Origin of the sequence: Pseudomonas sp. 32_A (genome assembly GCF_017490905.1) — a bacterium.
Taxonomy (GTDB): domain Bacteria; phylum Pseudomonadota; class Gammaproteobacteria; order Pseudomonadales; family Pseudomonadaceae; genus Aquipseudomonas; species Aquipseudomonas inefficax.
Window position 1 is genome coordinate 54411 of sequence record NZ_JAFGYI010000011.1, and the last position, 56221, is coordinate 110631.

Annotated in this window: 56 protein-coding genes and 1 other RNA gene (2 of these 57 only partly in view); 39 read left to right on the top strand and 18 right to left on the bottom strand. The window is 62.4% G+C overall.

Going from position 1 to position 56221, the window contains the following annotated elements; translation table 11 throughout:
- From algK to J5M58_RS09230, 5 genes are all read right to left on the bottom strand, one after another.
- A protein-coding gene (algK, locus tag J5M58_RS09210) for an alginate biosynthesis TPR repeat lipoprotein AlgK (RefSeq protein ID WP_207877945.1) crosses the window boundary here: on the bottom strand, positions 1–908 show its 5' portion. 520 nt of this gene lie to the left of the window's left edge; only the first 908 of its 1428 coding nucleotides appear in the window; it begins with the start codon at positions 906–908; its stop codon lies off the left edge, out of view.
- A 12-nt stretch (positions 909–920) separates the two neighbouring features.
- Positions 921–2087 (bottom strand): alginate biosynthesis protein Alg44, encoded by a 1167-nt coding sequence (locus tag J5M58_RS09215; protein ID WP_112250243.1) that lies wholly within the window; start codon positions 2085–2087, stop codon positions 921–923.
- 36 nt (positions 2088–2123) lie between these two features.
- Positions 2124–3605, bottom strand: coding sequence for a glycosyltransferase family 2 protein (locus J5M58_RS09220; RefSeq protein WP_085614376.1), 1482 nt, complete (start codon positions 3603–3605; stop codon positions 2124–2126).
- Between the two features lie 73 nt (positions 3606–3678).
- Positions 3679–4995, bottom strand: a complete 1317-nt coding sequence (locus J5M58_RS09225) for a nucleotide sugar dehydrogenase (protein ID WP_112250245.1) — start codon at positions 4993–4995, stop codon at positions 3679–3681.
- Between the two features lie 527 nt (positions 4996–5522).
- The gene (locus tag J5M58_RS09230; protein WP_207877947.1) at positions 5523–5837 is read right to left on the bottom strand and encodes a hypothetical protein; all 315 of its coding nucleotides are present in this window, start codon (positions 5835–5837) and stop codon (positions 5523–5525) included.
- 93 nt (positions 5838–5930) lie between these two features.
- On the opposite strand from J5M58_RS09230, the gene J5M58_RS09235 reads away from it, so the two are divergent.
- The 6 genes from J5M58_RS09235 (at position 5931) to J5M58_RS09260 (ending at position 11699) form a co-directional block, all read left to right on the top strand.
- The gene (locus J5M58_RS09235) at positions 5931–6371 is read left to right on the top strand and encodes a hypothetical protein (protein WP_207877948.1); all 441 of its coding nucleotides are present in this window, start codon (positions 5931–5933) and stop codon (positions 6369–6371) included.
- A 176-nt stretch (positions 6372–6547) separates the two neighbouring features.
- Positions 6548–7228, top strand: coding sequence for a hypothetical protein (locus tag J5M58_RS09240; protein ID WP_207877950.1), 681 nt, complete (start codon positions 6548–6550; stop codon positions 7226–7228).
- On the top strand, positions 7209–7871 hold the full coding sequence (locus tag J5M58_RS09245) for an ABC transporter ATP-binding protein (RefSeq protein WP_207877952.1): 663 nt from the start codon (positions 7209–7211) through the stop codon (positions 7869–7871). Before J5M58_RS09240 ends, J5M58_RS09245 begins: the two co-directional genes overlap by 20 nt.
- The gene (locus J5M58_RS09250) at positions 7864–9033 is read left to right on the top strand and encodes an ABC transporter permease (RefSeq protein WP_207877954.1); all 1170 of its coding nucleotides are present in this window, start codon (positions 7864–7866) and stop codon (positions 9031–9033) included. Before J5M58_RS09245 ends, J5M58_RS09250 begins: the two co-directional genes overlap by 8 nt.
- Positions 9034–9043: 10 nt before the next feature.
- Positions 9044–10489: a TolC family protein gene (locus J5M58_RS09255; protein WP_243432267.1), complete on the top strand. Its 1446-nt coding sequence runs from the start codon at positions 9044–9046 to the stop codon at positions 10487–10489.
- 28 nt (positions 10490–10517) lie between these two features.
- On the top strand, positions 10518–11699 hold the full coding sequence (locus tag J5M58_RS09260) for an efflux RND transporter periplasmic adaptor subunit (protein WP_181457304.1): 1182 nt from the start codon (positions 10518–10520) through the stop codon (positions 11697–11699).
- A 110-nt stretch (positions 11700–11809) separates the two neighbouring features.
- Here J5M58_RS09260 and yaaA read toward each other — a convergent pair whose 3' ends face one another.
- On the bottom strand, positions 11810–12589 hold the full coding sequence (yaaA, locus tag J5M58_RS09265) for a peroxide stress protein YaaA (protein WP_112250259.1): 780 nt from the start codon (positions 12587–12589) through the stop codon (positions 11810–11812).
- 137 nt (positions 12590–12726) lie between these two features.
- Here yaaA and J5M58_RS09270 point away from each other — a divergent pair, with 137 nt between their 5' ends.
- The 5 genes from J5M58_RS09270 (at position 12727) to moaE (ending at position 16919) form a co-directional block, all read left to right on the top strand.
- Complete coding sequence (locus J5M58_RS09270) at positions 12727–13854, top strand: polysaccharide deacetylase family protein (protein WP_207877958.1); 1128 nt, start codon at positions 12727–12729, stop codon at positions 13852–13854.
- Positions 13855–14161: 307 nt separating this feature from the next.
- Entirely contained in the window at positions 14162–15556 is a 1395-nt protein-coding gene (locus tag J5M58_RS09275; protein ID WP_013974146.1) for a PhoH family protein, read from the top strand.
- Between the two features lie 198 nt (positions 15557–15754).
- Entirely contained in the window at positions 15755–16225 is a 471-nt protein-coding gene (moaC, locus tag J5M58_RS09280) for a cyclic pyranopterin monophosphate synthase MoaC (protein ID WP_112250263.1), read from the top strand.
- Positions 16225–16470, top strand: a complete 246-nt coding sequence (moaD, locus tag J5M58_RS09285; RefSeq protein ID WP_061552451.1) for a molybdopterin converting factor subunit 1 — start codon at positions 16225–16227, stop codon at positions 16468–16470. The genes moaC and moaD overlap by 1 nt, the downstream gene beginning before the upstream one ends.
- A gap of 2 nt (positions 16471–16472) precedes the next feature.
- Positions 16473–16919: a molybdopterin synthase catalytic subunit MoaE gene (gene moaE, locus J5M58_RS09290; protein WP_025340575.1), complete on the top strand. Its 447-nt coding sequence runs from the start codon at positions 16473–16475 to the stop codon at positions 16917–16919.
- Between the two features lie 130 nt (positions 16920–17049).
- On the opposite strand, the gene rhlB is transcribed toward moaE, so the two are convergent.
- Positions 17050–18507 carry an ATP-dependent RNA helicase RhlB gene (rhlB, locus tag J5M58_RS09295; RefSeq protein ID WP_207877960.1) on the bottom strand — a complete coding sequence of 486 codons (1458 nt, stop codon included), beginning with the start codon at positions 18505–18507 and terminating at the stop codon, positions 17050–17052.
- Positions 18508–18608: 101 nt separating this feature from the next.
- Complete coding sequence (locus J5M58_RS09300; protein WP_207877961.1) at positions 18609–19265, bottom strand: alpha/beta hydrolase; 657 nt, start codon at positions 19263–19265, stop codon at positions 18609–18611.
- Positions 19266–19597: 332 nt separating this feature from the next.
- Between J5M58_RS09300 and J5M58_RS09305 the strand changes: the two genes are divergently transcribed.
- The 4 genes from J5M58_RS09305 (at position 19598) to J5M58_RS09320 (ending at position 23755) form a co-directional block, all read left to right on the top strand.
- Positions 19598–20626 (top strand): amino acid ABC transporter substrate-binding protein, encoded by a 1029-nt coding sequence (locus J5M58_RS09305; protein WP_085614304.1) that lies wholly within the window; start codon positions 19598–19600, stop codon positions 20624–20626.
- Positions 20627–20693: 67 nt separating this feature from the next.
- Entirely contained in the window at positions 20694–21872 is a 1179-nt protein-coding gene (locus J5M58_RS09310) for an amino acid ABC transporter permease (protein ID WP_112250271.1), read from the top strand.
- Between the two features lie 10 nt (positions 21873–21882).
- Positions 21883–22980, top strand: coding sequence for an amino acid ABC transporter permease (locus J5M58_RS09315; protein WP_046616500.1), 1098 nt, complete (start codon positions 21883–21885; stop codon positions 22978–22980).
- A 10-nt stretch (positions 22981–22990) separates the two neighbouring features.
- Positions 22991–23755 carry an amino acid ABC transporter ATP-binding protein gene (locus J5M58_RS09320; protein ID WP_003251792.1) on the top strand — a complete coding sequence of 255 codons (765 nt, stop codon included), beginning with the start codon at positions 22991–22993 and terminating at the stop codon, positions 23753–23755.
- Between the two features lie 120 nt (positions 23756–23875).
- Here J5M58_RS09320 and algW read toward each other — a convergent pair whose 3' ends face one another.
- Entirely contained in the window at positions 23876–25036 is a 1161-nt protein-coding gene (algW, locus tag J5M58_RS09325) for a Do family serine endopeptidase AlgW (protein ID WP_112250273.1), read from the bottom strand.
- Positions 25037–25204: 168 nt separating this feature from the next.
- Between algW and J5M58_RS09330 the strand changes: the two genes are divergently transcribed.
- From J5M58_RS09330 to cysN, 3 genes are all read left to right on the top strand, one after another.
- Positions 25205–25963: a Nif3-like dinuclear metal center hexameric protein gene (locus J5M58_RS09330; protein ID WP_112250275.1), complete on the top strand. Its 759-nt coding sequence runs from the start codon at positions 25205–25207 to the stop codon at positions 25961–25963.
- A 247-nt stretch (positions 25964–26210) separates the two neighbouring features.
- Positions 26211–27128 carry a sulfate adenylyltransferase subunit CysD gene (cysD, locus tag J5M58_RS09335; protein ID WP_003251799.1) on the top strand — a complete coding sequence of 306 codons (918 nt, stop codon included), beginning with the start codon at positions 26211–26213 and terminating at the stop codon, positions 27126–27128.
- Between the two features lie 16 nt (positions 27129–27144).
- On the top strand, positions 27145–29046 hold the full coding sequence (gene cysN, locus J5M58_RS09340) for a sulfate adenylyltransferase subunit CysN (RefSeq protein WP_112250277.1): 1902 nt from the start codon (positions 27145–27147) through the stop codon (positions 29044–29046).
- A gap of 241 nt (positions 29047–29287) precedes the next feature.
- Here the strand turns inward: cysN and J5M58_RS09345 are convergent, their stop codons facing one another.
- Positions 29288–29767, bottom strand: a complete 480-nt coding sequence (locus J5M58_RS09345; RefSeq protein WP_085626497.1) for an Lrp/AsnC family transcriptional regulator — start codon at positions 29765–29767, stop codon at positions 29288–29290.
- Positions 29768–29894: 127 nt separating this feature from the next.
- Here J5M58_RS09345 and J5M58_RS09350 point away from each other — a divergent pair, with 127 nt between their 5' ends.
- Positions 29895–31091 carry a methionine gamma-lyase gene (locus J5M58_RS09350; RefSeq protein WP_112250281.1) on the top strand — a complete coding sequence of 399 codons (1197 nt, stop codon included), beginning with the start codon at positions 29895–29897 and terminating at the stop codon, positions 31089–31091.
- A gap of 162 nt (positions 31092–31253) precedes the next feature.
- Here the strand turns inward: J5M58_RS09350 and J5M58_RS09355 are convergent, their stop codons facing one another.
- A complete protein-coding gene (locus J5M58_RS09355; RefSeq protein WP_085626500.1) occupies positions 31254–31691 on the bottom strand; it encodes a YhcB family protein in 438 nt (145 codons plus the stop codon).
- A gap of 135 nt (positions 31692–31826) precedes the next feature.
- Between J5M58_RS09355 and J5M58_RS09360 the strand changes: the two genes are divergently transcribed.
- The 3 genes from J5M58_RS09360 (at position 31827) to zapE (ending at position 35136) form a co-directional block, all read left to right on the top strand.
- Positions 31827–32462 carry an alpha/beta hydrolase gene (locus tag J5M58_RS09360; protein ID WP_112250283.1) on the top strand — a complete coding sequence of 212 codons (636 nt, stop codon included), beginning with the start codon at positions 31827–31829 and terminating at the stop codon, positions 32460–32462.
- Positions 32463–32487: 25 nt separating this feature from the next.
- Entirely contained in the window at positions 32488–33837 is a 1350-nt protein-coding gene (locus J5M58_RS09365; protein WP_112250285.1) for a tryptophan--tRNA ligase, read from the top strand.
- A gap of 204 nt (positions 33838–34041) precedes the next feature.
- On the top strand, positions 34042–35136 hold the full coding sequence (zapE, locus tag J5M58_RS09370; RefSeq protein WP_112250287.1) for a cell division protein ZapE: 1095 nt from the start codon (positions 34042–34044) through the stop codon (positions 35134–35136).
- 116 nt (positions 35137–35252) lie between these two features.
- Here the strand turns inward: zapE and J5M58_RS09375 are convergent, their stop codons facing one another.
- Both J5M58_RS09375 and J5M58_RS09380 read right to left on the bottom strand, forming a co-directional pair.
- Entirely contained in the window at positions 35253–36173 is a 921-nt protein-coding gene (locus J5M58_RS09375; protein WP_177421376.1) for a GlxA family transcriptional regulator, read from the bottom strand.
- 279 nt (positions 36174–36452) lie between these two features.
- Positions 36453–37493, bottom strand: a complete 1041-nt coding sequence (locus J5M58_RS09380; RefSeq protein ID WP_207877964.1) for an NADP(H)-dependent aldo-keto reductase — start codon at positions 37491–37493, stop codon at positions 36453–36455.
- 256 nt (positions 37494–37749) lie between these two features.
- On the opposite strand from J5M58_RS09380, the gene rplM reads away from it, so the two are divergent.
- From rplM to J5M58_RS09415, 7 genes are all read left to right on the top strand, one after another.
- Positions 37750–38178: a 50S ribosomal protein L13 gene (rplM, locus tag J5M58_RS09385; protein WP_003260798.1), complete on the top strand. Its 429-nt coding sequence runs from the start codon at positions 37750–37752 to the stop codon at positions 38176–38178.
- 14 nt (positions 38179–38192) lie between these two features.
- Positions 38193–38585: a 30S ribosomal protein S9 gene (gene rpsI, locus J5M58_RS09390; protein WP_003260797.1), complete on the top strand. Its 393-nt coding sequence runs from the start codon at positions 38193–38195 to the stop codon at positions 38583–38585.
- Between the two features lie 264 nt (positions 38586–38849).
- A complete protein-coding gene (gene petA, locus J5M58_RS09395) occupies positions 38850–39443 on the top strand; it encodes a ubiquinol-cytochrome c reductase iron-sulfur subunit (protein WP_015271723.1) in 594 nt (197 codons plus the stop codon).
- A complete protein-coding gene (locus J5M58_RS09400; protein ID WP_024717460.1) occupies positions 39443–40654 on the top strand; it encodes a cytochrome bc complex cytochrome b subunit in 1212 nt (403 codons plus the stop codon). Before petA ends, J5M58_RS09400 begins: the two co-directional genes overlap by 1 nt.
- Complete coding sequence (locus J5M58_RS09405; RefSeq protein ID WP_112250289.1) at positions 40654–41433, top strand: cytochrome c1; 780 nt, start codon at positions 40654–40656, stop codon at positions 41431–41433. Before J5M58_RS09400 ends, J5M58_RS09405 begins: the two co-directional genes overlap by 1 nt.
- Positions 41434–41551: 118 nt before the next feature.
- Positions 41552–42175, top strand: coding sequence for a glutathione S-transferase N-terminal domain-containing protein (locus J5M58_RS09410; protein ID WP_112250291.1), 624 nt, complete (start codon positions 41552–41554; stop codon positions 42173–42175).
- A 10-nt stretch (positions 42176–42185) separates the two neighbouring features.
- On the top strand, positions 42186–42617 hold the full coding sequence (locus tag J5M58_RS09415) for a ClpXP protease specificity-enhancing factor (protein ID WP_112250293.1): 432 nt from the start codon (positions 42186–42188) through the stop codon (positions 42615–42617).
- Positions 42618–42668: 51 nt separating this feature from the next.
- On the opposite strand, the gene J5M58_RS09420 is transcribed toward J5M58_RS09415, so the two are convergent.
- The 5 genes from J5M58_RS09420 to J5M58_RS09440 all read right to left on the bottom strand — a co-directional run bounded on the left by J5M58_RS09420 (position 42669) and on the right by J5M58_RS09440 (position 46494).
- Positions 42669–42887, bottom strand: a complete 219-nt coding sequence (locus tag J5M58_RS09420) for a YgdI/YgdR family lipoprotein (protein WP_112250295.1) — start codon at positions 42885–42887, stop codon at positions 42669–42671.
- A 163-nt stretch (positions 42888–43050) separates the two neighbouring features.
- Positions 43051–43629, bottom strand: a complete 579-nt coding sequence (locus tag J5M58_RS09425; protein ID WP_112250297.1) for a BON domain-containing protein — start codon at positions 43627–43629, stop codon at positions 43051–43053.
- Positions 43626–44219: a phosphoheptose isomerase gene (locus J5M58_RS09430; RefSeq protein WP_056801807.1), complete on the bottom strand. Its 594-nt coding sequence runs from the start codon at positions 44217–44219 to the stop codon at positions 43626–43628. The genes J5M58_RS09425 and J5M58_RS09430 overlap by 4 nt, the downstream gene beginning before the upstream one ends.
- 86 nt (positions 44220–44305) lie before the next feature.
- Positions 44306–44677, bottom strand: coding sequence for a YraN family protein (locus J5M58_RS09435; RefSeq protein ID WP_112250299.1), 372 nt, complete (start codon positions 44675–44677; stop codon positions 44306–44308).
- Complete coding sequence (locus J5M58_RS09440) at positions 44677–46494, bottom strand: penicillin-binding protein activator (protein WP_207877966.1); 1818 nt, start codon at positions 46492–46494, stop codon at positions 44677–44679. The genes J5M58_RS09435 and J5M58_RS09440 overlap by 1 nt, the downstream gene beginning before the upstream one ends.
- Before the next feature lie 186 nt (positions 46495–46680).
- On the opposite strand from J5M58_RS09440, the gene rsmI reads away from it, so the two are divergent.
- The 10 genes from rsmI to murD all read left to right on the top strand — a co-directional run.
- Positions 46681–47556 carry a 16S rRNA (cytidine(1402)-2'-O)-methyltransferase gene (gene rsmI / locus J5M58_RS09445; protein WP_112250303.1) on the top strand — a complete coding sequence of 292 codons (876 nt, stop codon included), beginning with the start codon at positions 46681–46683 and terminating at the stop codon, positions 47554–47556.
- A gap of 67 nt (positions 47557–47623) precedes the next feature.
- Positions 47624–47983, top strand: an RNA gene (gene rnpB / locus J5M58_RS09450) — RNase P RNA component class A.
- Positions 47984–48290: 307 nt separating this feature from the next.
- On the top strand, positions 48291–48746 hold the full coding sequence (gene mraZ, locus J5M58_RS09455; RefSeq protein WP_004575120.1) for a division/cell wall cluster transcriptional repressor MraZ: 456 nt from the start codon (positions 48291–48293) through the stop codon (positions 48744–48746).
- A 2-nt stretch (positions 48747–48748) separates the two neighbouring features.
- Positions 48749–49690, top strand: coding sequence for a 16S rRNA (cytosine(1402)-N(4))-methyltransferase RsmH (gene rsmH, locus J5M58_RS09460; protein WP_181457305.1), 942 nt, complete (start codon positions 48749–48751; stop codon positions 49688–49690).
- On the top strand, positions 49687–49980 hold the full coding sequence (gene ftsL / locus J5M58_RS09465; protein WP_056801817.1) for a cell division protein FtsL: 294 nt from the start codon (positions 49687–49689) through the stop codon (positions 49978–49980). Before rsmH ends, ftsL begins: the two co-directional genes overlap by 4 nt.
- Positions 49980–51728, top strand: coding sequence for a penicillin-binding protein 2 (locus J5M58_RS09470; RefSeq protein WP_181457306.1), 1749 nt, complete (start codon positions 49980–49982; stop codon positions 51726–51728). The genes ftsL and J5M58_RS09470 overlap by 1 nt, the downstream gene beginning before the upstream one ends.
- Positions 51728–53215: a UDP-N-acetylmuramoyl-L-alanyl-D-glutamate--2,6-diaminopimelate ligase gene (locus tag J5M58_RS09475; RefSeq protein WP_112250686.1), complete on the top strand. Its 1488-nt coding sequence runs from the start codon at positions 51728–51730 to the stop codon at positions 53213–53215. Before J5M58_RS09470 ends, J5M58_RS09475 begins: the two co-directional genes overlap by 1 nt.
- On the top strand, positions 53208–54575 hold the full coding sequence (gene murF, locus J5M58_RS09480; protein WP_207877968.1) for a UDP-N-acetylmuramoyl-tripeptide--D-alanyl-D-alanine ligase: 1368 nt from the start codon (positions 53208–53210) through the stop codon (positions 54573–54575). Before J5M58_RS09475 ends, murF begins: the two co-directional genes overlap by 8 nt.
- Positions 54575–55657 (top strand): phospho-N-acetylmuramoyl-pentapeptide-transferase, encoded by a 1083-nt coding sequence (gene mraY, locus J5M58_RS09485; protein WP_112250311.1) that lies wholly within the window; start codon positions 54575–54577, stop codon positions 55655–55657. The genes murF and mraY overlap by 1 nt, the downstream gene beginning before the upstream one ends.
- A gap of 6 nt (positions 55658–55663) precedes the next feature.
- Positions 55664–56221 carry the 5' portion of a UDP-N-acetylmuramoyl-L-alanine--D-glutamate ligase gene (murD, locus tag J5M58_RS09490; RefSeq protein WP_112250687.1) on the top strand. Its footprint extends 789 nt past the window's final position, so the window shows 558 of its 1347 coding nt (coding positions 1–558); its start codon is at positions 55664–55666; the stop codon falls past the right edge of the window.

Sequence of the window (56221 nt, forward strand, 5' to 3'; positions counted from 1 at the left end):
GCTTCGCGGCCCTTGTCGATGTAGGCCATCAACTGGTCGGTATCGCCCAGCTCGGGGAAGTCGTACACCAGTTGCGCCAGGCTGACCCAGGACGCAGGGTTGGCCGGGGCCACCTGTTCAAGCAGGTCCTTGGCGGTTTTCTCGTCGGTCTGGCCGAGGCTGCGGTCAGCCAGTACCCGGGCAACGCTGTCGACCCTGGTGGCCGGTACTGCGCCACGGGCGTAGGCCGCCTTGAGCTGGCCAAGCAGGGCAGCCTGCTGGTCGGCCTGGCCACGCTTCTGGTACACGGTGGCCAGTTCGACGTAGCAGATGTCGGTGGTGTTCAGTGCGGCCTTGCAGATTTTCTCCACTTCGCCCAGGTGCTGGTCGTAGGTGCCCTGGGTGCGATACAGCAGCACCTGGGCCAGGCCCGCTTCCGGGTTGCCGGCGGCGCGCCACTGGTCGATCTGCTGCTGCGCGTTGACCTTGGGGAAGCTCTGCGGGTAGCTCAGGTAGAGCATCGCCAGCGGGATCAGGGTGTTGCTTTCGCCCTGCTTGGCGGCTTGCTTGAGCAGGGTCTCGGCTTCTTCGCGCTCGGCCTGGGTGCTGTCAGGCTTGGCCACCAGCAGGCGGCCAAGGCGCGCCTGGGCACGCGGCGAAATGGCGGCCGCGGCGCGGTAGGTGGCCTCGGCTTCCTTGATTTTCGCCGGATCGCGGGTGGCGACCTTGATGTCGGCCAGGCCCACTTGCGCTTCGCTGTAGCCCAGGTCGGCCAGCGCCTTGTAGTTGCGCTCGGCCAGTGCCGTGTCACCGCGCTTCATGGCTTCGTTGGCCAGGCGCTGGTCCGGCAGGCCTGCGCAGCCCGCCAGGGTGATGGCTGCAGCCAGGGCACACAGGCCCAGGCTGGCGCTTTTCTTGTGGGGAATCATGTCGTGATCCTCTTACAGCCCACGGGCCATGGCTTTGTCGATCAGCCAGTTCAGCGATGGGCCACGGTCACTGTTGACCGAAGCCGGGCGGCCGGCGAGTTCGGCGGGCAGGGCGCTGTCGGGCTTGATCTGCACGCGGATGTCGGCGGCCAGGTCTTCGCTGTTGAGGCTGGCGCTGCTGACGATCTGGCCGGTACGCACTTCGTCTTCGCCGGCTACCTGGAAGTTGACCTGGGTACCTGGCTTGACCTCGTCGAACTGGCGGTAGGTGAAGCGCGCCTCGATCATCGGGTTGGTGGTGCGTGGGATCAGCTGGAAGATCGGCTGGCCCTTGGCAGCGTACTGGCCGTTGTCCACCAGCTGGCGGGCAACCACGCAATCACAGGGGCTGGTGAGGGTGCCGGACAGCTGCTTGCCGAACAGTTCCTCGATCTTCGCCGGTTCCAGCTGCGCGTCTTCCAGGTTGCCCTTGAGCATGTCCAGCATGCTGGTGGTGAAGCTGGCCAGTGGCGCGCCCTTGGCGATCTGCCCACCGCTTTCGACCAAGCTGTTCACGGTGCCGTCGCGCGGCATGGTGACGTTGGTGGTGGGTACCGCGACCACGCCGGCTTCGGCATGGCTGACGAAGTACATGCCGTACAGCGACTTGGCGATGAAGCCGAAGGCGGCTACACCGACCACGAACACGCCGAGGGTGACGGTGACCGCCTTGAGGCGGCCGAAGGCGCTCAGGCCGGCACCGCCGTCCTTCTGCTTGCGTGCCTTGGTGAAGTTGTCGCGCTGCAAGGTGCTGAGCACATCGCCAGCGGTGATCAGCTCACCCGACAGGTGCGAAGTGATGATGTGGCGCAAGGTGGCGATGTCACGTGGCTCGAGGTTCTGGAACTGCGCGCCGGTGCGGCCACTGTCCGGGTGGAAGGAGCGCACCTGGAACTCGATGTCCATCGACAGGCCGAGGTTGTCGACCGTGAACTGCAGCCGTCCGCGGAGCACGTCGCCAACCGACAGTGGTTGCTTGGTGTGGAAGCTCAGGCCACCGGCGGAGAGGTCGTCGACCTTCACATCGTGGGCCTGGCGCTGAGGGTCTAGGAACCGCAGCTTGGCGGGGATGCGTACCCGGGCATGCTGGCGCTGGGCTTCGGACTCATGCACGACGTTGACGTTCACGGCGGTATTCATGTGTTTTGTTCCTGTTAGTTCCGATCCGGGTTGGGCTCACACGACCATGAACAGCACAGCAACGAAGATGCTGGCAGCCGAGAAGGTCATGGTCCGCGAGGACCAGGTGTTGAACCATTGTTGAAAGCTGGCGAGGTCACGCTTGAGGGCAGTGGGCTGACGCGTCCAGGACTGCTTGTCGAGGCGGAAGAACACGTAGATCTTCATCAGCGCGCCGACGATCTGGTTGTAATAGAGAATCAGCGGGTAGGCCGGGCCGACGTTGTGGCCGGAGCACAGCAGCATGATGGTTAGGATCAGGCGGGTGATGCCGATCCACAGCAGGTACACCAGCAGGAAGCCCAGGCCGAACTTGAGGCTGGCGATCACCGCCACGGTCAGGCCCAGCAGGCTGGTCCACATCGACACGCGCTGGTCGAACAGCACGATGCTGGTGAACAGCCCCAGGCGGCGCAGGCCCAGGCCGAGCGCACGGGAGTTCTGCCGCAGGTTGTTGCCGTACCAGCGGTACATCAGCTTGCGGCTGGCCTTGAGGAAGCTCTTCTCCGGCGGGTGCTCGACGGTGTTGATGGCGGCGTCCGGCACGTAGAAGGTGTCGTAGCCCAGGCGCATCAGGCTGAACCAGCTGGACTTGTCGTCACCGGTGAGGAACTTGAAGCGGCCCAGGCGCCAGTGCATCAGCGAGTCGCTTTCGACGTCGGCGATGAACTCGGGGTTGGTCACCACGCTGGCGCGGAACATCGACATGCGCCCGGTCATGGTCAGCACGCGCTTGGACAGGGCCATCGAGCACATGTTGATGTGGCGCTGGGCAAAGCGCAGCTTGTGCCACTCGCTCATGATGTAGCCGCCACGCACTTCGCAGAACTCGTTGGTGGTCAGGCCGCCGACGTTGGGGAACAGCTTGAACCACGGCACGGTCTTGCGTACCACGCCATCGCCCAGCACGGTGTCGCCGTCGATCACCGCCACCACGGCGTTCTCGTCCGGCAGCATGCGCGAGATCGCACGGAAACCGTAGGCCAGGCCGTCACGCTTGCCGGTACCGGCGATGCGCACGATGTCCAGCTTCACGTGGGCTGGCGGGTTGTACTTGGCCCACAGGCTTTTCACCAGCAGTTCGTCCGACATCTCCACCAGCGAGCAGACCACGGTGGTGGGGAAGCCACAGTTGATCGCCTCGCGGATCACCGAGCTGTACACCTGGGCGGTGGTGAGTGCTTCGATGCGGAAGCTGGTCACCATCAGGTACACGTGGGACGGGTCGGCGTCCTTGCCCATCTTCTGCACCTTGCGGCGCAGGTACGGGTACACGCCGTAGAGGAAGATCATGCCGCGGATGAAATGGGTGGCGCCCATGGAATAGCGCCAGATGCCGACTGCGCCGACCAGGAAGATGAAGTGCTTCGACTGCGAGTCGAAGATATCGGCTGGCAGGGCCAGGGCGATCAGCATGAGCAGACTCATGTAGAGCAGCCAACCGGCGCACTGCAACAGCACTGTCTGGATCCTTTGCATGTTCAGCATCCGTCGAGAATTCGGGAAAAGGTGGGCAGCGGGGGTGGGGAGGCCCCCGCTGCCCGGCCAGCACTTACCAGCAGATGCCTTCGGTACGGCTGGTGGCGCAGGTCGGTTTGCTCATGAAGCCGACCAGGTCGATCACGTGCTTGCCGGCCGGCGCTTGCTGGGCCAGTTCACGGAACTGCTCGTCACGGTTGCCCAGGACGATGATGTCGGCGTTGTCGATCACCTTCTGGAAGTCGGCGTTGAGCAGCGACGACACGTGCGGGATCTTCGACTCGATGTAGTCCTTGTTGGCGCCGTGGACGCGGGCGTACTGGACGTTCTCGTCGTAGATGTCCAGCTGGTAGCCCTTGCCGATCAGGCGTTCGGCCAGCTCCACCAGCGGGCTTTCACGCAGGTCGTCGGTACCGGCCTTGAAGCTCAGGCCGAGCAGTGCGACCTTGCGCTTGTCGTGGGCTTCGATCAGCTCGAAGGCGTTCTGCACCTGCGATTCGTTGCTGCGCATCAGCGAGTCGAGCAGCGGTGCGCGTACATCGAGGCTGGCGGCACGATAGGTGAGGGCACGTACGTCCTTGGGCAGGCACGAGCCGCCGAAGGCGAAGCCAGGGCGCATGTAGTACTGGGACAGGTTCAGCACCTTGTCCTGGCAGACCACGTCCATCACGTCACGACCATCCACGCCTACGGCCTTGGCGATGTTGCCGATCTCGTTGGCGAAGGTGACTTTGGTGGCGTGCCACACGTTGCAGGTGTACTTGATCATCTCGGCCACTTCGATCGGCTTGCGGATGATCGGTGCGTCGAGCTCTTCGTACAGGGCCTGCAGGATGTCGCCGCTGGCGCTGTCCAGTTCGCCGATGACGGTCATCGGTGGCTGGTCGTAGTCCTTGATCGCGGTGCTTTCACGCAGGAATTCCGGGTTGACCGCGACGCCGAAGTCGACACCGGCTTTCTTGCCCGAGCAGTCTTCGAGGATCGGGATGACCACGTTCTTCACGGTGCCCGGCAGCACGGTGCTGCGCACCACGATGGTGTGGCGGCGCTCGCTGTCACGCAGCACGTAGCCGATCTCGCGGCAAACCGACTCGATGTATTCGAGGCCCAGGTCGCCGTTCTTCTTGCTTGGGGTACCCACGCAGATCATCGATACGTCGCTGGCACGGATGGCTTCGGCGAAATCGGTAGTACCGCGCAGGCGGCCGTTGGCGATGCCCTGTTGCAGCAGTGCTTCCAGGCCAGGTTCGACGATGGGCGACTTGCCCTGATTGATCAGGTCGATCTTGGTGCTGGATACGTCCACACCGATCACTTCATGGCCTCGCGCCGTCAGGCAGCCTGCACAGACTGCACCCACATAACCCAAACCAAAGATGCTGATACGCATCGCTATCACCTCATGTGTTTATCACGCCGGCGCCTCTGGAGAGAGCCGGGCTGGGTTGATTAACAACAGTTTTCGGGCGCACGGATCCATGGCGAAATGCACACTTCGCCGAGCGCAGGCAAAATAAATCCGGAGCGCAAAAAGTTATGCACTCAAATGTGGCAGTAAAAAGCCATTAATTAAAAAACGTGCCCTGGAATGCAGCCGTCTTTATTGCAATGCGCTACCTGGCGCTTTGCTGTGCTTGTTTTTTCAAGTGGAAAAATCCTTTGAAATCAACCACTAGGACGAATTGTAAGGGACGCGTCTCTCCTGCGTGGACAGGGTCTTCGGGGGTTGCCGTCATACCTGTCGAAGTTGTTGGGGCTGGTAGTGGATACCTGCCGTTGTCATCTGTAAGTCATCTCTCACAGCCCGGAGGCAGGAAAATCGTTACGGCACTATGAGCGATTCGTCGTAGCAGAAGTTCCGGGGTGGGTTCGGCGCGGATGAAAGATTTCTAAATATTTTTTCAGTGGCCGACAATTTCAATCTGATAGCACACGGGTGTTTTGCCCCGATATATAAAGGGCGAAACTGTTGCGAGATATTTTTGTGCCAGCATCAAAAAATATTTTGAAAAATTCGTCAAAAAAGCTACGAACGGTCTTATGGCGTTTGGCTATAAGTTGCGATGTGTCGATTTTTTGGCGTCGGATTTGTGGCGTGATGGCGATATGAGGTGTGCCCCTTTCTGGGGCCAACGCGACGACACATGCAGAAATATACCAAGACCACAAGAAAGCTAAGGCTTTGCCGTTGCCTGCCGTTACCCCATCTGGGCGCTCTATGGAGCCGTCCATGAACGAAGGAGCGTCTTGGGCAGCCTTGGGACCCTAGGTCACCAGGGGCGTCTCATCCATAAACCACATGGAAGAGATGAGAGAAAGCCAAAAATGAAGAAGAAATCGCAGGTCCTGATGGCCAGTGGTTCGTTGCTGATGGCTGGCATGGTCCAGGCGGGGCCGAAGGTAGACGTAACCGTCAAAAACCAGGGAGCCGAGACAATGGTTCTCAAGCTGGTGACCTCGAACGAATCCAGCACCTATCAGATCGCTGTTCCTCGCCCTGCACAGGAGATGGCCCCCGGCACAGTGAGTACTTTCGGCGTTCAACGTGTTGTCAGCCCGGATGTAAACGCGGCGATGGTGCGATACACGATGGGACGTAAAACCTGTGCTTTCGGTACCACGTTTCAGATGCGTCTGATGCCTGGCGGTATCAAAAAACCCGAATGGACAAAAACAGCCACTCCAAGTGGCGGCGCGACCTGTACGGCCAATATTACCGGCACCTCCACTGATAATTCATGGCGTGTCGAGTTCACCATGAAATAAGCATTTCAACTAGAAAGGGTAGCTGCTTCGTCGCGAATTTGCGGCGAAGCGCTGCTGATCAAGTATTAGGTTTGCTTACGATAGGTGAGGCTTACATGGAAATAAGATATGTAGGGGGCGCTTTGCGTAGTGCGCAAGATTTCGGTGCGCGGGAGCGTTCGACCGCGATTGAGCGCATGGCAGAGCTGGAAACTCTCAAAGAAGTGATTGACGAACAGATTTCCTCGCTGGCGAAGGCCTTGAGTGCGGCGGCAGAGCGTGCCGAGTTGCGAGATAGCCAGTTGTCAAGAAGCGATCTGGCAGTCTTGGCGGCTAAAATAAGCGAGCGGCTTTTTGGCTTGGGCTATGAGTTCGCCAAGGTCGCTCATGATGCTGAAACCCCCGACACAGAAGACCCTGAATGGCTTGCCAGGGCTAAACAAGCTACTGATTTTGTTAATGGCAGAGCGGGTAATCCGTTTGCCCAGCTGACTCAGGAGCAGTTGAGCCTTATCGCTTACGATGAGGGCGGAGTTTTTACAGTCAATGAGCGTAAGGCCGCAGCGATGGAAACGAGCAGGCGTTACTGTGAATGGTCCGTATATATCTGCAGCAAGATCAGTGCAGAGCAGCAGGCTAGCGGTAGTAGTGCGCAGGGTCTCCAGGAGATCTTGTCTTACTATCGATCTTTGCCAGCGATCGAGGAAGCCCGGTTCGGTAATTATGAGGTCATGATAACGATGCAGTTGAATTCATCGGAGATCGAATGGCCTGAGTTCAACGTTTCGCTGATCGATATGATTGCCACTGAATGGGGGGCTGATCAGGATCGTTTGACAGATAATTTGGGGGTGGGTAATGAGCCATCTTCGTCTTGAATCAGTAAAACGTTCGATTGACGGCCGGATAGTTCTCGATGATGTATCTCTGTCATTTGTTGAAGGCCAGTCATGCGCCATTATTGGCTCCTCCGGCTCAGGCAAAAGTACGCTGCTCAACCTGATCGGCCTGCTCGACCAGCCGTGTCGGGGACGTCTGATACTGGACGGTTGTGACATGACGCAGGCAAATGCTGACCAACGCGCCATCGCCCGCAATTGCTCGCTGGGCTTCGTGTTCCAGAGCTTCAACCTGCTGCCACGCCTGTCCGTTCTGGACAATGTCGCGCTGCCGCTGACTTACCGGGGTATCCGCCTGGCCTCGGCACGGCAGGCCGCGAAGGCTCAACTGGAAAAAGTCCGCCTGGCCCATCGTGCCTTGAGCCGGCCCGCTGATCTGTCCGGCGGCCAGCGCCAGCGTGTGGCGATCGCTCGGGCGCTGGTTACCGGGCCGCGAATACTGCTTGCCGATGAGCCAACGGGAAACCTGGATGGCGATACGGCGCAAGACATCATGGGGCTGCTATCGAGCCTGAACCGCGAGCAAGCAATGACCTTGCTCATGGTCACCCATGACCCGGGCATGGCGCAGTGCCTTGACCGGCGCCTGCGGGTGCGTGACGGTGCCGTGTTCGATGTCTGAAGCCTATGGACCAAGCTGGCCACAACGCATCGGCGAGGCGCTGGGCAGCGTGAGGCAATCAGGCGCTCGGGCCGTGCTGGCGCTGCTTGGCATCGCTGTCGGTTGTGCCGCATTGGTGGCCTTGATGAACATCGGCCACAGTGCGGCGCAGCATACCCGGCAGTTGTTCCAGGGCTTGGGTAGCGAGTTGTTGATTGCCAACCTTGAGGCGACGGTCGAACGGGGCGAGCCGATGGCGCTGGAGCCTGTCGATCTGCCGCCGGGCATACGTGCCGCAGCGCCGTTGGCGGTCAGCGTGGCCACCGTGCGATTCAACGGGGAGAGCATCGAGACGATGGTCGTCGGCAGCACCACGTACCTGAACGAAGTGCTGCGGTTGCAGGTAGATCAGGGCCGATTGCTGTCCGGTTACGATGAACTGGCCACGCATGTTCTGCTGGGGGCTTCTCTGGCGCGCCAGCTGCGTGTGAGCAGCGGCGATCGCTTGCAGCTGGGCTCCTATGGGTTCGATGTAGTGGGTGTGCTTGCGCCGCACGGGTACAACCCGATGTTGCCGGTCAATTTCGACGACGCCGTGCTGATGCCACTATCCGGCGTTCGTCGTCTGAACCCTCCGCCGGATGTCGGGACGCTGGTCGCGCTGGGTGTGGATGCGATGAGCCTGCCCCAGGCCGCTCGTTCGCTGTATCAGTACCTGCAATCACGGTTGCCGAGGCATGAAGTGAATGTTCAACTGCCGCGGCAAATGCTGGAGAGCATGGCCGGGCAGTCACGGATGATGACCTGGATGTTGGCGAGCACCGCTGCCATCGCGCTGCTGCTTGGTGGTGTCGGCGTGATGAATGTCATGGTGATGAACGTGGTGCAGCGCCGCCGTGAGATCGGCGTACGCATGGCCCTGGGGGCGCGTGGTTGTGATATCGCCTGGCTGTTCGTGCTTGAAGCGCTGTTGCTCTCGGTAGCCGGGGCGCTGCTGGGTGTGCTGCTCGGGTTGGCCGGTGCCTGGCTGTTCACCCTGGCTTCCGGCTGGAGTTTCGCACTCGATGCAGGCTCGCTGCCTGTGAGCATGGGCATTTCATTGGTGCTGGGACTTTTCTTCGGCCTGCAGCCTGCGCTGGCCGCCGCGCGGCTACAGCCGGTAGTGGCATTGCGTGATGACTAGGTGGCTGGCGATGACCTGCGCATTAGCGCTACCGTGGGTGGCCATGGCCGAAAACTGCCTGCGGCCGTCCCGTCCGGCTGTGCAGAACCGTTTACCAGTGAGTGCCCTGTCGGTCATGCACGGCGAGCCCGTGGATATCGAGCTGGCCGATGCCATTGCCCTGGCTTTGCGCGACAACCGGGCAATTCGCAGTGCCTACCTTGAGCGTATCGCGCAGAAATTCGACCTGCGCGTAGCCCGTGACCAGTTCGCCCCGCAGCTGTCGTTGAAGGCGCGTTACCTGGGCAACCGCAATCACGCGGACCGCTATCGGGAGGCGCAGCTGACGCCCGCAGCCAGCTTGCTCACACCCTACGGTACACGCTTGAGCCTTGACTGGGCTTACGGCAATACCCGCGCCGATAGCGCGGGCCGGCGCTACCGGGATGGCGCCAACCTGATGGTTATCCAGCCCTTGTTACGTGGCGCCGGGCGCGAGATCGCCGGCGCGCCGCTGCGCCAGGCGCAGCTGGCCGAACAGTTGCACCGCCTGGCGCTCAAGGACAACGTGGCCCACGTCATCACCCGCACCATCCTGCTGTATCGCGGTCTGTTACGTGCTCAGGAGCAGTTGCGCATCGCTGACGATGGCCTGGCTCGTTCACGCAAGCTGGTCGAGGTGAACAGGGCGCTGATTGCTGCCGGGCGTATGGCCGCGTTTGAAATCGTCCAGGCAGAGGCCGAAGTCGCAAGCCAGGAACTGGCCCGCGAAGGCAGCCGCAACCAGTTGCAGCAAAGCCGTCTGGCGCTGGCACAGCTATTGGGGATAGACCTTTCGACGCAACTCAGAGCAGCGGAGTCTTTACGCATCGAGCATGTACAGGTGGACACCGAACAGGCACTGGCTCGGGCGCAGGCGCTTCAACCGGCCTATCTGATGCAGTTGCTGGCTGGTGAACAGGCAGCAATCGACTTGCGGGTGGCGCGCAATGCGCAGTGGTGGGATCTGTCGCTGGTCGGCGGTGCCAGCCAGTTGCGCGAACGACCAGGCGACCAGGCCTCCTGGGAGCATTATCTGGGTCTTGAACTGGATGTGCCGATTGGCGACCTCAGCCGGCGTCAGGCCAAGGTACGTGCGCAGGTGGCGGTGGATAGCCAGGCATTGAGCCTGGCCGAATCCCGTCAGCAACTGCAACGCGAGGTGATCAGCACCGTGCGCGATATCCAGGTGCGCTGGCGGCAACTGGAAATTGCCGAGCGTGCCCTGGCCTTGTCGCAGCGCAAGCTGGATATCGAGCAGGAGAAACTTGCTGCGGGACGCTCCAGCAACTTTCAAGTGTTGAGTTTCGAGGGCGACCTGCGGCATGCGCAAAGTACCCATCTCGATGCCACCCTCGATTACCTCGATGCCCAGGTGGTTCTGGATCAGGTACTGGGGACCACGCTGGAACGCTGGGATGTGGCACTCAATGACTAGGAGAGGCTGGTTGGCGCTGGGTGGGCTCTTGAGCCTGCTGGGTGTGTCGCTCTGGCAGGTATGGCCCGATGCTGCCGGGCAGGGTACGCAACACTGGGTGCAGGTCCAGCCGCAGCGGCTGGAAAGTCGCCTGGGCTTGGTCGGCAAGGTGCAGTCGGGCCGTCAGGTGATCCTAAGCGCGCCGTTCGATGGCGCGTTGGCGTCGGTTCTGGTGCAGGAGGGGCAGCGGGTTATTGCGGGCCAGCCCCTGATGCGGCTCGATACCAGGCAAATCGACATCCAGTTGCGCCAGGCCGAGGCTGAGCGCCTGAGGACCAGAGCCCTGGTTACTCAGTTGCGAACATGGCCTGCCAGCCCCGAAGTCGCTCGCAGTCTGCGTGTGCTAGGCGCGGCGCGCGCCGCGCTTGCTGCTGGCCAGGCGGCGCTGGATGAAACCCGACGGCTGTTCGAGCGCGGGATCGTTGCGCGCATGGAAGTCGATAGCCTTGAGCAGTTGCAGCAAGCGCAACGTGAAGCGGTGCTGGATGCGCAGCAGGAGCTGCAACTGACCCGGGCACGGGGGCAGGGCGATGTACTGGCTATTGCCGAAATGGAGCTGGAGAACGCCGAAGCGCGGTGGCAGGCATTGGCGGCAATGCGCGAACAGAGAGTGCTCAGGGCGCCGTTCGATGGCCTGCTGGCACGTGTAGGCAATGGTGGTGCGAGCACGGCGCTGCCACTGCAGGAGGGGCAGGCACTGACGCAAGGCATGCCACTGCTGGTCTTGAGCGACCTTGAGCGGTTGCAGGTGAATGCCGGCGTGGAGGAGCGCGATGTGGGAAGCTTGCGTGAAGGCATGGAAGTCGGGGCCATCATCGCTGGTCATCTGCTTGTCGGTCGGCTGAGTCAGATTGGGCAGCAGCCGCGAAACGATACAGGGCAGGGGGCATGGTATGACGTCGTGGTGGACCTGAATTTGCCTGTAGTGTCCTCGGAACTAGGTTTACGGCTGGGCATGGGCGCGCAGCTGGCGCTGTTATTGCAGCGCCGAGAGCAGGCGATAGTGCTTCCACCCGAGGCGCTGCGGCGGGATGAGGCAGGCAGGACTTATGTGGTGTTTCGCGAGGGAGATGAGCAGGCGCCGCGCAAGGTTCCGGTCACTGTTGGTATTACCGTTGCGCAAGGTGTCGAGGTGAACGGGCTGCAGTCGGGGTTCGTGCAATTACCCTGAAGGCCCGCGGGGCAGCCTGTGGGAGCGGGCACGCCGCTCCACAGGTATTGCACTGGCCTCGAGTGCAATGGGGAACTTGCGGGTTTACCCGCGAAGAGGGCGTTCCAGGCTCACTCGGCAGGATGATCGCGCAGGAACACCAGGTGGTCCGGCTTCGACTGCTCGGCACTGTAGTAGTACCCCTGCACATCGAACTGCTTGAGTTGTTCCGGTTCGCTGATGCGCTGCTGGATCACGAAGCGGCTCATCATCCCCCGTGCCTTCTTGGCATAGAAGCTGATGATCTTGTACTGGCCGTTCTTCAAGTCTTTGAAATCGACGTTGATCACCCGAGCCTTCAATGCGCTGCGTTTTACCGCGCTGAAATACTCGTTGCTGGCCAGGTTCAGCAGGACGTCATCGCCCTGCTCGGCCAAGGCCTGGTTCAGCCATTCGCTGATGCGCGTGCCCCAGAAGGCGTACAGGTCCTTGCCGCGGGCGTTGGCCAGCTTGGTGCCCATTTCCAGGCGGTAGGGTTGCATCAGGTCGAGTGGGCGCAGCAGGCCGTACAGGCCCGAAAGCATGCGCAAGTGCTGCTGGGCGTAGCTGAAGTCATCCTCGCTCAAGCTCTCGGCGTCGAGGCCGGTGTACACGTCACCCTTGAACGCCAGCAGCGCCTGCTTGGCATTGGCCGGGGTGAAGTCCGGGGTCCAGCTGCCGAAGCGCGCGGCATTCAGGCCGGCGAGCTTGTCGGATAGATGCATCAGTTCGCTGATCTGCGCCGGCGACAGGTCGCGCAGCTGCTGAATCAGCTCCTGGGAGTCGTCCAGGTACTGGGGCAGGGTGAAACGCTCGGTCACAGGCTTGGTGTCGTAGTCGAGGGTCTTGGCGGGTGAAATCACCGTCAGCATCGGGTCGGCTCCTGGCATCGTTGGCCGGGAATTCTACGGGCTGGACAGTGCAACTCCAAACTATGGCGACGATAGTCACAGACCATGGCCGATGCAGAGGCTATAGTGCGCGTTTCGCCGTTGCGGAGCCTTCAACCGTGCGTATTGCCTCTGCCTTGCTGGCCGCTCTGCTGAGCCTGGCCGCGCAAGCCGCCCCTTCACCCCAGCTGAGCCTGGACCGCAGCCTGTGGCCTGAACAGCTGGACAGCCCGGCGTTGTTCGATGTGGCCTCGCGGGCCGAGATCCTCTCGTTCGCCCAGGTACTGCACGAAAGCGAACTGCTTGACGACGCGACGCTGGCGGCACGCTTGGGGCTACGGCAGGTCAATCTGCAGAAGGTGCGCCAGGTGCGGGCGCGCATGTGGCAGCGTTTGTGGGAAGGGTATCAACAGGCGCAGCGCAGTTGCGAACAGGATGCGTCGTTCTGCTATCCGGTTACGTCGATGGCGGAATTGCGCACACAGGCAGCGACGTTCGCCGCTGATGTCGGCACGTTCTATACGGGCTGGATCGAGCCTAGCCATCAGTTCCATGTCCGTTATCTGGACGACCAACTGCGCAAGGCTGCGTTGCTGCCACAGACCAGCAGCGAGGTGGAGCGGTTGTCCCCGGGCGAGCGCAATGGGGATGAACTGAACGACCGCATGTTCCTGCTGACCTTCGTCGGCGGCCCCGGGCCGGATGGCGGCAGTACCGACCTGCTGGCTGATTACCTGCGCCGGCAAAAGCTTGAAGGTACGTTCTTCGTGCTCGGCAACCGCCTGCAGCAACGCCGCGATGCCGGCTCGGCAGATGCCTTGCATCAGCTCTATGGCGGGCAGTGCGTGGGGATCCAGGGTTGGGAGTACCGCTCCCATGCGCAATGGACCGGCTGGCAGGACTCGTTGCGGCGCAGCCAGGCGCGGGTGCAGGCCGACCTGCCGCAGCAATATGTGCCGTTGTTCCGCCCGCCTTACGGGCAGCGCCGGGCCGATGGCGAGGCGTTCATGGCCAGCCAGCAGTTGCAGGTGTCGTTGTGGGATATCGATGCCCAGGACGATGGCGCACTGAGCGCCGAAGCCTCTGCGCAGAGGGTGCTGACCTTGATGCTGCTGTGGCGCAAGGGGGTGATCCAGTTCCATGACAGCCTGCCCAAGGCGCAGCCAGCGGTGGAGTGGTTGTTGCGCAATACGGCGCAGAGCGGGATTGGTTGGGAAGATTGCCAAGCTTATGGCTTGAGTGGGTAGGGGCCACAAAGCGGCCCCCATCAATGCCAGCCTGAATTTTTACTGTAGCCCCCACGCGCCCCCTCGCCAACCCCTGTTCGTCATTTGGAAAAATAAACTTCACCTGCACGTAAAAAGACTTTTTTTAGTCATCATTTTTGCTGTATGAAGAAACCAGACAGCCGATTCCTGCAGCACAGGTGGCGTCATCCAGGCCCACCTAGCCAGGTTCGCTTCCCGCCCGTAACAACGCGGATACGGGGACAGCGGCAGTCACTCTGCGGCGTAACAGACCACGCCGTGTGGCTTCGACATAAGGTGACCGAGTATGGATGACCAAGGACGCAACCCTTCCTCCAGCAAGCCTATCCTGTATGTGCTCGATACCAACGTCCTGATTCACGACCCCAACGCGTTACTGAACTTCGAGGAGCACCATGTCGCCATCCCGATGACGGTGCTGGAGGAACTCGACAAGCTCAAGACCGGCAAACAGACCATCGCCGCCGAATGCCGCCAGGCCATTCGCCTGATTGATCAGACCCTTGGTGACGCCTCTCCCAGCGATGTCGAGCAGGGCGTGCCGATCCAGCGTGGCAAGAGCGGGCCCAAGGGCTTCCTGTCAATCCTGATGACTCCGCGCAACGAGCCGAACAAGCTGCTGCCGGAAAACCTCAACGACAACATCATCATCAACCAGTTGCTCGAAGTACGGGCCCGGCGCACCGACCTGGACGTTGTGCTGGTCACCAAAGACATCAACATGCGCCTGAAGGCGCGTGCCTGTGGCATCGCGGCCGAGGACTACAGCACCGACCAACTGGTCGATGACGTGTCCTTGCTGTCCAAGGGCTACCATTCGGTCACCGGCTCGTTCTGGGACCGGGTGAGCAAGGTCGATACCCGCCAGGAGCGCGGCCGCACCTGGCATCGCGTGCAATTGATCGACAACCTGCCGGCGGTTCATGTCAACGAGTTCATCATCGATGAACAGGGCTTCGTCGGCTGGATCAAGGGTATCCGCAACGATGAGCTGCTGTTGCTCGACCTGCACCAGGAACCGCTGCTGCACCAGGAAGCCTGGGGCCTGAAACCGCGGGACATCCACCAGAGCCTGGCGCTGTTCGCCCTGCTCGACCCGGATATCCACCTGGTCAACCTGACCGGCGCCGCCGGTTCCGGCAAAACCATCCTGGCCCTGGCCGCAGCCATCGAACAGACCATGGTCAGCAAGCGCTACCGGCGCATCATCGCCACCCGCAGCGTGCAGGGGCTGGACCAGGAGATCGGCTTCCTGCCGGGCACCGAGGCCGAGAAGATGGAGCCCTGGCTGGGCGCCATCACCGACAACCTCGAAGCCTTGCACATGGATGACGAAAGCACCCATGGCAGCGTGGAATACATCCTCGAACGCGTGCCGTTGCAGTTCAAGTCGCTGAACTACATCCGAGGTCGTAGCTTCCAGCAGAGCCTGATCCTGATCGACGAGTGCCAGAACCTGACGCCGCACCAGATGAAAACCATCATCACCCGTGCCGGCTCCGGGTCCAAGGTGGTCTGCCTGGGCAACCTGGCGCAGATCGACACCCCTTACCTGTCCGCGACCAGCTCGGGCCTGACCTACCTGACCGAGCGCTTCAAGGACTTCCCCCATGGCGTGCACATCACCCTGCAGGGCGTGCCACGCTCGGTGCTGGCCGAGTACGCCGAGTCGCATCTGTAACCCTCACCGCCGGGCGGTTCGCCGCCCGGCCTCTTCGCGGGCACGCCCGCTCCCACAGGTAATGCGCTGTCCTCGAGTCCCGTGTTGTACCTGTGGGAGCGGGCGTGCCCGCGAAGTGGCCGAACCTGCCGAAACATACTTCTGCTCAAACCTGACTCACAGGTTTACACTGCGAGTTCCCTTCACAGGAGCAGAGCAGTGCTGACACATCTTGATTCCCAGGGGCGGGCCAACATGGTCGACGTCACTGAAAAGGCCGTGACCGAGCGTGAGGCCACCGCCGAGGCGCGGGTGCGCATGTTGCCGCAGACCTTGCAGATGATCGTCGACGGTGAACACCCCAAGGGCGACGTGTTCGCCGTGGCGCGCATTGCCGGGATCCAGGCGGCAAAGAAGACCAGCGATCTGATCCCGCTGTGCCACCCGTTGATGCTGACCAGCGTCAAGGTCGAGCTCAGCGCCGAGGGGCTGGACGCCGTGCGCATCGTCGCCCGCTGCAAGCTGGCCGGGCAGACCGGCGTGGAGATGGAGGCGCTGACCGCCGCCAGCGTGGCCGCACTGACGATCTATGACATGTGCAAGGCTGTGGATAAGGGCATGGTCATCGAGCAGGTGCGCCTGCTGGAAAAACTCGGCGGCAAGAGCGGCCACTACAAGGTGGAGGCGTGATGAAGGTCAAGGTGATGTACTTCGCCCGTTACCGCGAACTGCTGGGCGTGGATGCCGAGCGGGTGGAGGGCGCGTTCAAGGTGCTCGACGATGTGCGCCAGGCCTTGGTGGCCAAGGGTGGGCATTACGAAGTGCTGGCCGAGCAGAACCTGATGTGTGCGCGCAACGAAGAGCTGTGCAAGCTCGATGAGCCTCTGGAAGAGGGCGATGAAGTGGCGTTCTTCCCACCGGTGACCGGAGGCTGAACATGGCTGTGCGAGTACAGGAGGGCGCGTTCGACCCGGGGGCCGAGACCAATGCCATGCACGCGGCAAATGTCGGCGTGGGCGCGGTGGTCGGTTTTGTCGGCTACGTGCGGGATTTCAATGATGGCCGCGAAGTGGCGGGGATGTTCCTCGAGCACTATCCGGGCATGACCGAAAAGGCCCTGGCCAAGATCGTGGTCGAGGCCGAGCAGCGCTGGCCGCTGCTCAAGGTGGAGGTGCTGCACCGCATCGGTGCGCTGGAACCGGGCGAGCCAATCGTGTTCGTCGGCGTGGCCAGTGCTCATCGGCAGGCGGCGTTCGATGCCTGCAACTTCATCATGGATTACCTGAAGACCCGGGCGCCGTTCTGGAAGAAGGAAAATACCCAGGAAGGGGCGCGGTGGGTAGAAGGGAAGCAGAGTGACCAGGATGCCGCTGGGCGCTGGTGAGTTCTTCGTTTGATGGCCGGCGCTTCGCCCCGGTTCGCGGGTAAACCCGCTCCCACAGGTACTGCACAGGTTTCGAAAGCTGTGGAGTACTTTGTGGGAGCGGGTTTACCCGCGAAGAGGCCGGCACAAGTTAATGGTGCTTGCGCGGCACCGGCTTGAGCAGCTCATCCGGCGGCATTTCACACTTGATCTTGCGCCCCAGCAGCTCTTCGATCGCCGGCAGCTGGTACGAGTCGTCTTCACCGGCAAAGCTGATCGAAACACCACTGGTGCCTGCACGGCCGGTCCGGCCAATGCGGTGCACGTAGTCGTCCGGGTCTTCCGGCAGGGTGAAGTTGATCACGTGGCTGATGCCATCGATGTGAATGCCACGCCCCGCCACGTCGGTGGCCACCAGCACGGTGATGCGCCCTTCGCGGAAGCTCTCCAGGGTACGGATACGCTTGTGCTGCGGCACATCGCCCGACAACTGCGCGGCGTTGATGCCATCGCGCACGAGTTTTTCCTCGATACGCCGCACTTCGTCCTTGCGGTTGGCGAACACCATTACCCGTTCCCACTTGTTCTGGGTCACCAGGTTGTACAGCAGCTTGTACTTGTCGCTGCCGGCCACCGCATAGACGTGCTGTTCCACCGTTTCGCTGGCAACGTTCTCCGGCTCGATTTCGACGATGGCCGGGTTGGTGGTCCACTGCTTGGCCAGGTTCATCACGTCGTCGGTGAAGGTGGCGGAGAACAGCAGGGTCTGGCGCTCGCTTTTCGGCGGCGTCTGGCGAATGATCTGGCGCACCTGGGGGATGAACCCCATGTCGAGCATGCGGTCGGCTTCGTCCAGCACCATCACCTCGACCATGTCCAGGTGCACCTCACCGCGCTGGTTGAAGTCCAGCAGGCGGCCCGGAGTGGCCACCAGGATGTCGCAATGGCGCGCTTCCAGGGCCTTGAGCTGCTTGTCGAAGTCCATGCCGCCGACGAAGCTCATCACGTTCAGGCCGGTGTACTTGGTCAGGGCGACGGCATCCTTGGCGATCTGCACTACAAGCTCGCGGGTGGGCGCGATGATCAGCGCGCGTGGCTCGCCCATGTAGCGTTCCTTCGGCGGCGGCGTCTGCTGCAGCTGGGAAATGATCGAGATCAGGAACGCCGCAGTCTTGCCGGTACCGGTCTGGGCCCGGCCGATGGCGTCCTGGCCACGCAGGGTGTAACCCAGCACCTGTGCCTGGATCGGCGTGCAGTACGGGAAGCCCAGGTCGTGGATGGCGTGCATCAGTTCGTTGGACAGCTTGAAGTCGTGGAAGCGGGTCTTGCCTTCCTGCGGCTCGACCACGAAGTCTTCCGGTTTCCACAGGCTGGCCTGTGGTTTGGGTTTGCGCTCGCGACGCGGTTTGTCCTTGGCCGGCTTGTCGGCGGCTGGCGTAACGGCGGCAGGCTGTTCGGCCAGGGGAGCGGGGTTGGCGCGTGGCGCGGCCGGTTTTGCCGCAGGCCTGGCATCGCTGGCGGGCGCAGGCGGCGACACGCTGGCAGCAGGAGCGACGGCCTGTGGCGCGGCGTCTCCCTTGCCGAAAATTTTCTTGAGTGCCTTGAGCACGATCGTCTCGTCAACTGGTTAAGGAATGTACGCCGGGCAGTGTAATGCAAGTTTCGGGCGCGGCGTAGTGGAATAGCCTTACAACTACAGGCGGCTGCGGCTTATTGCAGTTGTTCGGCCAGCCAGTGGTGGATGTCGTTCAGCTCTTCCACCACCACTTCATGTTCCATCGGGTATTCGTGCCAGCGGGCGGCGACGCCCCAGGTGTTCAGGTACTCGAAGGCGGTGCGGCCCATGGAAGGGATGACCACCGGGTCGTGCACGCCGTGCAGGCACAGGGCCGGGGTGCGTTGCTGGCAGGCGCTCAACTGATGCTGGTCGTTGAAAGTGGGGGCGTAGGTGGACAGGGCGATCACGCCACCCAGCGCTTCTTGCCACTTTATATACGCAGTGTGCAGTACCACCGCGCCACCTTGGGAGAAGCCGGCCAGGAAGATCCGCGACAAGCTGATGCCTTTGGCCTGCTCGGCCTTGATCAGGCCAATGAGCTGCTCGGCCGATTCTTCCAGCTGCGCTTCGTCGATGGCGCGGGCCGGGGTCATGGCCTTGATGTCGTACCAGCTAGGCATGGCGTAGCCGCCGTTGATGGTTACCGGGCGGGTGGGAGCCTGGGGCATGACGAAACGGGTACCCAGCAGGCGCTCCTGCATGAATTCGGCGACTGGTAGGAAGTCGTAACGGTCGGCACCCAGGCCGTGCAACCAGATCACACAGGCATCTGCGGTTTTCTGCGGTTCGAGAATCAGCGGGTTGGTCATGACTGCTCCGAAAGTGTGCGGGTCTTGTTATGGCGTGCGTAAAAAGAAGGCGCTGCAAATGATTGTCGGAAAAAGAATGTCGCAACGATACAACTTTCCCTACTTGACGAGCGCTTAAACGCTACAGCCAGCGAAGCTGGTACGCGCTTTGCAATCCAACCTGTGATGCAAAGGGCAGGCCGCGACGGTAACACCCTTTGCACGCGAAGGCTGTCACAGAACAGTCCATTGCGCCAATTGACCCAATAACAAGCCAATACGGGTCGGATACGCCTCAAAAGGGTGCGGTGCAATTCCGGCTCGATACAACAAGAGCGATTTGGAGGTTGTGAATGAAGATGTTGAAAACCACCCTGGCAGTCCTGACCGCTGCCGCCGCGCTGGGCGCCGTGAGCAACGCCCAGGCCGGCGCCACCCTCGATGCGGTAAAGAAGAAGGGCTTCGTCCAGTGTGGCGTGAGCGATGGTCTTCCAGGCTTCTCGGTACCTGATGCGCAGGGCAAGATCGTGGGTATCGATGCCGACGTGTGCCGCGCCGTGGCAGCCGCCGTGTTCGGCGACGCCAGCAAGGTCAAGTTCAGCCAGCTCAACGCCAAGGAACGCTTCACCGCGCTGCAGTCGGGCGAAGTCGACGTGCTGTCGCGCAACACCACCTGGACCAGCTCGCGTGATGCCGGCATGGGCCTGGTATTCGCCGGTGTTACCTACTATGACGGCGTCGGCTTCCTGGTCAACAAGAAACTGGGGGTCTCCAGCGCCAAGGAGCTCGATGGCGCAACCATCTGCATCCAGGCCGGTACCACCACCGAGCTGAACGTGTCGGACTTCTTCCGCGCCAATGGCCTGAAGTACACCCCGATCACCTTCGATACCTCTGACGAAAGCGCCAAGTCGCTGGAGTCCGGCCGTTGCGACGTGCTGACCTCGGACAAGTCGCAGCTGTTCGCCCAGCGCTCCAAGCTGGCCGCGCCGACCGACTACGTGGTACTGCCGGAAACCATCTCCAAGGAACCGCTGGGCCCGGTAGTACGCAAGGGCGACGAGGAGTGGTTCAGCATCGTCAAGTGGACCCTGTTCGCCATGCTCAACGCCGAAGAGGCAGGCATCACCTCGAAGAACGTCGAGGCCGAGGCCAAAGGCACCAAGAACCCGGACGTCGCCCGCCTGCTGGGTGCGGACGGCGAGTACGGCAAGGACCTCAAGCTGCCCAAGGACTGGGTAGTGCAGATCGTCAAGCAAGTCGGCAACTACGGCGAAGTGTTCGAGAAGAACCTGGGCCAGGGCACCGACCTGAAGATCGACCGTGGCATGAACGCCCTGTGGAACAACGGCGGCATCCAGTACGCGCCACCAGTGCGCTGATGGTTGCACCCTGCGGCGGCATCCCGCCGCCGCAGGCTGTTCGGAACCCTACTTTCCGGGGCACTTCATGCAAAATCGAATCGGCGCACAAAAGGGTTTATCCCTGAGCGATCCACGTGTGCGCGCGTGGCTGTTCCAGATTCTCACGATAGTCTTCGTGGTGGGTCTGGGCTGGTATCTGTTCCACAACACGCAAACCAACCTGCAACACCGGGGCATCACCTCGGGCTTCGACTTCCTCGACCGCAGTGCCGGCTTCGGCATCGCCCAGCATCTGATCCCCTACGTGGAATCCGACAGTTATGCGCGGGTTTTCGTCATCGGCCTGCTCAACACCCTGCTGGTGACCTTCATCGGCGTGGTGCTGGCGACAATCCTCGGCTTCATCATCGGTGTGGCGCGGTTGTCGCCGAACTGGATGATCAACAAGCTGGCGACCGTGTATGTGGAAACCTTCCGCAACATCCCGCCGTTGTTGCAGATCCTGTTCTGGTACTTCGCCGTGTTCCTGACCCTGCCGGGACCGCGGGGCAGCATCAATATCGACGACACCTTCTTCATCAGCAACCGTGGCCTGAACATGCCCGGCGCGTCCATGGCCGAAGGCTTCTGGCCGTTCGTCGTGGCCCTGGCCCTGGCGCTGCTGGCCATCGTGGCGATGGTGCGCTTTGCCAACAAGCGCTTCGACGAGACCGGCGTGCCATTTCACAAGTTCTGGGTGGGGCTGGCGCTGTTCATCGCCATTCCGGGCGTTTGCGCACTGCTGTTCGGCAGCCCGGTGCACTGGGAAGTGCCGCAATTGAAAGGATTCAACTTCGTCGGTGGCTGGGTACTGATCCCCGAGCTGCTGGCGCTGACCCTGGCGTTGACCATCTACACCGCTGCATTCATCGCCGAGATCGTGCGCTCCGGTATCCGTTCGGTCAGCCATGGCCAGACCGAGGCCGCGCGCTCGCTGGGCCTGCGCGAGGGCCCGACCCTGCGCAAGGTGATCATTCCCCAGGCACTGCGGGTGATCATTCCGCCGCTGACCAGCCAGTACCTGAACCTGGCGAAGAACTCGTCGCTGGCAGCCGGTATCGGCTACCCGGAGATGGTCTCGCTGTTCGCCGGTACCGTGCTCAACCAGACCGGTCAGGCCATCGAGGTGATCGCCATCACCATGAGTGTCTATCTCGCCATCAGCATCAGCATTTCGCTGCTGATGAACTGGTACAACAAGCGCATTGCGCTGATCGAGCGGTGAGGATACGCCTGTGAATGCCCATGTTTTCAAACCCGACATGCCGCCACCGGTGAAAACCGTCGGCGTGCTCGCATGGATGCGTGCCAATCTGTTCTCCAGCTGGCTCAATACCCTGCTGACCCTGTTCGCCATCTACCTGGTGTGGCTGATCGTGCCACCGTTGCTGCAGTGGGCGTTGCTTGACGCCAACTGGGTCGGCACCACCCGCGCCGACTGCACAAAGGAAGGCGCCTGCTGGGTGTTCGTGCAGCAGCGCTTCGGCCAGTTCATGTACGGCTACTACCCGGCCGAGTTGCGCTGGCGCGTGGACCTGACCGTGTGGCTTGCCGTGCTTGGCGCCGCGCCGCTGTTCATCAAGCGTTTCCCGCGCAAGGCCTTCTACGGCCTGGGCTTCCTGGTGCTGTACCCGCTGCTGGCCTACACCCTGCTGCACGGGGGCGTACTGGGCCTGGAAAACGTACCGACCAGCCAGTGGGGCGGGCTGATGCTGACCCTGGTGATCGCCACCGTGGGCATTGTCGGCGCGTTGCCGCTGGGCATCCTGCTGGCCCTGGGCCGGCGCTCGAAGATGCCGGCGGTGAAGGTGGTGTGCGTGACCTTCATCGAGTTCTGGCGCGGCGTACCGCTGATCACCGTGCTGTTCATGTCGTCGGTGATGCTGCCGTTGTTCCTGCCTGAGGGCATGAGCTTCGACAAGCTGCTGCGGGCCATGATCGGTGTGATCCTGTTCCAGTCGGCATACATCGCCGAGGTGGTGCGCGGCGGCCTGCAGGCCATCCCCAAGGGCCAGTACGAAGCCGCCGCGGCCATGGGCCTGGGCTACTGGCGTGCGATGGGCCTGGTGATTCTGCCGCAGGCGCTGAAGCTGGTGATCCCCGGCATCGTCAACACCTTCATTGCCCTGTTCAAGGACACCAGCCTGGTGATCATCATCGGCCTGTTCGACCTGCTGAACAGCGTCAAGCAAGCCGCCGCCGACCCGGCCTGGCTGGGCATGGCTACCGAGGGCTACGTGTTCGCCGCCCTGGTGTTCTGGATTTTCTGTTTCGGTATGTCCCGCTACTCCATGCACCTGGAGCGCAAGCTGGACACTGGCCACAAGCGTTAGGAGTTTCGAAATGAGTGAAGCGATCAAGCAGCCTGCCGGCCCCGAAGGCATCATCCAGATGCAGGGCGTGAACAAGTGGTATGGCCAGTTCCATGTGCTCAAGGATATCAACCTGAATGTGCGCCAGGGCGAGCGCATCGTGCTGTGTGGGCCATCCGGCTCGGGCAAGTCCACCACCATCCGTTGCCTCAACCGCCTGGAAGAGCACCAGCAGGGGCGCATAGTGGTCGATGGCGTGGAGCTTACCAACGACCTCAAGCAGATCGAGGCCATTCGCCGCGAAGTGGGCATGGTGTTCCAGCACTTCAACCTGTTCCCGCACCTGAGCATTCTGGAGAACTGCACCTTGGCGCCGATGTGGGTGCGCAAGATGCCACGGCGCAAAGCCGAGGAAATTGCCATGCACTACCTGGAGCGGGTGCGTATCCCTGAGCAGGCGCACAAGTACCCGGGGCAGTTGTCCGGTGGCCAGCAGCAGCGTGTGGCGATTGCCCGCGCGTTGTGCATGAAGCCGAAGATCATGCTGTTCGACGAACCGACCTCGGCGCTGGACCCGGAAATGGTCAAGGAAGTGCTCGATACCATGGTGGGCCTGGCCGAGGATGGCATGACCATGCTCTGCGTGACCCACGAGATGGGCTTTGCCCGGACCGTGGCGAACCGGGTGATCTTCATGGACAAGGGTGAGATCGTCGAGCAGGCGGCGCCGGATGACTTCTTCGACCGGCCACGCAGTGACCGGACCAAGTTGTTCCTGAGTCAGATCCTGCATTGATGCTGTAGGGGCCCCTTCGCGGGCACGCCCGCTCCCACAGGTACTGCACAGGGCTTGAGGCCGGTGTTATCACTGTGGGAGCGGGCGTGCCCGCGAAGGGCCGCAAAGCGGCCCCGTTTTTTACTTCTCTTCCTTGGCGACTGCCGGCGCCGGTGGCGGCCGCAGCCCCACTTCGGCGATCAGCTTCAACTGCTGCCCATTGCGCATCACCTCGATGGTGATCTTCTCGTTGGGCTTGATCCGCGCCACCTGGTTCATCGACTTGCGCCCGTCACCGGCCGGCTCGCCGTTGATGCTCAGGATCACGTCACCCAGCTGCAACCCGGCCTTTGCCGCCGGCCCTTCGCGGAAGATACCCGCCACCACGATGCCCGGGCGGTCCTTCATGCCGAACGATTCGGCCAGTTCCTGGCTCAGCGGCTGTACTTCGATGCCCAGCCAGCCACGGATCACCTGGCCGTGCTCGATGATCGACTTCATCACCTCCAGTGCCAGTTTCACCGGGATGGCGAAACCGATGCCCTGCGAACCGCCGGACTTGGAGAAGATCGCCGTGTTGATGCCGATCAGGTTGCCGTTGGCATCCACCAGCGCACCGCCGGAGTTACCCGGGTTGATCGCCGCATCGGTCTGGATGAAATCCTCGTAGTTGTTCAGGCCCAGCTGGTTGCGGCCAGTGGCGCTGATGATGCCCATGGTCACGGTCTGGCCGACCCCGAACGGGTTGCCGATGGCCAGCGACACGTCGCCGATGTGAATGGTGTCGGAGCGGCCGATGGTGATCGCCGGCAGGCTCTTCAGGTCGATCTTCAGCACCGCCAGGTCGGTTTCCGGGTCGCTGCCGATGACCCGGGCCAAGGTCTCGCGGCCATCCTTCAGAGCCACGACGATCTGGTCGGCGCCGCTGGTGACGTGGTTGTTGGTCAGCAGGTAGCCCTCGGGGCTCATGATCACCGCCGAGCCCAGGCTCGACTCCCAGCGGCGCTGCTTGGGCAGGTTGTCACCGAAAAAGCGGCGGAACTGCGGGTCTTCGAACAGCGGGTGGGCGCTCTTGTTCACCACCTTGGTGGTGTACAGGTTGACCACCGCCGGGGCGGCCAGGGTCACGGCGTCGGCGTAGGATACCGGGCCCTGCATGATCCGCGAGGTCTGCGGCGCCTGCTGCAGGTTGACGTCCTGGCTGGGCAGGCCGACCCATTCCGGGAAGCGCTGGATGATCAGCATGGCGATCAGTACGCCGGTAAGCAGGGGCCAGCCAAAATAACGCAAAGCCTTGAACATGAATGAATCCTGGAAAGAGCCGGGGACGGTGACCGTGCGGTGGGGCATGAGCGCGCGCGATCATACACCGGTTCCCCCAGTGCCGGCGACGGCCCATAATGGCCGGCATTATACGGGCGTTGCATGGGCGTTGTGCCCGAGAAGAACGCAGATTTCGAGGAGATTTTCATGGCTGTCGCTCTGAACACCCTGGTCGAGGAAGCCGAGCGTTACCTGGGCAGCGCGAAGATCCAGGATTATTGCCCCAATGGCTTGCAGGTCGAAGGCCGGCCGCAGGTCAGCCGCATCGTCAGCGGCGTTACCGCCAGCCAGGCGTTGCTGGATGCGGCAGTCGAGGCCGAGGCCGACCTGGTGCTGGTGCACCATGGCTACTTCTGGAAGGGTGAGAACCCGTGCGTCACCGGCATCCGGCAGCGCCGGCTGAAGACCCTGTTGAACAACGACATCAGCCTGCTGGCGTTCCACCTGCCGCTGGATGTGCACCCGGATGTGGGCAACAACGTGCAACTGGCGCGGCAGCTGGACATCACCGTCGAAGGTCCGCTGGATCCGGAGAACCCCAAGGTGGTCGGGCTGGTCGGCTCGCTGGCCGAGCCGATGACCGCCCGCGACTTCGCCCGGCGGGTGCGTGAGGTGCTGGGGCGTGAGCCCCTGTTGGTCGAGGGTGAGCAGATGATCCGTCGGGTCGGCTGGTGCACCGGGGGCGGGCAAGGCTACATCGACACGGCGATCGCGGCCGGAGTGGACCTGTACCTGACGGGCGAGGCATCGGAGCAGACCTACCACAGCGCCCGCGAGAATGGCGTCAGCTTCATTGCCGCCGGGCACCATGCCACCGAGCGCTATGGGGTGCAGGCGCTGGGTGATTACCTTGCACGGCGGTTTGCCGTGGAGCACCTGTTCATCGATTGCCCGAACCCGATCTGACATCGGCGTCGCCTTCTTCGCGGGTAAACCCGCTCCCACAGGGATAGTGTTGATCCCAGGCCTGCGGGATCCCTGTGGGAGCGGGTTTACCCGCGAAGAGGCCAGGCCTGCTGGCCCAAACCCACAGTCATATCGTTAGACTTTTTCGATCTAGCCAGCCTCCTAAATAGAAGAAGCCGCTGTGATAAAGTGGCTCGCTCGAACACGGCCCGCAGGCCGTCCATAAGATCGTTTTTCGTGAGTAGCCATGGTCGACAAACTGACGCACTTGAAACAGCTGGAGGCGGAGAGCATCCACATCATCCGCGAGGTGGCCGCCGAGTTCGACAACCCGGTGATGCTGTACTCGATCGGCAAGGATTCCGCCGTGATGCTGCACCTGGCGCGCAAGGCCTTCTTCCCGGGCAAGCTGCCGTTCCCGGTGATGCATGTCGACACCCAGTGGAAATTCCAGGAGATGTACAGCTTCCGCGACAAGATGGTCGAGGAAATGGGCCTGGAGCTGATCACCCACGTCAACCCCGAGGGTGTGGCGCAGGGCATCAACCCGTTCACCCATGGCAGCTCCAAGCACACCGACATCATGAAGACCCAGGGCCTGAAGCAGGCGCTGGACAAGCACGGTTTCGATGCTGCCTTCGGTGGTGCGCGCCGCGACGAAGAGAAGTCGCGGGCCAAGGAGCGCGTGTATTCGTTCCGTGACAGCAAGCACCGCTGGGACCCGAAGAACCAGCGCCCCGAGCTGTGGAACGTGTACAACGGCAAGGTCAACAAAGGCGAGTCGATCCGCGTCTTCCCGCTGTCGAACTGGACCGAGCTGGACATCTGGCAGTACATCTACCTCGAAGGCATCCCGATCGTGCCGCTGTACTTCGCCGCCGAGCGTGAAGTGATCGAGAAGAATGGCACCCTGATCATGATCGACGACGAGCGTATTCTCGAGCACCTCTCCGAGGAAGAGAAAGCGCGCATCGTCAAGAAGAAGGTGCGTTTCCGTACCCTCGGCTGCTACCCGTTGACGGGTGCTGTCGAGTCGGAAGCCGAAACGCTCACCGACATCATTCAGGAAATGCTCCTGACGCGCACTTCCGAGCGCCAGGGCCGGGTCATCGACCACGATGGCGCCGGTTCCATGGAAGACAAGAAACGTCAGGGCTACTTCTAATTTTCAGGGCTACTCCATGTCGCACCAATCCGATTTGATCAGCGAAGACATCCTCGCTTATCTGGCTCAGCACGAGCGTAAAGAACTGCTGCGTTTCCTCACCTGCGGTAACGTGGATGACGGCAAGAGCACCCTGATCGGGCGCCTGCTGCATGACTCGAAGATGATCTACGAGGACCACCTCGAGGCCATCACCCGTGATTCGAAGAAAGTCGGCACCACCGGCGAGGAAGTCGACCTGGCGCTGCTGGTCGACGGCCTGCAGGCCGAGCGCGAGCAGGGCATCACCATCGATGTCGCCTACCGCTATTTCTCCACCGCCAAGCGCAAGTTCATCATTGCCGACACCCCGGGCCACGAGCAGTACACCCGCAACATGGCCACTGGCGCGTCCACCTGCGACCTGGCGATCATCCTGGTCGACGCCCGCTACGGCGTGCAGACCCAGACCCGCCGCCACAGCTACATTGCCTCGTTGCTGGGCATCAAGCACATCGTGGTCGCGGTCAACAAGATGGACCTCAAGGGCTTCGATCAGGACGTCTTCGAGTCGATCAAGGCCGACTACCTGAAGTTCGCCGAAGCCATCAACCTGACCCCGAGCAGCCTGCACTTCGTGCCGATGTCGGCGCTCAAGGGTGACAACGTGGTCAACCACAGCGAGCGTTCGCCGTGGTACGCCGGCCCGACGCTGATGGAAATCCTCGAAACCGTCGAAGTGTCGGCCGACCGCAACTTCACCGACCTGCGCTTCCCGGTGCAGTACGTCAACCGTCCGAACCTGAACTTCCGTGGCTTCGCCGGCACCATCGCCAGCGGCGTGGTGCACAAGGGAGACGAAATCGTCGTGCTGCCGTCGGGCAAGAGCAGCCGCGTCAAGTCCATCGTCACCTACGAAGGCGAGCTGGAAAACGCAGGCCCTGGCCAGGCCGTGACCCTGACCATGGAAGACGAGATCGACATCTCCCGTGGCGACCTGCTGGTGCATGCCGACAACGTCCCGCCTGTCACCGACCAGTTCGACGCCATGCTGGTGTGGATGGCCGAAGAGCCGATGCTCCCGGGCAAGAAATACGACATCAAGCGCGCCACCAGCTACGTGCCGGGCTCGATTGCCAGCATCACCCACAAGGTCGATGTGAACACCTTGGAGCAGGGCGCTGCCAGCGCGCTGCAACTGAACGAGATCGGCCGCGTGAAGGTGTCCCTGGACACCTCGATCGCCCTGGACGGTTACGACAGCAACCGCACCACCGGTGCGTTCATCGTCATCGACCGCCTGACCAACGGCACCGTCGGCGCCGGCATGATCATCGCTCCGCCAGTCCTGCCGCACGGCAGCACCGGGCATCATGGCAAGCTGTGCCATGTGGCCACCGAAGAGCGCGCCCTGCGCTTCGGCCAGCAGCCTGCCACCGTGCTGTTCAGCGGCCTGTCCGGCGCTGGCAAGAGCACCCTGGCCTATGCCGTGGAGCGCAAGCTGTTCGACATGGGCCGTGCGGTGTACGTGCTCGACGGCCAGAACCTGCGCCACGACCTGAACAAGGGCCTGCCACAGGACCGCGCCGGCCGCACCGAGAACTGGCGCCGCGCCGCCCATGTGGCGCGCCAGTTCAACGAAGCCGGCCTGCTGACCCTGGCCGCGTTCGTGGCCCCGGATGCCGAAGGCCGCGAACAGGCCAAGGCGTTGATCGGCAAGGAGCGCCTGGTGACCGTTTACGTCCAGGCCTCGCCGCTGGCTTGCCGTGAGCGCGACCCGCAAGGCCTGTACGCTGCCGGTGGCGACAACATCCCGGGCGAAAGCTTCCCGTACGATGTGCCGCTGGACGCCGACCTTGTGATCGACACCCAGGCCACCAGCGTGGAAGAAGGCGTGAAACAGGTGCTGGATGTGCTGCGTCAGCGCGGCGCGATCTAAGCGTTAGCCTGCAAGAAAAACCCCGCTTCGGCGGGGTTTTTTGTTTCTCGTTCCCGCAGATAGAGCGCATGCTTCGGCCTCACACTGTACCTGTGGGAGCGGGTTCACCCGCGAAGCAGGCGGCGCGATGGATGGCAACGGCTGTGCCGGTGTTCGCGGCTAAAGCCGCTCCCACAGGGACTGCGCAAACTTGTGGATTTTTTAGCAAGACAGTTGCTCCCAAACGGAGCGCGCAAGTTGTTCAGATGTGTTTTTCTGACACCGGTATCACCCGCCGTTCCTTCACCGCCTTGTAGGAAAAACTCGAATAGATCTCCTTCACTCCTGGCAATCGCTGCAGCACCTCCCGGGTGAACTCGCCGAACGACTCCAGGTCCCGCGCCAGGATCTCCAGCAGGAAGTCATAGCGCCCGGAAATGTTGTGGCAGGCGACAATCTCGGGAATTTCCATCAGCCGTCGCTCGAACGCCAGCGCCATGTCCTTGGTGTGCGAGTCCATCATGATGCTGACGAACGCGGTCACGCCAAACCCCAGCGACTTGGGCGAGAGGATGGCCTGGTAGCCGGTGATGTAGCCGTTGTCTTCCAGCAACTTGACTCGCCGCCAGCACGGCGAGGTAGTCAGCGCCACCTGGTCGGCGAGTTCGGCAACGGTAAGGCGGGCGTTGTCCTGCAGGGCAGCGAGCAGGGCGCGGTCGGTGCGGTCGAGGCTCGAAGGCATGTTTTGCCCTCCTGATCCGGTAATTATTGTTTTTGTTCCAACAAGCACGCGGATGCGTGGGCCATTTTGGAAAAAATCGGGCAGCTCGGTGGCATAAGCTTATAGCAAACCACAAGAGGCTGTTGCCATGCGCGACTCCCATAACAACACCGGTTTTTCCACGCGGGCCATTCACCATGGCTACGACCCGCTTTCTCACGGTGGCGCCCTGGTGCCGCCGGTGTACCAGACCGCCACCTACGCCTTCCCAACTGTGGAATATGGCGCTGCATGCTTCGCCGGAGAAGAACCGGGGCATTTCTACAGCCGTATCTCCAACCCTACCCTGGCTTTGCTGGAACAGCGCATGGCCTCGCTGGAGGGGGGCGAGGCGGGGTTGGCATTAGCGTCGGGCATGGGCGCCATCACCTCGACGATCTGGACCTTGCTGCGCCCCGGCGATGAGTTGATCGTCGGGCGCACACTGTACGGCTGCACCTTTGCCTTCCTGCACCATGGCATTGGCGAGTTCGGCGTGAAGATTCGCCATGTCGACCTGAACGATGCCAAGGCCTTGAAAGCGGCGATCAACAGCAAAACGCGGATGATCTACTTTGAAACGCCGGCCAATCCCAACATGCAACTGGTGGATATCGCCGCCGTGGCCGAGGCGGTGCGCGGGCATGATGTGCATGTGGTGGTCGACAACACCTATTGCACGCCTTACCTGCAGCGGCCGCTGGAGCTGGGGGCGGACCTGGTGGTGCATTCGGCGACCAAGTACCTAAGTGGCCACGGTGATATCACTGCCGGCCTGGTGGTGGGGCGCAAGGCGCTGGTCGACCGCATTCGCCTGGAAGGGCTGAAGGACATGACGGGGGCGGTGCTATCGCCGCATGACGCATCACTGCTGATGCGCGGGATCAAGACCCTGGCCCTGCGCATGGACCGGCATTGTGCCAATGCCCTGCAGGTGGCTGAGTTCCTGGCTCGGCAGCCGCAGGTGGAGCTGATTCACTACCCGGGGTTGCCGTCGTTTGCCCAGTACGAGCTGGCGCAGCGGCAGATGCGTTTGCCGGGCGGGATGATTGGCTTCGAGCTCAAGGGCGGTATCGAGGCTGGCCGGCGTTTCATGAACGCGCTACAGCTGTTCGCCCGCGCGGTGAGCCTGGGCGATGCCGAGTCGCTGGCGCAGCACCCGGCGAGCATGACCCATTCCAGCTATACCCCGCAGGAGCGGGCGCATCACGGGATCTCGGAAGGGCTGGTGCGCCTGTCGGTGGGGCTCGAGGATGTGGAGGACCTGCTGGCGGATGTCGAGCAGGCATTGCAGGCTTGCAGCTAGGTGGCCTGGGCTGGCCTCTTCGCGGGCACGCCCGCTCCCACAGGTACACCGCAGTATGTGCAACCTGTGCAGAACCTGTGGGAGCGGGTTTACCCGCGAAGAGGCCAGTAAAACCAGCCCACAAAAAAGGCCTCTAGCGAGGCCTTTTTCATGTTCGGCAGATCAGCGCTTGAGCCCGTAGCTCTCGTCGAGCATGCCCGGCGAGTTCGGCGCTTTCGGCGCATAGTCGCGTGGCACTTCGGCGGTATCCTTCGGCGGGGTCAGGCGGTCGCGCGGGCCTTGCGCGCCCTCGGAGTGCAGGGCAGCCAGCAGGCGTTGGCGAGTAACGTCATCAAGGGCCAGGCTGTTGGCGCCTTCGGCCAGGTGATCCTGGACGTCCTGGTAGCTCTGGGTCAGTTTCTTGACCAGCACGGCGGTGCTGTTGAAGTGGGTGACCACTTCGTTCTGGTAGCTGTCGAAGCGCTTCTGGATGTCATCCAGCTGGCGCTGGGTGCTGCTCGGCGCAGCATTGGGCAGCAGGCGAGCGACGACGAAACCGACCACGACGCCGATGACCAGGGCCAGGGTCGGCAACAACCAAACAAGGAGCGAGAGTTCCACGAGTCCTTCCTCTATAAACGGCTTTGCTTTACGTTAACGGCTCAGACCTGCGCTGTATACCGCGAGCGATCGCAAATCAGAACAGAATTCCTCACCTAGACGAATCGACCCCTCCCGAGGTCACGGAGTAGTGCCTTGCTTGTCCGCGAAACCCCCTTGTTCATCGATGGCCCCAGCGGCCAGCTGGAAGCCTTGTACCTGGACGTGGCCAATGCACGTGGCGCGGTGCTGATCTGCCACCCCAACCCGGTCCAGGGTGGCACCATGCTCAACAAGGTAGTCTCGACCCTGCAACGCACCGCCCGCGACGCAGGCTACGTGACCCTGCGGTTCAACTACCGTGGCGTCGGCCAGAGCGCCGGCAGCCATGACATGGGCGCCGGCGAGGTGGCCGATGCCGAGGCCGCTGCGGCCTGGCTGCGCGAAAAACATCTGGGCCTGCCGCTGGTACTGATGGGCTTCTCGTTCGGCGGCTTCGTCGCCACCAGCCTGGCCGGCCGCCTGGAGGCCGCTGGAGTAGAGCTGCAGCAGCTGTTCATGATCGCCCCGGCGGTGATGCGCCTGACGCCGGAATACCCGCTGCCACAGCGCTGCCCGATCACCGTGGTGCAGCCGGACGCTGACGAAGTGGTTGCGCCGCAGCTGGTTTACGAATGGTCCGACAGCCTGTCGCGCCCCCATGAGCTGCTGAAAGTGGCAGAATGCGGACACTTCTTCCATGGCAAGCTGACTGATCTGAAGGATCTGCTGCTGCCGCGCCTTTCGAACTGAGCCAAGCCTGAATAAGCGAACACCCATGACCACGCGCATTCTCACCGGTATCACCACCACCGGCACTCCGCACCTGGGCAACTACGCCGGCGCCATCCGCCCGGCGATCCGTGCCAGCCAGCAGCCCGGTGTCGACTCGTTCTACTTCCTGGCCGACTACCACGCCCTGATCAAGTGCGACGACCCGCTGCGCATCCAGCGTTCGCGCCTGGAAATCGCCGCTACCTGGCTGGCCGGTGGCCTCGATCCGGACAAGGTGACTTTCTATCGCCAGTCCGACATCCCGGAAATCCCCGAGCTGACCTGGCTGCTGACCTGCGTCAGCGCCAAGGGCCTGCTCAACCGCGCACACGCCTACAAGGCCTCGGTGGACAAGAACCTGGAAAACGGCGAAGACCCGGATGCCGGCGTGACCATGGGCCTGTACAGCTACCCGGTGCTGATGGCTGCGGACATCCTGATGTTCAATGCCAACAAGGTGCCGGTCGGCCGTGACCAGATCCAGCACGTGGAAATGGCCCGCGACATCGGCCAGCGCTTCAACCACCTGTTCGGCCAGGGCAAGGACTTCTTCGCCCTGCCGGAAGCGGTGATCGAAGAGAGCGTGGCGACCCTGCCGGGCCTGGACGGGCGCAAGATGTCCAAGAGCTACGACAACACCATCCCGCTGTTCACCAGCGCCAAGGAGATGAAAGACGCGATCTCGCGCATCGTCACCGACTCGCGTGCGCCTGGCGAAGCGAAAGACCCGGACAACGCGCACCTGTTCACCCTGTTCCAGGCCTTCTCGACGCCGGCGCAGTGCGCCGAGTTCCGTGAAGAGCTGCTGCAGGGCCTGGGTTGGGGCGAGGCCAAGCAGCGCCTGTTCCAGCTGCTGGACGGCCAGTTGGCCGAGAAGCGCGAGTACTACCACCAGTTGATCGCCCGCCCGGCGGACCTGGAAGACATCCTGCTGGCTGGCGCCGCCAAGGCCCGCAAGATCGCCACGCCGTTCCTCGAGCAGCTGCGCGAGGCTGTTGGCCTGCGGTCATTCCGCAGCAGCGTGCAGGCCAGCACCGAAGTGAAGAAGAAGGCCGCCAAGAGCGCGCGTTTCGTCAGCTTCCGTGATGAAGACGGCAGCTTCCGCTTCCGTCTGCTGGCCGCTGATGGCGAACAACTGCTGCTGTCGCGCAGCTTCGCCGACGGCAAGAGCGCCGGCGCCGTGAGCAAGCAGCTGCAGCAGGGTGGCGAGGCGGATGTGCGCGTCGAAGGCCTGGGCTTCGGCCTGTGGCTGAACGGCGAGCAGGTTGCCGACGGGCCGCAGTTCGACAGCGCCGAGGCCCGTGATGCGGCCATCGAAAGCCTGCGTGTAGCCCTGGCACCACAGCAGGACTGAAATATCGCACCCGCCTGTACTGGCCTATTCGCGGGTGAACCCGCTCCTACAGGTATTTCTCCTGTGGGAGCGGGTTCACCCGCGAACACCGGCAACGCCGGTGCCATACAGCGTAAATGAGGCATATTGACGCAAGTCGCATTGCCATTAAGCGGGCCTGTCGCTACAGTGACGGCCCGTTTTTTGTTGCCTCGCTAACGAATCATGACGCCCCTAGAACGATATCAAGCAGATCTGAAACGTCCCGACTTCTTCCATGACGCGGCGCAGGAAACTGCTGTGCGTCACCTGCAGCGCCTGTACGACGACCTGGTACATGCGCAGAACAACAAGCCGGGCGTATTCGGCAAGCTGTTCGGCAAGAAGGAGCAGACCCCGATCAAGGGCCTGTACTTCTGGGGTGGGGTAGGGCGCGGCAAGACCTACCTGGTCGATACCTTCTTCGAGGCGCTGCCGTTCAAGCAGAAGATGCGCACGCACTTCCACCGCTTCATGAAGCGTGTGCACGAGGAAATGAAAACCCTCAAGGGCGAGAAGAACCCGCTGACCATCATCGCCAAGCGCTTCAGCGAAGAAGCCAAGGTGATCTGTTTCGACGAATTCTTCGTGTCGGACATTACCGACGCGATGATCCTCGGCACCCTGATGGAAGAGTTGTTCAAGAACGGCGTATCGCTGGTGGCCACCTCCAACATCGTGCCGGACGGCCTGTACAAGGACGGCCTGCAGCGCGCGCGCTTCCTGCCGGCCATCGCCATGATCAAGCAGTACACCGAGGTGGTGAACGTCGACAGCGGGGTCGACTACCGCCTGCGTCACCTGGAACAGGCCGAGCTGTACCACTACCCGCTCGATGAAGCAGCGCACCAGAGCCTGCGCGCTAGCTTCAAGGCACTGACCCCCGAGTGCACCCAGGCGGTCGAGAACGACGTGCTGATGATCGAGAATCGACCGATCAATGCCCTGCTTACCTGTGACGACGTGGCCTGGTTCGACTTCCGCGCCCTGTGCGACGGCCCTCGCAGCCAGAACGATTACATCGAACTGGGCAAGATCTTCCATGCCGTGCTGTTGAGCAACGTGGAGCAGATGGGCGTCACCACCGATGACATCGCCCGCCGCTTCATCAACATGGTGGACGAGTTCTACGACCGCAACGTCAAGCTGATCATCTCGGCCGAGGTGGAGCTGAAGGACCTGTATACCGGTGGGCGCCTGGCCTTCGAGTTCCAGCGCACCCTGAGCCGGTTGCTGGAGATGCAGTCGCACGAGTTCCTGGCGCGCGCTCACAAGCCGTAACATTCTGGGGCCGCTTTGCGGCCCATCGCGACACAAGGCCGCTCCTACAGGGGATACGCGATCCCCTGTAGGAGCGGCCTTGTGTCGCGATGGGCTGCAAAGCAGCCCCATTGTCCTCAAGCCTCCTGCATGAACTGCTGCCGATACTGGTTCGGCGACAACTCGGTATGCTGGCGGAACAGCCGCGCAAAGAAACTGGCATCGTCATAGCCGACCTCATAGCTGATGGTCTTGATGCTCTTGCGCGTGCTCGATAGCAGCCCCTTGGCCGTCTCGATCCTCAACCGTTGCAGGTAATGCAGCGGCTTGTCACCCGTGGCGCCCTGGAAGCGGCGCATGAAATTGCGAATGCTCATGCCGTGGTTGCGAGCCACGTCCTCGAAGCGGAACTTGTCGGCGAAGTGTTCCTCCAGCCAATGCTGGATCTGCAGGATGATCAGGTCCTGGTGCAACTTCTGCCCGCCAAAGCCCATGCGCCCCGGGGTGTAGTTGCGCTGCACTTCGTAGAGGATGTCGCGGGACACGGCGCGGGCCACGTTGGCGCCACAGAAGCGTTCGATCAGGTAGATGTACAGATCGCAGGCTGAAGTGGCGCCGCCAGCACAATAGATATTGTCGGCGTCGGTCAGGTGCTTGTCCTGATTCAGCCGGATCTTCGGGAAACGTTCGGCAAAGCTGGTGAAGAAGCGCCAGTAGGTAGTCGCCTCCTTGCCGTCGAGCAGGCCGGACTCGGCCAGCCAGAACACGCCACTGGCCTCGGCGCACAGCACCGCGCCACGCGCATGCTGTTCACGCAGCCACGGCAGCACCTGTGGATAACGTTGCAGCAGGTTGTCGAAGTCGTCCCAGAAGGCCGGGAGGATGATCACATCGGCGTCGTCAAGGCCACCTTCGACCGGCAACTGCACATTGCTGAAGCTGTCAACGGGCTGGCCGTCCGGGCTCACCAGGCGGATCTCGAACATGGGTTGCAGGCCCAGGCCCAGCTGTTTGCTGTAGCGCAAGCTGGCGAGGTGGAAGAAATCCTTGGCCTGCATCAAGGTCGAAGCGAACACCTTGTCAATGGCCAGGATGCTGACACGCCGCAGCGACGTCGAGGGTTGGGTAAACATCATTGTCATTGTTCTTATAGGGTAGAGTGGTCAATCACCGGCTGGATCGTCTTATTTTTTGGCGACTGTGTCTAGCCTGCTGCACCGCGTGGCCTTCTTCGCGGGTAAACCCGCTCCCACAAGTGTCGCGCAGGTCTTGAGGGCTGCGGGGGACCCTGTGGGAGCGGGTTTACCCGCGAAGAGGGCGGTACAATATTATTGCGCTCAAGGCGCCGGGTTCGGCTGCTCCTGGTGAATCGACTCGATCGCCGCCAGCAGTTCATCACTCAGGCTCAGCTCGAGGCTGGCCAGGTTGCTGTCCAGCTGCTCCAGGCTGGTCGCGCCAATGATGTTGCTGGTCACGAACGGCTGCCGGGTGACGAACGCCAGGGCCATCTGCGCCGGGTCCAGGCCGTGCTCGCGAGCCAGCTGCACATAGCGGCTGCACGCCGCCACGGTCTGTGGGTTGGAATAGCGGGCAAAGCGGCTGAACAACGTCAGGCGCGCTTTCTCCGGCCGTGCGCCGTTCTCGTACTTGCCCGAAAGCATGCCGAACGCCAACGGCGAGTAGGCCAGCAGGCCGCATTGCTCGCGGATGGCGACTTCCGCCAGGCCCACCTCGAAGCTGCGGTTGAGCAGGTTGTACGGGTTCTGGATCGACACCGCCCGCGGCCAGCCACGGCTTTCGGCCAGTTGCAGGAACTTCATGGTGCCCCACGGCGTTTCGTTGGACAGGCCGATGTGGCGGATCTTGCCCGCGCGTACCTGCTCGTCCAGCGCTTCGAGGGTTTCTTCCAGCGGGGTGAAGTGGTCCTGTGGCAGGTGCTGGTAGCCCAGCTTGCCGAAGAAGTTGGTGTTGCGCTCCGGCCAGTGCAACTGGTACAGGTCGATGCGGTCGGTCTGCAGGCGCTTGAGGCTCTCGTCCAGCGCCGCGACGATGTGCTGGCGGTTGTGCTTGAGCTGGCCGTCGCGAATGTGGCTGATACCGTTGCCGGGGCCTGCGACCTTGCTCGCCAGCACCCACTCGTCGCGATCACCATTGGCCTTGAACCAGTTGCCGATGATGCGCTCGGTGGCGGCGTAGGTTTCGGGGCGGGGCGGTACCGGGTACATCTCGGCGGTATCGATGAAGTTGACCCCTGCGGCCTTGGCCCGGGCAATCTGCGCGAAGGCCTCGGCCTGGTCATTCTGTTCGCCCCAGGTCATGGTGCCCAGGCACAGGGCGCTGACGTTGAGGTCGGTACGGCCGAGCTGGCGGTATTCCATCGGATAGACACTCCTTGGCAAATGAAAACATCAAAGCAGGTTGAAATTTTTCGCGCAATCTGGATAATTCGGCAGCTCTCCGTGTGGCGGAAGTGATGCACCACCACGCAGGAAGAACCCCGTCGAACATTGGCGTGCCTGACCCGAGCCCCCAAAGCGTCAGCGTTCGGCTGCGCGCTTGCCCTTGGCAAGCTGTGCACTATCCAGTAAGATTCGCCGTCTATTTTTCGCTGGGCGGCCTCTGAGGCTTTAGAGAATGAAAACTTTTACTGCTAAACCGGAAACAGTAAAGCGCGAGTGGTTCGTAGTCGACGCCGCTGGCCAGACCCTGGGTCGTCTGGCTACCGAAATCGCTAGCCGTCTGCGTGGCAAACACAAACCAGAATACACCCCTCACGTTGACACCGGCGACTACATCGTCGTTATCAACGCCGAGCAGGTTCGTGTGACTGGTGCCAAGTCTTCCGACAAGATGTACTACTCCCACTCCGGTTTCCCAGGCGGTATCAAGGAAATCAACTTCGAGAAGTTGATCGCCAAGGCCCCTGAGCGTGTTATCGAAACTGCGGTCAAAGGCATGCTGCCGAAGAACCCGCTGGGTCGCGACATGTACCGCAAGCTGAAAGTGTACGCGGGTGCTGCTCACCCACACACTGCTCAGCAGCCTCAAGAACTGAAGATCTAACGGGATAGTTCATTATGTCGGCGACTCAAAACTACGGCACTGGCCGTCGCAAGACCGCAACCGCTCGCGTATTCCTGCGTCCGGGTACTGGTAACATTTCCATCAACAACCGTTCTCTGGACGTGTTCTTCGGTCGCGAAACCGCTCGCATGGTTGTTCGTCAGCCACTCGAGCTGACCGAAACCGTCGAGAAGTTCGACATCTACGTCACCGTTTCCGGTGGTGGTGTCAGCGGTCAAGCCGGTGCGATCCGTCACGGTATCACCCGCGCTCTGATGGAATACGACGAAACCCTGCGTGGCGCTCTGCGTCGTGCTGGCTACGTCACCCGCGACGCTCGTGAAGTCGAGCGTAAGAAAGTGGGTCTGCGTAAAGCGCGTAAGCGTCCTCAGTACTCCAAGCGTTAATACCGCTTCGGCAGTCGAAAAAAGCCCGGTTCCTTGGAAGCGGGCTTTTTTTATGTCTTGAACTAACCTGTCAGCATGTCAGTGACCACTTGTCGCATAGACGCAGATCAAGCAAAGCGCGGGTAGTGCCCCCTGGCTGGGGTATTCACCTTGTCAGTGTGTGGATTTGTTTCTTACCATGGCGACCAATTTTTAGCGCCACTGACACAACCTAAGTACAGGGTCTGGTTCAACAGGCCAAGCAAGCTGATGGGAGAGGACTGAATGAGCAATGACGGCGTCAACGCAGGCCGGCGCCGCTTCCTCGTAGCCGCGACATCTGTAGTCGGGGCAGCGGGGGCAGTGGGGGCTGCGGTACCGTTCGTGGGGTCATGGTTTCCCAGTGCCAAGGCGAAAGCCGCAGGTGCACCGGTGAAGGTCAATATCGCCAAGGTCGAGGCCGGGCAGCAGATGGTGGCCGAGTGGCGTGGCCAGCCGGTGTTCATCGTGCGGCGAACGGACGAGATTCTCGGTAACCTGAAAAAGGTCGTTGGTGATCTGGCTGACCCCGAGTCCAAGGCCTCGGTACAGCCCACCTATGTCGACCCGCAGGTCCGTTCGATCAAGCCGGAAATCCTCATCCTCGTCGGTCTGTGCACGCACCTGGGCTGCTCGCCCACCTTCCGCCCGGAAGTCGCACCCGCCGACCTTGGGCCGAAATGGGTCGGTGGCTATTTCTGCCCGTGCCACGGCTCCCACTACGACCTGGCCGGTCGTGTCTACAAGTCGCAGCCGGCGCCCCTCAACCTGCCCGTGCCACCGCACTCTTACGAGTCGGACGAGATCGTCGTCATCGGCGTTGACCAGGAGAACGCATGATGAGCAAGTTCATGGACTGGATTGATGCTCGCTTCCCCGCCACCAAGATGTGGGAAGACCACCTGAGCAAGTATTACGCGCCCAAGAACTTCAACTTCCTGTACTTCTTCGGCTCCCTGGCGCTGCTGGTGCTGGTCAACCAGATCGTCACCGGTGTGTGGCTGACCATGAGCTTCACGCCCTCGGCAGAAGAGGCATTCGCCTCGGTCGAGTACATCATGCGTGACGTGGAGTACGGCTGGATCCTGCGCTACCTGCACTCCACCGGTGCGTCGGCGTTCTTCATCGTGGTCTACCTGCACATGTTCCGCGGCTTGCTCTACGGCTCGTATCAGAAGCCTCGCGAGCTGGTGTGGCTGTTCGGCATGCTGATCTACCTGGCGCTGATGGCCGAAGCCTTCATGGGTTACCTGCTGCCGTGGGGGCAGATGTCCTACTGGGGCGCCCAGGTGATCATTTCGCTGTTTGGTGCCATCCCGGTGATCGGTGACGACCTCACCCAGTGGATCCGTGGTGACTACCTGATCTCGGGCATCACCCTGAACCGCTTCTTCGCCCTGCACGTGGTGGCCTTGCCGATCGTCATCCTCGGCCTGGTGGTACTGCACATCCTCGCCCTGCACGAAGTGGGTTCGAACAACCCTGACGGCGTCGACATCAAGAAGAAAAAGGACGAAAACGGCATCCCGCTGGACGGCATCCCGTTCCACCCTTACTACACCGTGAAGGACATTGTCGGTGTGGTGGTGTTCCTGTTCGTGTTCTGCGCCGTAGTGTTCTTCTTCCCGGAAATGGGCGGCTACTTCCTGGAGAAACCGAACTTCGAGCAGGCCAACGCCTTCAAGACCCCCGAGCACATTGCGCCTGTGTGGTACTTCACGCCGTTCTACGCGATCCTGCGTGCGGTGCCTGACAAGCTGATGGGCGTCATCGCCATGGGTGCGGCCATTGCCGTGCTGTTCGTGCTGCCCTGGCTCGACCGCAGCCCGGTGCGCTCCATGCGCTACAAGGGCTGGATCAGCAAGCTCTTCCTGCTGGTGTTCTGTGTGGCCTTCGTCATCCTCGGCGTGCTCGGCGTACTGGCGCCGACACCCGGGCGTACCTTGCTGTCCCAAGTGTGCACGGTGTTGTACTTCGCCTACTTCCTGCTGATGCCGTTCTACACAAGGCTCGAGAAGACCAAACCGGTTCCGGAAAGGGTGACTGGCTGATGAAAAAGTTGATTGCAGTATTTTTGCTGGCAGTGATGCCTGCCTTTTCCTTCGCGGCCGAACATGGCCTGGAGCTGGACAAGGTCGACATCGACCTGAGCGACAAGGCCGCCATGCAGGACGGTGCGCGTACCTTTGCCAACTATTGCATGGGTTGCCACAGCGCCAAGTTCCAGCGTTACGAGCGGGTGGCCGATGACCTCGGCATCCCCCACGAGCTGATGCTCGAGAAGCTGGTGTTCACCGGTGCCAAGATCGGTGACCACATGCAGATCGGCATGAAGCCCAGCGATGCCAAGACCTGGTTCGGCGCCGCACCGCCCGACCTGACCCTGGTAGCCCGGGTGCGTGGCACCGACTGGCTGTACACCTATCTGCGCAGCTTCTACGAGGACCCATCGCGGCCTTACGGGGTGAACAACAAGGTGTTCCCGAACGTCGGCATGCCTAACGTACTGGTCGGCCTGCAAGGCAACCAGGTGGTTGGCTGCAAACAGGTGCAGACCGTGATCGATGGCAAGAAGCAATTCGACCCGTTGACCGGTAGCCCCATCACCCATGAAGCCTGCGACCAGCTGACCATTACGCCGAAATCCGGTACCCTGACGACCGAGCAGTTCGACGAGAAGGTCAAGAACCTGGTGACCTTCCTGGCCTATTCGGCCAACCCGGTCAAACTGGAAAGCCAGCGCATCGGTACCTATGTGTTGCTGTACCTGGCTTTCTTCTTCGTATTCGCCTACTTGCTCAAGCGTGAATACTGGAAGGACGTGCACTGATCACGCAGTAGTTTCTGGTTGTTGAACGCGCCCGGGGCGCCCCCGCAGAAATGCGGGGCGCGCCCCGGGCGCGTTTTCATTTACAGTTGCACAAGCATCTCGTGCGAGGAGCCGCTACATGGGCGCAACCAACAGGTTAGCCTGCTATTCCGATCCCGCTGACCACTATTCCCATCGGGTACGCCTGGTGCTGGCGGAGAAGGGCGTCAGCGTGCAGGTCATCGATGTCGACCCCGCCCGCCTGCCGCCCAGGCTGGCCGAGGTCAACCCTTACGGCAGCCTGCCGACTCTGGTCGACCGTGACCTGGCGTTGTATGAGTCGACCGTGGTGATGGAATACCTCGAAGAGCGTTACCCACACCCGCCGCTGATGCCGGTCTACCCGGTTGCGCGTGGCAACAGCCGTCTGCTGATGCACCGCATTCAGCGCGACTGGTGTGTTCTGGCCGATACCGTACTCGATTCGCGCAGCAGCGAGGCTGCCCGCACCGAGGCGCGCAAGGCCCTGCGTGAAAGCCTGACCGGCGTTTCGCCCCTGTTCAATGAATTCGCCTGTTTCATGAGCGATGAGCAAAGCCTGGTCGATTGTTGTCTACTGCCCATACTCTGGCGTTTGCCGGTGTTGGGCATCGAGTTGCCGCGGCAAGCCAAGCCGCTGCTGGATTACATGGAGCGGCAGTTCGCCCGCGAGCCTTTCCAGGCGAGCCTGTCCTCCGTAGAACGTGAAATGCGCAAGCTTTAAGGAGCCGTTGATGAACTCCAGTCGCCCCTATCTGGTTCGAGCACTGTACGAGTGGATCGTCGACAACGATTGCACGCCCCATATGCTGGTCAACGCCGAATTTCCCAAGGTTCAGGTCCCGGACGGTTTCGCCAGTGATGGCCAGATCGTCCTGAACATCTCGCCAAGCGCCGTGCGCAGTTTGCACATGGACAACGATGCGGTCAGCTTCGAGGGCCGTTTCAGTGGTGTGGCCCATTCGCTGTTCGTGCCGGTTGGCGCGATCCTGGGTATCTACGCTCGCGAAAATGGCCAGGGTATGGTCTTCGAGCTGGAGCCGCCACTGATGGATGACGATGAGCAGGAAGATGATGATGTGCAGCCGGATGACGATGGCCCGCCAGGGGGTGGTGGCCAGCCGCCACGCCCGACTGGCCGACCAAGCCTGAAAGTGGTCAAGTAACAAAAAAGGCGATCCAACCGGATCGCCTTTTTCTTTACCGCCAAGCCGGGCTCACAGGTCGCTGATGGTGCGTACCTGGTCCTTGTTGATGCGAGTACGTTTGCCGTCGAGTTGCTGGAACTCGTAGAAGCCGGAATCGGCGTCGTACTGCGGTACGTCGACCGTCTGGATTTCACGGCCGTCGTTGAGGATGATCTGGCTAGGGGTGGAGCAGCCGGCCAGGGTGGCGAAGGTGCCGAACAGCAGGGCAGGCAGCAGAAGCTTTTTCATGCGGTGTTTCCTGGGTATCTGAAAGGATGGAACAGGGTTGTAGCCTGTGCTGGCCTCTTCGCGGGTAAACCCGCTCCCACAGGAATACCACAAGCTCGAAAGCCGTGAGATCACTGTGGGAGCGGGTTTACCCGCGAAGAGGCCGGCTCAGGCAACCAATGAATCAGTCGATGTACTCGAACAGCTTGACGATTTTCTGCACGCCCGACACGCCCTGTACCACGGCAGTGGCCGAGTTGGCCTCCTGCTGCGTCACCAGGCCGAGCAGGTAGACGATGCCGTTCTCGGTAATCACCTTGATGCGCGAGCTTGGCACGGCATTGTCGGTCAGCATCTGGGTCTTGATCTTGGTGGTCAGCCAGGCGTCGTTGTTGCGCGCCAGGATCGAGGAAGGCTGCATCACCTGCAGCTCGTTGTGCACTTTCTTGACCCTCTGTACCTGGCTGGCGGTCTGCTCGGCGAGGCTCTTGAGGTCGGCGCGCGGGGTCTGCCCGGCCAACAGGACGATGCCGTTGTAGCTGCTGACAACGATGTGCGAACCTTTGTCCAGATCAGGGCTGGCCTTGGCGATGTTGACCGAGGCCTTGGTTTCGATCAGCGAGTCGTCGATCTTGCTGCCGATGGTGCGCGTGCCCCGATCGTCTTCGATCGGCGAATTGCGGGTAGATGTCAATACCGAGCTGCAACCAGTGACGCTCAGGCACAGGGTCAGGGCCATAAGGCCGAGGCGCATAGGGTTCATTCTTCACTCCCGAACAGTTGGCTGTCGATCAGATCACACAGGCAGTGGATCGCCAGCAGGTGGACTTCCTGGATGCGCGCGGTAACCGTCGAAGGCACGCGGATTTCCACGTCTTCGGGCAGCAGCAACGAAGCCATGCCGCCGCCATCGCGACCAGTCAATGCTACGACAATCATTTCGCGGTCATGTGCGGCCTGGATCGCCTGGATGATGTTGGCCGAGTTGCCGCTGGTGGAGATCGCCAGCAGAACGTCACCGGGCTGGCCCAGTGCGCGGATCTGCTTGGAAAAGACTTCGTTGTAGCTGTAGTCGTTGGCGATCGAGGTCAGGGTCGAGCTGTCGGTGGTCAGCGCGATGGCCGGCAGGCTCGGGCGTTCGCGCTCGAAGCGGTTGAGCAGCTCCGAGGAAAAATGCTGGGCATCGCCGGCCGAGCCGCCGTTGCCACAGGCGAGCATCTTGCCCTCGTTGAGCAGTGCGTTGACCATGACCAGGCTGGCCTGCTCGATGTGCGGTGCCAGGATGTCCATTGCCTGTTGCTTGGTATCGATGCTGGCCTGGAACAGCCGGCGAATTCGGGATTGCATGTCCATCTGGTGACCTTAAGTGGGGCGGTGGTCTTTGCTACGCGCAACAACGACCAGCCCGCGAAACATAGAGCAAAAAAATCGGAGTGGGTTCAGCATTCGAAGGCGTTTTTCAGCCATTGAAGCGGTCTGCCTGCATGGTGGCTGCCCTGCAGGGCGACTACGTCGAAGCGGCAGGGGTGGTTGCCCCAGTGGGGCTCCTTCTGCAGGAACAGGCTGGCGGCGAGCACCAGCCGTTTCTGCTTGCGCCCGTCGATACTGCCGAGAGCGCCACCGAAGCCCGCGTGCAACCGGTAGCGGACTTCGACGAATACTACTGTATCGGCGTCGAGCATGACCAGATCAAGCTCACCGCCTTTGCATCGCCAGTTGCGCGCCAGCAGTTGCAGGCCCTTCCCCTGGAGGTACTCGAGGGCCTGGGTTTCTGCTGCCTGCCCGGCGCTGGTGGGCGACGCTGCTGCCATCAGCGAGTGGTGTCAAGCAGGCGCTGGACCTGGCCGCCAACGAACTCGGCCCAAGGCAGCTGACGCTCGACACGCTGGTTGGCGTTCATGCTCAAGCTGCCCGAAAGGCCCAGTACGCGGTTGTCCGGCAGCGCTTTCAGCTGGCCCAGGCGCGGCGCCAGGCTGTAGGCGTCAACGCCCATGGCATACAGGCGGCCCAGGCTGCCGGCGGCTTGTGGCCACTGCTGCACGACCTGCTGGCGCAGGCTGTTGCTGGTGTCGAGCAGCCATGGGGTTTCGCAGAAGCGGATACCGTTCATGTCCTTGTACTGGTTGACGTCACCACTGGCGCTGTACAGGTTCGAGGTGGCGTAGACCGGTACGTCACCGGCGTACTGGAAGTTCAGGGTCGGCTTGATCTGTTGGGCCTGTTGCGGGGTCGAGGCGAGGAAGATGAAGTCGATGTCCTGGCGGCGCGACGGCTGCGCGGCGATGCTGCCGCCTACCGTGCTCTGCAGGCTCTTGGCGCGGCCTTCGCTCTGGCGCAGCTGGAACAGGTCGGCAATCTGCTGGGCCAGGGCGACCGGCTGGGCGATGCGCTCTGCGGCAAGCAGGGTGCCACCGTTGCCTTCCCAGTCCTGGCGGAAGGCGGCAAGCACGCGGTCGCCCCATTCGCCGCTCGGTACCAGGGCCACGGCGCGGACCATGCCATCGGCGCGGGCGCGGCGGGCCACTTCACGGGCTTCGTCTTCGGCAGCCAGGCCGAACTGGAACAGCTGCGGCGGAGCCTTCTGGCCGGCGTCGGCGTAGTTGAGGGCCAGGGTGGTGATCGGCAGTTGTGGCTTGGCAGCCAGTTGCTTGACCAGCGGTTTTTCCAGTGGGCCGATGACCAGCTGTACGCCTGCGGCCTGGGCCTGGCGATAGAAGTCGTCGAGCGAGCCGATGCGCGAGCTGTCGAATACCTGCACGGCTGGCGCCTGCTGGCCGGCTTGCTGGGCCTGGAAGTGTGCAGCCATGAAGCCGTCACGCAGGGCGCGGGCAACACCGGCAAGCGGGCCTTCCTGAGGCAGCAGCAGGGCAATCTTGGTCAGCGGCTGGCTGGCCAGCTCCTTGAGCTTGGTCAGCGCCAGCGGCAGTTGCTGGGCGGCCGGGTGGTCCGGGTGCTGCTTGACCCAGGCGTCGATCGCCGCTTGCTGCTGCTCCAGGGTGCCGGCGCTTTTTACTGCGAAGGCAAGGCTGGTCCAGCCGGCCAGGGTCTGGTCGTTGCCCGGCTGCTGCAGTTGCTCCGCCGGCAGCGAGGCGACCAGGGCCCAGATGGCGTCATTGTTGGTGCTGGCGGCCTGGCCGCTGAGCAGCGGGGCCAGCAGCACGCGCTGTTGCGCGGCGGCCAGGGCCTGGCCATCGGCTTCGAGGGCGGCGGCGTGCACGCTGTAGGTGCGCGCTTGCTGTTCTTCCGGCAGTTCGGCGACGCGCTGCAGGCTAGGGTGGGCCAGTGCGGTCAAGGCAGCCTTGGGCTGGTTGCGGCTCATGGCCAACTCGGCACCCAGGGTGCTGGCGAACACTTGCTGGGCCGGCTTGAGCGTGTCCAGCGGCACCTGCTCGAGGATGCGTGCGGCGCGTGGGAAGTCCTTCTGCCTGTAGGCCAGGTCGGCTGCGCTCAGGCGCAGCAGCGCGGCGTCTTCCGCGGACTTGCTGGAAGCAGCCTTTTCGAGCAGTTGCTCGATGCTGGCGTCCGGGGTGCGTGGCAGTTCGCCCAGGCTGGATGAGGGCGAGCTGGCGCAGGCTGCCAGCAAGGCAGCAAGGCAGAGGGCTGTGAACAGCCGCAGGCAAGCGATCATGTAAAGGTCCTGTTACTCGATCAAGGTGGCCGGCAATTGTACCCAAGCAGTGGCCGGGGCGCGATGTTGCCGTGTCGATCCTTCACTATAGGTGGCCTGCCATCGGTCGTCGGCGAAGTTCTTTGCGCCCTGTTGCAGGCGCTCGGGCTACAATGGCGCCTTTGATCCGAACGACAGGTGTGCGCAGTGACTGATGTGGCAGGGGCTTCGAAATCCACGGTGGGGACGCTGTATGTGGTCGCAACCCCTATCGGCAACCTCGACGACATGAGCGCCCGGGCGCTGAAGGTGCTGGCGGACGTGGCCCTGATCGCGGCGGAAGATACCCGTCATTCGATCCGCCTGCTGCAGCACTTCGGTATCGACACACCACTGGCGGCCTGCCATGAGCACAACGAGCGTGACGAGGGCGGGCGTTTTCTCACCAAGCTGCTGGCGGGCGAGAATGTGGCGTTGGTTTCCGATGCCGGCACGCCGCTGATTTCCGACCCGGGGTACCACCTGGTGCGCCAGGCGCGGGCTGCCGGGGTGAACGTGGTGCCGGTGCCGGGCGCCTGCGCTCTGATCGCCGCGCTGTCGGCAGCTGGCCTGCCGTCGGACCGCTTCATCTTCGAAGGCTTCCTGCCAGCCAAGGCGGCGGGGCGCCGGGCACGCCTGGAGCAGGTAAAGGAAGAGCCGCGCACGCTGATCTTCTACGAAGCCCCGCACCGTATCCTGGAATGCCTTGAAGACATGGAGGCGGTATTCGGTGGCGAGCGCCCGGCGCTTTTGGCGCGCGAGCTGACCAAGACCTTCGAGACCCTCAAGGGCCTGCCCCTGGCCGAGTTGCGTGCGTTCGTTGCCGGTGACAGCAACCAGCAGCGTGGTGAGTGCGTGGTGTTGGTGGGTGGCTGGAGCGCGCCGGAGGGCGAGCAGGCGATCAGTACCGAGGCGCAGCGGGTGCTCGACCTGCTGCTGGCCGAGCTGCCACTCAAGCGGGCGGCGGCGCTGGCTGCGGAAATTACCGGGGTGCGCAAGAACCTGCTGTATCAACTTGCCCTGGAAAAGCAGAAAGCCCAGTAGTGGCATATTGATATAAATGCCGGTATTGCTTGTTCTCGGGCGCGCGTGCCGTTAATCTTGGCGGCGGAGAGTCGATCGGACAGTCGCTGCCTGCTTTTGTTCCGCAACAGCAGGGGGAGGAAAGTCCGGGCTCCATAGGGCAGAGTGCCAGGTAACGCCTGGGAGGCGCGAGCCTACGGAAAGTGCCACAGAAAATAACCGCCTAAGCACTTCGGTGCCGGTAAGGGTGAAAAGGTGCGGTAAGAGCGCACCGCACGGCTGGCAACAGTTCGTGGCTAGGTAAACCCCACTCGGAGCAAGACCAAATAGGGTTCCATCAGGCGTGGCCCGCGTCGGAACCGGGTAGGTTGCTAGAGGCGTCCAGTGATGGCCGTCGTAGAGGAATGACTGTCCTCGACAAAACCCGGCTTACAGATCGACTCTCCACCTTTCCTTCCCTGCTTATTCGATAGCAGATGCCCTCTGGTAATACCGAAAAAATCTTACTCTTGATAAATCACTTTAACTTCGAACTCCATTCGCCTGCGTGGGTTTGATTTTTCTCGCGTTTTTTTCTCCTCGGTAGTCCTTCCGCATTCCTTTATTGCGCTAAATCTCGGTCCTGTAAGGCTTTTCCTTCCGAACGTGCCTTGACGGTGCTGCGGGCGGATTCCTATAGTGTGCGCAAGTGGCAGAAAGTGGGATGAAGTGGGTTTTCTGACACAAAAAAGCTAACATTGTGGGGAATCGCAGCCGTGTTCCGCGGAGCCAACGCCGTCAGCCTCGATGCCAAGGGTCGTCTCGCCATGCCGAGCCGGTACCGTGACGAGCTCGATTCGCGTTGCAATGGTCAGCTGATCGTGACCATCGACGCCGTTGACCCCTGCTTGTGTGTTTATCCCCTCGATGAGTGGGAACAGATAGAAGCCAAGTTGCGTGCCTTGCCATCGTTGCGTGAGGAAAACCGCCGCCTGCAGCGCTTGCTGATCGGTAATGCGGTTGACCTGGAGCTCGATGGCAGTGGGCGTTTCCTGGTGCCGCCCCGTCTGCGTGAGTACGCCAAGCTCGACAAGAAGGCGATGCTGGTGGGGCAACTGAACAAATTCCAGCTGTGGGATGAAGATGCCTGGAACGCGGTTTCGGCAGCCGACCTTGCAGCTATTCAACAACCGGGCGCCATGCCCGACGAATTGCGTGACCTGATCCTGTGACCATAGATAGCGGCTTCAACCACATTACCGTCCTGCTCGACGAAGCTGTCGAGGCATTGGCCCTGCGCGCCGACGGTTGCTATCTGGACGGCACTTTCGGCCGTGGCGGGCACAGCCGGCTGATTCTCAGCAAGCTCGGGCCGCAAGGGCGGCTGCTGGGTTTCGACAAAGATCCACAGGCGATTGCCACGGGGCAAGCGCTGGCGGCCGAAGACGGCCGCTTTGTCATTGTGCAGCGCAGCTTTGCCGAGCTGGGCGCGGAAGTGGCCGAGCGTGGCCTGCACGGCAAGGTCAGCGGCGTGCTGCTGGACCTGGGCGTGTCCTCGCCGCAGCTGGATGACCCCGAGCGTGGTTTCAGCTTCCTCAATGACGGCCCGCTGGACATGCGCATGAACCCGGACCAGGGCATCAGTGCCGCCGAGTTCATTGCCATGGCACCGGTGGAAGAAATCGCCCGCGTATTCAAGGAATACGGCGAAGAGCGTTTTGCCGGGCGCATGGCGCGTGCCGTCGTCGAGCGCCGCGAAAAGCAGCCGTTCACCCGCACTGCCGACCTGGCAGAAGTGCTCAAGGTGGCCAACCCGGCCTGGGAAAAGGGCAAGAACCCGGCTACCCGCGCCTTCCAGGGCCTGCGCATCCACGTCAACAATGAGCTGGGCGACCTTGAAACCGGTCTTGAGGCTGCACTCGATGCGCTCGAAGTCGGCGGTCGCCTGGCGGTCATCAGCTTCCATTCGCTGGAAGACCGCATCGTCAAACTGTTCATGCGCAAGCTGGTGAAAGGTGAGGCGGACAACCTGCCGCGCAACCTGCCGGTACAGCACAAGGTCTTCGAGCCGAAAATCAAGCTCATCGGCAAGGCCCAGTTCGCCTCCGAAGCCGAGCTCAAGGCCAACCCACGTTCGCGCAGCGCCGTGATGCGTGTGGCGGAGAAGCTGCGGTGAGCAGGCTGTTTGCCAAACCCTTGCCAGGCGGAAGCTTCCTGATGCTTCTGCTGTTCGTTGCCGTGCTGGTTTCGGCCATCGCCGTGTCCTACAGCGCGCACTGGAACCGCCAGCTGCTCAACACCCTGTACGGCGAATTGAACGAGCGCGACAAGGCCCAGGCCGAGTGGGGCCGGCTGATCCTCGAGCAAAGCACCTGGACCGCTGCCAGCCGCATCGAAAGCCTGGCTTCCGAGCAACTGAAGATGCGCGTGCCTTCGGCTGACGAAGTGCGGATGGTGGCGCCATGATGAAGCTCGAAGGCGCACTCTACCCGTGGCGCTTCCGCGTGGTGATCGGCTTGCTGGCGCTGATGGTCGGTGCCATCTGCTGGCGTATCATCGACCTGCAGGTGGTCGACCGTGACTTCCTCAAGGGGCAGGGTGATGCGCGCAGCCTGCGTCACATCCCTATCCCGGCTCACCGCGGCCTGATCACCGACCGTAACGGTGAACCGCTGGCGGTCAGTACCCCGGTCACCACCCTGTGGGCCAACCCCAAGGAAATGCAGGCCTCCAAGGAGCGCTGGCCGCAACTGGCCGCGGCGCTTGGGCAGAACCCGCAGCAACTGATCGACCGCCTGACCCAGCAGGCCAACAAGGAATTCATCTACCTGGTCCGTGGCCTGACCCCGGAGCAGGGCCAGCATGTGCTCGACCTGAAAGTGCCGGGCGTGTATGGCCTGGAAGAATTCCGCCGCTTCTACCCGGCCGGTGATGTCACCGCGCACATGGTCGGCTTCACCGACCTCGATGACCACGGTCGCGAAGGGGTGGAACTGGCCTATGACGAGTGGCTGGCCGGCGTACCCGGCAAGCGGCAGGTGATCAAGGACCGGCGCGGCCGGCTGATCAAGGACATCCAGGTAACCAAGAACGCCAAGGCCGGGAAGACCTTGGCGTTGTCGATTGACCTGCGCCTGCAGTACCTGGCCACCCGCGAGCTGCGCAACGCAATTGCCGAGCAGGACGCCAAGGCCGGCAGCCTGGTGATCATGGACGTCAAGACCGGTGAGGTCCTGGCGATGGTCAACCAGCCGACCTACAACCCCAACAACCGCCGCAGCATGTTCCCGGCCGCCATGCGTAACCGCGCGATCATCGACGTGTTCGAGCCGGGCTCCACGGTCAAGCCGATCTCGATGAGCGCGGCACTGGAAAGTGGCCGCTGGAAGCCCACCGACAAGGTCGAGGTGTACCCGGGCAGCCTGCAGATCGGCCGCTACACCATCAAGGACGTATCCAGGAGCGAGGGCCCGGTCCTCGACCTGACCGGCATCCTGATCAACTCCAGTAACGTCGGCATGAGCAAGATCGCCTTCGACATCGGCGGCGAGGCTATCTACCGGGTCATGTCCCAGGTCGGCCTGGGCCAGTACACCGGCCTTGGTTTCCCCGGCGAGCGCGTCGGCAACCTGCCCAACCACCGCGAGTGGCGCAAGGCCGAGACCGCGACCCTGTCCTATGGCTATGGTGTGTCGGTGACCGCCCTGCAGCTGGTGCATGCCTACGCGGCGCTGGCCAACGACGGCAAGATGGTGCCGCTGTCGATCCTCAAGGTCGACAAGGCCCCGGAAGCCGTGCAGGCCATTCCGAAGGAAACCGCCGAAACCGTCCAGGGCATGCTGCAACAGGTGATCGAAGCACCGCGCGGGGTGTTCCGCGCCCAGGTGCCGTTCTATCACGTGGCCGGCAAGTCCGGTACCGCGCGTAAAGCCACCGTGGGCTCCAAGGGCTACACCGAAAACGCCTACCGCTCGCTGTTCGCCGGCTTCGGGCCGATGAGCGACCCGCGCTACGCCATCGTCGTGGTCATCGACGAGCCGGGCAAGGGCGGCTACTTCGGTGGCCTGGTTTCGGCGCCGGTGTTCAGCAAGGTCATGTCCGGCACCCTGCGTTTGATGAACGTGCCGCCAGACAACCTGCCGCCACCCGCACCCGCACCCGTCGAACAGTCGCAAGTCAATGCAGCAGCAACCGCCAAGGGAGGGCGTGGATGATGACAATGCCATTGAGCAAGCTTTTCGCCCACGCCAGCCGTGACCCGCTGATCCGTGAACTGACCCTGGACAGCCGCAACGTGCGCCCGGGTGACCTGTTCCTGGCTGTGCCGGGCGCCAAGGTCGATGGCCGCGAGCATATCGCCGATGCCTTGGCTCGCGGCGCCGCTGCCGTGGCCTATGAAGAACAGGGCGCCACGGTCCTGCCAATCACCGATGTGCCGCTCATCCCGGTCAAGGGCCTGATCGCGCAGCTATCGGATATCGCCGGGCGCTTCTATGGTGAACCGAGCCGCCAGCTGAACCTGGTGGGCGTGACCGGTACCAACGGCAAGACCAGCGTCACCCAGTTGGTGGCCCAGGCGCTGGACCTGCTTGGCCAGCGCTGCGGCCTGATCGGTACCCTGGGTACCGGCTTCTATGGCGAGCTGCAGAGTGGCCGCCTGACCACGCCCGACCCGATCGCCGTGCAGTCGACCCTCAACGACCTCAAGAAGGGTGGCGCCAAGGCCGTGGCCATGGAGGTTTCCTCCCACGCCCTGGAGCAGGGCCGGGTCGCCGCGCTGGAATTCGACATCGCGGTCATGACCAACCTGTCCCGCGACCACCTGGACTACCACGGCAGCATGCAAGCCTACGAGGCCGCCAAGGCCAAGCTGTTCGCCTGGCCGAGCCTGCGCTGCCAGGTGGTCAACCTGGATGACGCTTTCGGTCGCCGTCTGGCCGCCGACTTCGCCCGTCGCCCGAGTGTCGACCTTATCGAAACCCGGTTGCTCAGCTACAGCCTGGAGAACCCGGAGGCCTCGCTGTTCTGCCGCGAAGCCGTGTTCAATGATGATGGCGTGCGCGCCACCCTGGTCACCGCCCAAGGCGAACGTACCTTGCGCAGCCAGTTGCTGGGCCGCTTCAACCTGAGCAACATGCTCGCCGCTGTAGCGACTCTGTTGGCGCTGGACTATGCGCTGGACGAAATCCTTGAGGTCACGCCGCAGCTGCAGGGCCCGATCGGCCGCATGCAGCGCCTGGGTGGCGGCGACAAGCCGCTGGTGGTGGTCGATTACGCACACACCCCGGACGCCCTGGAGAAAGTGCTCGAAGCCCTGCGCCCGCACGCGCACGGCAAGCTGCTGTGCCTGTTCGGCTGCGGCGGTGACCGTGATCGCGGCAAGCGCCCGCTGATGGCCGAAGTTGCCGAGCGCCTGGCCGACCGCGTGCTGGTCACCGACGACAACCCGCGTACTGAAGACCCGCTGCGCATCTTTGATGACATCCGCCCGGGTTTCGCCAAGCCTGCCGGGGTCGAGTTCGTTGCCGGTCGTGGCGAAGCCATCGCGCACCTGATCGCCACTGCCGCTGCCGACGATGTGGTCGTGCTGGCCGGCAAGGGGCACGAGGATTACCAGGAGATCAATGGCGAGCGCCATGGCTTCTCCGACCTGATCGAAGCCGAGAAGGCACTTGCAGCCTGGGAGGCTCCACATGCTTAAGCCGCTTTCACTCAGCCAGCTGACCACGGCACTGAGTGGTCGCCAGATCGGTGCCGACGCCACCTTTACTGGTGTCAGCATCGACAGCCGCAGTGTTGGCGCAGGGCAACTGTTCGTCGCCCTGGCCGGCCCGCGCTTCGATGGCCACGACTACCTGGCCGATGTGAAGGCCAAGGGCGCTGTCGCGGCCCTGGTCGAGCGTGAAGTAGCCGATGTCGACCTGCCGCAGCTGCTGGTTGCCGATTGCCGCCTGGCCCTCGGCCAGCTTGGCGCGCTGAACCGTGCTGCCTTCGACAAGCCAGTGGTGGCCATCACCGGTTCCAGCGGCAAGACCACGGTCAAGGAAATGCTCGCCAGCATCCTGCGCACCCGTGGCCTGGTGCACGCCACCCGCGGCAACCTGAACAACGACCTCGGCGCGCCGCTGACCCTGCTGGAAATCGCCCCGGAGCACAGCGCCGCGGTGATCGAGCTGGGCGCTTCGCGCATTGGCGAGATCCGCTACACCGTCGGCCTGACCCAACCGCAGGTGGTCATCATCAACAATGCCGGTACCGCCCATGTTGGCGAGTTCGGTGGCCCGGAAAAGATCGTCGAAGCCAAGGGCGAGATTCTCGAAGGCCTGGGCGAGGGCGGCATCGCCATCCTCAACCTGGACGACAAGGCCTTTGCTGTCTGGAAGGCCCGTGCCGGTGCGCATCAGGTCATCAGCTTCGCCCGTAGCAACGCCAGTGCCGACTTCTACGCCACCGATATCGGTCGCGATGCCCGTGGTTGCCCATCGTTCAAGCTGCATGGCGGCGGTGAAGCGGTAAACGTGCAGCTCAATGTGCTCGGTGAGCACAACGTCAGCAACGCCCTGGCTGCCGCCGCCGCCGCCCATGCCGTTGGTCTGAGCCTGAGCGGCATCGCCGCTGGCCTGGCTGCCATGCAACCGGTCAAGGGCCGTACCGTGGCGCAGATCGCGCCGAACGGTGTGCGGGTGATCGACGACAGTTACAACGCAAATCCCACCTCCATGTGCGCGGCCATTGATATACTCGCCGGCTTTTCCGGGCGCACCGTTCTGGTGCTTGGGGATATCGGCGAACTGGGGCAATGGGCGGAAGAAGGCCACCGTCAGGTGGGTGACTACGCGCGTGGCAAGGTCGACGCCCTGTACGCAGTGGGTTCCAACATGACACATGCGGTCAAGGCGTTCGGCGCCAATGGCCGCCATTTCGCTACTCAAGCTGAGCTGATCGACGCGGTTGGCGCCGAGAATGCCAGCGACACCACTATCTTGATCAAGGGCTCGCGCAGCGCTGCGATGGAAAACGTCGTGGCGGCTTTGTGCGGTGCCAGCGGGGAGAAACATTAATGCTGCTGCTGTTGGCCGAGTATCTGCAACAGTTCCACAAAGGCTTCGCGGTCTTCCAGTACCTGTCCCTGCGCGGGATTCTGGGTGTGCTGACCGCGTTGTCCCTGGCGCTGTGGCTGGGGCCGTGGATGATTCGTACCCTGCAAATCCGCCAGATCGGCCAGGCCGTGCGTAACGACGGCCCGCAATCGCACCTGTCCAAGTCCGGCACCCCGACCATGGGCGGGGCGCTGATCCTGTCCGCCATCGCCATCAGTACCCTGCTGTGGGCCGACCTGACCAACCGCTATGTGTGGGTGGTGCTGATCGTTACCCTGGCATTCGGTGCCATCGGCTGGGTCGACGACTACCGCAAGGTGATCGAAAAGAACTCGCGCGGTCTGCCAAGCCGCTGGAAGTACTTCTGGCAGTCGGTGTTCGGCCTGGCTGCCGCCATCTTCCTGTACAAGACCGCGCCGACCAGCGTCGAAACCACGCTGATCCTGCCGTTCATCAAGGATGTCACCATTCCGCTGGGCATCGGCTTCGTCGTGCTGACCTACTTCGTCATTGTCGGTTCGAGCAATGCGGTCAACCTCACCGATGGCCTCGACGGCCTGGCGATCATGCCGACGGTGATGGTCGGCGGTGCCCTGGGCATCTTCTGCTACCTGTCGGGTAACGTGAAGTTCGCCGAATACCTGCTGATCCCATACGTGCCGGGCTCGGGCGAGCTGATCGTGTTCTGCGGCGCGCTGATCGGTGCCGGCCTGGGCTTCCTGTGGTTCAACACCTACCCGGCGCAGGTATTCATGGGTGACGTCGGCGCGCTGGCGCTGGGCGCCGCGCTGGGCACCATCGCCGTGATCGTCCGCCAGGAAATCGTGCTGTTCATCATGGGTGGCGTGTTCGTCATGGAAACCCTGTCGGTGGTGATCCAGGTCGCCTCCTTCAAGCTGACCGGCAAGCGCGTGTTCCGCATGGCGCCGATCCACCACCACTTTGAACTCAAGGGCTGGCCAGAGCCACGGGTGATCGTTCGCTTCTGGATCATCACCGTGATCCTGGTGCTGATCGGCCTTGCAACCCTGAAACTGAGGTAGATGAGCGTGTCATTGATCGCTTCCGACCAATTCCGCATCGTTGTCGGCCTCGGCAAGAGCGGCATGTCCCTGGTTCGCTTCCTGGCGAGCCGGGGCATTGCCTTTGCGGTCGCCGACACCCGCGAGCAACCGCCGGAACTGGACACCCTGCGCCGTGATTATCCGCAGGTGGAAGTGCGCTGTGGTGAACTGGATGTTGACTTCCTGTGCCGCGCCAGCGAGCTGTACGTGAGCCCCGGCCTGGCCCTGGCCACCCCGGCCCTGCAGCAGGCGGCCGCGCGTGGCGTGAAGCTGTCCGGCGACATCGAGCTGTTCGCCCGCAACGCCAAGGCCCCGATCATTGCCATCAGCGGTTCCAACGCCAAGAGCACCGTCACCACCCTGGTCGGCGAAATGGCCGCCAAGGCGGGCAAGCGCGTGGCGGTGGGCGGCAACCTCGGTACCCCGGCGCTGGATCTGCTGGCTGATGACGTCGAGCTCTACGTGCTGGAACTGTCCAGCTTCCAGCTGGAAACCACCGACCAGCTCAACGCTGAAGTGGCCACCGTGCTGAACATCAGCGAA

Excerpts from the sequence above, each read along its gene's own strand:
- J5M58_RS09275 (WP_013974146.1), top strand. The coding sequence starts at position 14,162 with ATGGATGACCAAGGACGCAACCCTTCCTCCAGCAAGCCTATCCTGTAT.
- J5M58_RS09405 (WP_112250289.1), top strand. The coding sequence starts at position 40,654 with ATGAAAAAGTTGATTGCAGTATTTTTGCTGGCAGTGATGCCTGCCTTT.
- murF (WP_207877968.1), top strand. The coding sequence starts at position 53,208 with ATGCTTAAGCCGCTTTCACTCAGCCAGCTGACCACGGCACTGAGTGGT.
- J5M58_RS09400 (WP_024717460.1), top strand. The coding sequence starts at position 39,443 with ATGAGCAAGTTCATGGACTGGATTGATGCTCGCTTCCCCGCCACCAAG.
- J5M58_RS09365 (WP_112250285.1), top strand. The coding sequence starts at position 32,488 with ATGACCACGCGCATTCTCACCGGTATCACCACCACCGGCACTCCGCAC.
- petA (WP_015271723.1), top strand. The coding sequence starts at position 38,850 with ATGAGCAATGACGGCGTCAACGCAGGCCGGCGCCGCTTCCTCGTAGCC.
- J5M58_RS09235 (WP_207877948.1), top strand. The coding sequence starts at position 5,931 with ATGAAGAAGAAATCGCAGGTCCTGATGGCCAGTGGTTCGTTGCTGATG.
- J5M58_RS09420 (WP_112250295.1), bottom strand. The coding sequence starts at position 42,887 with ATGAAAAAGCTTCTGCTGCCTGCCCTGCTGTTCGGCACCTTCGCCACC.
- rplM (WP_003260798.1), top strand. The coding sequence starts at position 37,750 with ATGAAAACTTTTACTGCTAAACCGGAAACAGTAAAGCGCGAGTGGTTC.
- cysD (WP_003251799.1), top strand. The coding sequence starts at position 26,211 with ATGGTCGACAAACTGACGCACTTGAAACAGCTGGAGGCGGAGAGCATC.
- J5M58_RS09475 (WP_112250686.1), top strand. The coding sequence starts at position 51,728 with ATGACAATGCCATTGAGCAAGCTTTTCGCCCACGCCAGCCGTGACCCG.
- J5M58_RS09250 (WP_207877954.1), top strand. The coding sequence starts at position 7,864 with ATGTCTGAAGCCTATGGACCAAGCTGGCCACAACGCATCGGCGAGGCG.
- J5M58_RS09435 (WP_112250299.1), bottom strand. The coding sequence starts at position 44,677 with ATGGCAGCAGCGTCGCCCACCAGCGCCGGGCAGGCAGCAGAAACCCAG.
- moaE (WP_025340575.1), top strand. The coding sequence starts at position 16,473 with ATGGCTGTGCGAGTACAGGAGGGCGCGTTCGACCCGGGGGCCGAGACC.
- J5M58_RS09310 (WP_112250271.1), top strand. The coding sequence starts at position 20,694 with ATGCAAAATCGAATCGGCGCACAAAAGGGTTTATCCCTGAGCGATCCA.
- J5M58_RS09320 (WP_003251792.1), top strand. The coding sequence starts at position 22,991 with ATGAGTGAAGCGATCAAGCAGCCTGCCGGCCCCGAAGGCATCATCCAG.
- J5M58_RS09330 (WP_112250275.1), top strand. The coding sequence starts at position 25,205 with ATGGCTGTCGCTCTGAACACCCTGGTCGAGGAAGCCGAGCGTTACCTG.
- J5M58_RS09425 (WP_112250297.1), bottom strand. The coding sequence starts at position 43,629 with ATGAACCCTATGCGCCTCGGCCTTATGGCCCTGACCCTGTGCCTGAGC.
- zapE (WP_112250287.1), top strand. The coding sequence starts at position 34,042 with ATGACGCCCCTAGAACGATATCAAGCAGATCTGAAACGTCCCGACTTC.
- J5M58_RS09230 (WP_207877947.1), bottom strand. The coding sequence starts at position 5,837 with ATGGACGGCTCCATAGAGCGCCCAGATGGGGTAACGGCAGGCAACGGC.
- rpsI (WP_003260797.1), top strand. The coding sequence starts at position 38,193 with ATGTCGGCGACTCAAAACTACGGCACTGGCCGTCGCAAGACCGCAACC.
- J5M58_RS09245 (WP_207877952.1), top strand. The coding sequence starts at position 7,209 with ATGAGCCATCTTCGTCTTGAATCAGTAAAACGTTCGATTGACGGCCGG.
- algW (WP_112250273.1), bottom strand. The coding sequence starts at position 25,036 with ATGTTCAAGGCTTTGCGTTATTTTGGCTGGCCCCTGCTTACCGGCGTA.
- J5M58_RS09350 (WP_112250281.1), top strand. The coding sequence starts at position 29,895 with ATGCGCGACTCCCATAACAACACCGGTTTTTCCACGCGGGCCATTCAC.
- J5M58_RS09240 (WP_207877950.1), top strand. The coding sequence starts at position 6,548 with ATGGCAGAGCTGGAAACTCTCAAAGAAGTGATTGACGAACAGATTTCC.
- J5M58_RS09225 (WP_112250245.1), bottom strand. The coding sequence starts at position 4,995 with ATGCGTATCAGCATCTTTGGTTTGGGTTATGTGGGTGCAGTCTGTGCA.
- J5M58_RS09375 (WP_177421376.1), bottom strand. The coding sequence starts at position 36,173 with ATGCAGGCCAAGGATTTCTTCCACCTCGCCAGCTTGCGCTACAGCAAA.
- moaD (WP_061552451.1), top strand. The coding sequence starts at position 16,225 with ATGAAGGTCAAGGTGATGTACTTCGCCCGTTACCGCGAACTGCTGGGC.
- J5M58_RS09220 (WP_085614376.1), bottom strand. The coding sequence starts at position 3,605 with ATGCAAAGGATCCAGACAGTGCTGTTGCAGTGCGCCGGTTGGCTGCTC.
- mraY (WP_112250311.1), top strand. The coding sequence starts at position 54,575 with ATGCTGCTGCTGTTGGCCGAGTATCTGCAACAGTTCCACAAAGGCTTC.
- J5M58_RS09215 (WP_112250243.1), bottom strand. The coding sequence starts at position 2,087 with ATGAATACCGCCGTGAACGTCAACGTCGTGCATGAGTCCGAAGCCCAG.
- J5M58_RS09380 (WP_207877964.1), bottom strand. The coding sequence starts at position 37,493 with ATGGAATACCGCCAGCTCGGCCGTACCGACCTCAACGTCAGCGCCCTG.
- J5M58_RS09305 (WP_085614304.1), top strand. The coding sequence starts at position 19,598 with ATGAAGATGTTGAAAACCACCCTGGCAGTCCTGACCGCTGCCGCCGCG.
- J5M58_RS09345 (WP_085626497.1), bottom strand. The coding sequence starts at position 29,767 with ATGCCTTCGAGCCTCGACCGCACCGACCGCGCCCTGCTCGCTGCCCTG.
- J5M58_RS09430 (WP_056801807.1), bottom strand. The coding sequence starts at position 44,219 with ATGGACATGCAATCCCGAATTCGCCGGCTGTTCCAGGCCAGCATCGAT.
- cysN (WP_112250277.1), top strand. The coding sequence starts at position 27,145 with ATGTCGCACCAATCCGATTTGATCAGCGAAGACATCCTCGCTTATCTG.
- J5M58_RS09255 (WP_243432267.1), top strand. The coding sequence starts at position 9,044 with ATGACCTGCGCATTAGCGCTACCGTGGGTGGCCATGGCCGAAAACTGC.
- J5M58_RS09470 (WP_181457306.1), top strand. The coding sequence starts at position 49,980 with ATGAAGCTCGAAGGCGCACTCTACCCGTGGCGCTTCCGCGTGGTGATC.
- yaaA (WP_112250259.1), bottom strand. The coding sequence starts at position 12,589 with ATGCTGACGGTGATTTCACCCGCCAAGACCCTCGACTACGACACCAAG.
- J5M58_RS09300 (WP_207877961.1), bottom strand. The coding sequence starts at position 19,265 with ATGACCAACCCGCTGATTCTCGAACCGCAGAAAACCGCAGATGCCTGT.
- J5M58_RS09415 (WP_112250293.1), top strand. The coding sequence starts at position 42,186 with ATGAACTCCAGTCGCCCCTATCTGGTTCGAGCACTGTACGAGTGGATC.
- J5M58_RS09410 (WP_112250291.1), top strand. The coding sequence starts at position 41,552 with ATGGGCGCAACCAACAGGTTAGCCTGCTATTCCGATCCCGCTGACCAC.
- J5M58_RS09440 (WP_207877966.1), bottom strand. The coding sequence starts at position 46,494 with ATGATCGCTTGCCTGCGGCTGTTCACAGCCCTCTGCCTTGCTGCCTTG.